Annotated in this window: 51 protein-coding genes (2 of these 51 cut by a window edge); 21 read left to right on the forward strand and 30 right to left on the reverse strand. The window is 69.4% G+C overall.

What is annotated here, in order from left to right:
* The 3 genes from ACSQ4M_RS12055 to ACSQ4M_RS12065 form a co-directional block, all read left to right on the forward strand.
* Positions 1-27 carry the final stretch of an ABC transporter ATP-binding protein gene (locus ACSQ4M_RS12055; protein WP_436189761.1) on the forward strand. 2265 nt of this gene lie to the left of the window's left edge, so 27 of the gene's 2292 nt are visible here — the last part of the coding sequence; its start codon lies beyond the left edge, outside the window; it ends in the stop codon at positions 25-27.
* Complete coding sequence (locus ACSQ4M_RS12060; RefSeq protein WP_436189762.1) at positions 27-485, forward strand: DUF1854 domain-containing protein; 459 nt, start codon at positions 27-29, stop codon at positions 483-485. The genes ACSQ4M_RS12055 and ACSQ4M_RS12060 overlap by 1 nt, the downstream gene beginning before the upstream one ends.
* Positions 486-625: 140 nt before the next feature.
* On the forward strand, positions 626-1333 hold the full coding sequence (locus ACSQ4M_RS12065) for a hypothetical protein (RefSeq protein ID WP_436189763.1): 708 nt from the start codon (positions 626-628) through the stop codon (positions 1331-1333).
* A 16-nt stretch (positions 1334-1349) separates the two neighbouring features.
* Here the strand turns inward: ACSQ4M_RS12065 and ACSQ4M_RS12070 are convergent, their stop codons facing one another.
* From ACSQ4M_RS12070 to ACSQ4M_RS12080, 3 genes are all read right to left on the reverse strand, one after another.
* Entirely contained in the window at positions 1350-3182 is a 1833-nt protein-coding gene (locus tag ACSQ4M_RS12070; protein WP_436189764.1) for an NAD(P)-binding domain-containing protein, read from the reverse strand.
* Between the two features lie 251 nt (positions 3183-3433).
* Complete coding sequence (locus ACSQ4M_RS12075) at positions 3434-5215, reverse strand: ABC transporter ATP-binding protein/permease (protein WP_436189765.1); 1782 nt, start codon at positions 5213-5215, stop codon at positions 3434-3436.
* A 126-nt stretch (positions 5216-5341) separates the two neighbouring features.
* Positions 5342-6697 (reverse strand): M20/M25/M40 family metallo-hydrolase, encoded by a 1356-nt coding sequence (locus tag ACSQ4M_RS12080; RefSeq protein WP_436189766.1) that lies wholly within the window; start codon positions 6695-6697, stop codon positions 5342-5344.
* Positions 6698-6799: 102 nt separating this feature from the next.
* Between ACSQ4M_RS12080 and ACSQ4M_RS12085 the strand changes: the two genes are divergently transcribed.
* Entirely contained in the window at positions 6800-7711 is a 912-nt protein-coding gene (locus ACSQ4M_RS12085; RefSeq protein WP_436189767.1) for a LysR substrate-binding domain-containing protein, read from the forward strand.
* 43 nt (positions 7712-7754) lie between these two features.
* Here the strand turns inward: ACSQ4M_RS12085 and ACSQ4M_RS12090 are convergent, their stop codons facing one another.
* The 16 genes from ACSQ4M_RS12090 to gspG all read right to left on the reverse strand — a co-directional run bounded on the left by ACSQ4M_RS12090 (position 7755) and on the right by gspG (position 23457).
* Entirely contained in the window at positions 7755-8729 is a 975-nt protein-coding gene (locus ACSQ4M_RS12090; RefSeq protein WP_436189768.1) for an SDR family oxidoreductase, read from the reverse strand.
* Entirely contained in the window at positions 8726-9652 is a 927-nt protein-coding gene (locus tag ACSQ4M_RS12095; protein ID WP_436189769.1) for a bile acid:sodium symporter family protein, read from the reverse strand. Before ACSQ4M_RS12095 ends, ACSQ4M_RS12090 begins: the two co-directional genes overlap by 4 nt.
* Before the next feature lie 15 nt (positions 9653-9667).
* Positions 9668-10990, reverse strand: a complete 1323-nt coding sequence (locus ACSQ4M_RS12100) for a flavin-containing monooxygenase (protein ID WP_436189770.1) — start codon at positions 10988-10990, stop codon at positions 9668-9670.
* A complete protein-coding gene (locus ACSQ4M_RS12105; RefSeq protein ID WP_436189771.1) occupies positions 10987-11790 on the reverse strand; it encodes an SDR family oxidoreductase in 804 nt (267 codons plus the stop codon). The genes ACSQ4M_RS12100 and ACSQ4M_RS12105 overlap by 4 nt, the downstream gene beginning before the upstream one ends.
* An 87-nt stretch (positions 11791-11877) precedes the next feature.
* Positions 11878-12789, reverse strand: coding sequence for a 5'-nucleotidase (locus ACSQ4M_RS12110; RefSeq protein ID WP_436189772.1), 912 nt, complete (start codon positions 12787-12789; stop codon positions 11878-11880).
* 184 nt (positions 12790-12973) lie between these two features.
* Positions 12974-14203: a type II secretion system inner membrane protein GspF gene (gene gspF, locus ACSQ4M_RS12115; protein ID WP_436189773.1), complete on the reverse strand. Its 1230-nt coding sequence runs from the start codon at positions 14201-14203 to the stop codon at positions 12974-12976.
* A gap of 7 nt (positions 14204-14210) precedes the next feature.
* Positions 14211-15599 (reverse strand): GspE/PulE family protein, encoded by a 1389-nt coding sequence (locus ACSQ4M_RS12120; protein ID WP_436189774.1) that lies wholly within the window; start codon positions 15597-15599, stop codon positions 14211-14213.
* A complete protein-coding gene (gene gspD / locus ACSQ4M_RS12125; RefSeq protein WP_436189775.1) occupies positions 15599-17992 on the reverse strand; it encodes a type II secretion system secretin GspD in 2394 nt (797 codons plus the stop codon). The genes ACSQ4M_RS12120 and gspD overlap by 1 nt, the downstream gene beginning before the upstream one ends.
* 4 nt (positions 17993-17996) lie before the next feature.
* Positions 17997-18803: a type II secretion system protein N gene (gspN, locus tag ACSQ4M_RS12130; protein ID WP_436189776.1), complete on the reverse strand. Its 807-nt coding sequence runs from the start codon at positions 18801-18803 to the stop codon at positions 17997-17999.
* Positions 18804-18805: 2 nt separating this feature from the next.
* Entirely contained in the window at positions 18806-19312 is a 507-nt protein-coding gene (gspM, locus tag ACSQ4M_RS12135; RefSeq protein ID WP_436189777.1) for a type II secretion system protein GspM, read from the reverse strand.
* The gene (gspL, locus tag ACSQ4M_RS12140; RefSeq protein ID WP_436189778.1) at positions 19309-20535 is read right to left on the reverse strand and encodes a type II secretion system protein GspL; all 1227 of its coding nucleotides are present in this window, start codon (positions 20533-20535) and stop codon (positions 19309-19311) included. Before gspL ends, gspM begins: the two co-directional genes overlap by 4 nt.
* 76 nt (positions 20536-20611) lie before the next feature.
* Positions 20612-21562: a type II secretion system minor pseudopilin GspK gene (gspK, locus tag ACSQ4M_RS12145; RefSeq protein ID WP_436189779.1), complete on the reverse strand. Its 951-nt coding sequence runs from the start codon at positions 21560-21562 to the stop codon at positions 20612-20614.
* Positions 21559-22221: a prepilin-type N-terminal cleavage/methylation domain-containing protein gene (locus ACSQ4M_RS12150; RefSeq protein WP_436189780.1), complete on the reverse strand. Its 663-nt coding sequence runs from the start codon at positions 22219-22221 to the stop codon at positions 21559-21561. The genes gspK and ACSQ4M_RS12150 overlap by 4 nt, the downstream gene beginning before the upstream one ends.
* Complete coding sequence (gene gspI / locus ACSQ4M_RS12155) at positions 22222-22581, reverse strand: type II secretion system minor pseudopilin GspI (protein ID WP_436189781.1); 360 nt, start codon at positions 22579-22581, stop codon at positions 22222-22224.
* Positions 22581-23045, reverse strand: a complete 465-nt coding sequence (locus ACSQ4M_RS12160; RefSeq protein ID WP_436189782.1) for a pilus assembly FimT family protein — start codon at positions 23043-23045, stop codon at positions 22581-22583. Before ACSQ4M_RS12160 ends, gspI begins: the two co-directional genes overlap by 1 nt.
* Positions 23020-23457 carry a type II secretion system major pseudopilin GspG gene (gspG, locus tag ACSQ4M_RS12165; RefSeq protein WP_436189783.1) on the reverse strand — a complete coding sequence of 146 codons (438 nt, stop codon included), beginning with the start codon at positions 23455-23457 and terminating at the stop codon, positions 23020-23022. Before gspG ends, ACSQ4M_RS12160 begins: the two co-directional genes overlap by 26 nt.
* Positions 23458-23562: 105 nt before the next feature.
* On the opposite strand from gspG, the gene ACSQ4M_RS12170 reads away from it, so the two are divergent.
* On the forward strand, positions 23563-23976 hold the full coding sequence (locus tag ACSQ4M_RS12170; RefSeq protein WP_436189784.1) for a type II secretion system protein N: 414 nt from the start codon (positions 23563-23565) through the stop codon (positions 23974-23976).
* Here the strand turns inward: ACSQ4M_RS12170 and ACSQ4M_RS12175 are convergent.
* The 3 genes from ACSQ4M_RS12175 to ilvA are packed head-to-tail and all read right to left on the reverse strand — an operon-like array spanning position 23966 to position 26904.
* On the reverse strand, positions 23966-24529 hold the full coding sequence (locus ACSQ4M_RS12175) for a histidine phosphatase family protein (RefSeq protein ID WP_436189785.1): 564 nt from the start codon (positions 24527-24529) through the stop codon (positions 23966-23968). The genes ACSQ4M_RS12170 and ACSQ4M_RS12175 overlap by 11 nt on opposite strands.
* On the reverse strand, positions 24529-25335 hold the full coding sequence (locus tag ACSQ4M_RS12180; protein WP_436189786.1) for an adenosylcobinamide-GDP ribazoletransferase: 807 nt from the start codon (positions 25333-25335) through the stop codon (positions 24529-24531). The genes ACSQ4M_RS12175 and ACSQ4M_RS12180 overlap by 1 nt, the downstream gene beginning before the upstream one ends.
* A gap of 6 nt (positions 25336-25341) precedes the next feature.
* Positions 25342-26904, reverse strand: coding sequence for a threonine ammonia-lyase, biosynthetic (gene ilvA / locus ACSQ4M_RS12185; protein ID WP_436189787.1), 1563 nt, complete (start codon positions 26902-26904; stop codon positions 25342-25344).
* Positions 26905-27193: 289 nt separating this feature from the next.
* Between ilvA and ACSQ4M_RS12190 the strand changes: the two genes are divergently transcribed.
* Positions 27194-27643, forward strand: a complete 450-nt coding sequence (locus ACSQ4M_RS12190) for an OsmC family protein (RefSeq protein ID WP_056672077.1) — start codon at positions 27194-27196, stop codon at positions 27641-27643.
* A gap of 7 nt (positions 27644-27650) precedes the next feature.
* Here the strand turns inward: ACSQ4M_RS12190 and coq7 are convergent, their stop codons facing one another.
* Positions 27651-28268: a 2-polyprenyl-3-methyl-6-methoxy-1,4-benzoquinone monooxygenase gene (gene coq7, locus ACSQ4M_RS12195; RefSeq protein WP_436189788.1), complete on the reverse strand. Its 618-nt coding sequence runs from the start codon at positions 28266-28268 to the stop codon at positions 27651-27653.
* 274 nt (positions 28269-28542) lie between these two features.
* Here coq7 and ACSQ4M_RS12200 point away from each other — a divergent pair, with 274 nt between their 5' ends.
* From ACSQ4M_RS12200 to ACSQ4M_RS12240, 9 genes are all read left to right on the forward strand, one after another.
* Positions 28543-29607 (forward strand): porin, encoded by a 1065-nt coding sequence (locus tag ACSQ4M_RS12200; protein ID WP_436189789.1) that lies wholly within the window; start codon positions 28543-28545, stop codon positions 29605-29607.
* 105 nt (positions 29608-29712) lie between these two features.
* Positions 29713-30474 carry a DUF3047 domain-containing protein gene (locus ACSQ4M_RS12205; protein WP_436189790.1) on the forward strand — a complete coding sequence of 254 codons (762 nt, stop codon included), beginning with the start codon at positions 29713-29715 and terminating at the stop codon, positions 30472-30474.
* A gap of 76 nt (positions 30475-30550) precedes the next feature.
* Entirely contained in the window at positions 30551-32128 is a 1578-nt protein-coding gene (locus ACSQ4M_RS12210) for an ABC transporter substrate-binding protein (RefSeq protein WP_436189791.1), read from the forward strand.
* A 56-nt stretch (positions 32129-32184) separates the two neighbouring features.
* Positions 32185-33165: an ABC transporter permease gene (locus ACSQ4M_RS12215; RefSeq protein WP_436189792.1), complete on the forward strand. Its 981-nt coding sequence runs from the start codon at positions 32185-32187 to the stop codon at positions 33163-33165.
* Positions 33165-34388: a M20 aminoacylase family protein gene (locus ACSQ4M_RS12220; protein ID WP_436189793.1), complete on the forward strand. Its 1224-nt coding sequence runs from the start codon at positions 33165-33167 to the stop codon at positions 34386-34388. Before ACSQ4M_RS12215 ends, ACSQ4M_RS12220 begins: the two co-directional genes overlap by 1 nt.
* Positions 34389-34410: 22 nt before the next feature.
* Positions 34411-35991 carry an ABC transporter substrate-binding protein gene (locus ACSQ4M_RS12225; protein WP_436189794.1) on the forward strand — a complete coding sequence of 527 codons (1581 nt, stop codon included), beginning with the start codon at positions 34411-34413 and terminating at the stop codon, positions 35989-35991.
* Positions 35991-36917, forward strand: coding sequence for an ABC transporter permease (locus ACSQ4M_RS12230; protein WP_056672101.1), 927 nt, complete (start codon positions 35991-35993; stop codon positions 36915-36917). Before ACSQ4M_RS12225 ends, ACSQ4M_RS12230 begins: the two co-directional genes overlap by 1 nt.
* 33 nt (positions 36918-36950) lie before the next feature.
* Positions 36951-37919, forward strand: coding sequence for an ABC transporter ATP-binding protein (locus ACSQ4M_RS12235; protein WP_436189795.1), 969 nt, complete (start codon positions 36951-36953; stop codon positions 37917-37919).
* A complete protein-coding gene (locus tag ACSQ4M_RS12240) occupies positions 37916-38926 on the forward strand; it encodes an ABC transporter ATP-binding protein (protein ID WP_436189796.1) in 1011 nt (336 codons plus the stop codon). The genes ACSQ4M_RS12235 and ACSQ4M_RS12240 overlap by 4 nt, the downstream gene beginning before the upstream one ends.
* 9 nt (positions 38927-38935) lie before the next feature.
* Here ACSQ4M_RS12240 and ACSQ4M_RS12245 read toward each other — a convergent pair whose 3' ends face one another.
* A complete protein-coding gene (locus tag ACSQ4M_RS12245) occupies positions 38936-39784 on the reverse strand; it encodes a MurR/RpiR family transcriptional regulator (protein ID WP_436189797.1) in 849 nt (282 codons plus the stop codon).
* A gap of 189 nt (positions 39785-39973) precedes the next feature.
* Positions 39974-41437: a glucose-6-phosphate dehydrogenase gene (gene zwf, locus ACSQ4M_RS12250; RefSeq protein WP_436189798.1), complete on the reverse strand. Its 1464-nt coding sequence runs from the start codon at positions 41435-41437 to the stop codon at positions 39974-39976.
* A 149-nt stretch (positions 41438-41586) separates the two neighbouring features.
* On the opposite strand from zwf, the gene tal reads away from it, so the two are divergent.
* From tal to ACSQ4M_RS12265, 3 genes are read left to right on the forward strand one after another with little or no spacing between them, the layout of a single operon-like run.
* A complete protein-coding gene (tal, locus tag ACSQ4M_RS12255; RefSeq protein WP_436189799.1) occupies positions 41587-42534 on the forward strand; it encodes a transaldolase in 948 nt (315 codons plus the stop codon).
* Between the two features lies 1 nt (position 42535).
* On the forward strand, positions 42536-44098 hold the full coding sequence (pgi, locus tag ACSQ4M_RS12260; protein WP_436189800.1) for a glucose-6-phosphate isomerase: 1563 nt from the start codon (positions 42536-42538) through the stop codon (positions 44096-44098).
* Positions 44099-44106: 8 nt separating this feature from the next.
* Positions 44107-44814, forward strand: a complete 708-nt coding sequence (locus tag ACSQ4M_RS12265) for an FHA domain-containing protein (RefSeq protein ID WP_436189801.1) — start codon at positions 44107-44109, stop codon at positions 44812-44814.
* A gap of 88 nt (positions 44815-44902) precedes the next feature.
* Here ACSQ4M_RS12265 and groL read toward each other — a convergent pair whose 3' ends face one another.
* Both groL and groES read right to left on the reverse strand, forming a co-directional pair.
* The gene (gene groL, locus ACSQ4M_RS12270; RefSeq protein WP_436189802.1) at positions 44903-46552 is read right to left on the reverse strand and encodes a chaperonin GroEL; all 1650 of its coding nucleotides are present in this window, start codon (positions 46550-46552) and stop codon (positions 44903-44905) included.
* A 50-nt stretch (positions 46553-46602) separates the two neighbouring features.
* A complete protein-coding gene (gene groES / locus ACSQ4M_RS12275; RefSeq protein ID WP_436189803.1) occupies positions 46603-46893 on the reverse strand; it encodes a co-chaperone GroES in 291 nt (96 codons plus the stop codon).
* Between the two features lie 499 nt (positions 46894-47392).
* Here groES and ACSQ4M_RS12280 point away from each other — a divergent pair, with 499 nt between their 5' ends.
* On the forward strand, positions 47393-47653 hold the full coding sequence (locus ACSQ4M_RS12280) for a hypothetical protein (protein ID WP_436189804.1): 261 nt from the start codon (positions 47393-47395) through the stop codon (positions 47651-47653).
* A gap of 29 nt (positions 47654-47682) precedes the next feature.
* On the opposite strand, the gene mrdA is transcribed toward ACSQ4M_RS12280, so the two are convergent.
* Positions 47683-49575 carry a penicillin-binding protein 2 gene (gene mrdA, locus ACSQ4M_RS12285; protein ID WP_436194000.1) on the reverse strand — a complete coding sequence of 631 codons (1893 nt, stop codon included), beginning with the start codon at positions 49573-49575 and terminating at the stop codon, positions 47683-47685.
* Between the two features lie 300 nt (positions 49576-49875).
* Between mrdA and ACSQ4M_RS12290 the strand changes: the two genes are divergently transcribed.
* Positions 49876-52266 carry a penicillin-binding protein 1A gene (locus ACSQ4M_RS12290; protein WP_436189805.1) on the forward strand — a complete coding sequence of 797 codons (2391 nt, stop codon included), beginning with the start codon at positions 49876-49878 and terminating at the stop codon, positions 52264-52266.
* On the opposite strand, the gene ACSQ4M_RS12295 is transcribed toward ACSQ4M_RS12290, so the two are convergent.
* Positions 52256-53452, reverse strand: coding sequence for a diguanylate cyclase (locus tag ACSQ4M_RS12295; protein ID WP_436189806.1), 1197 nt, complete (start codon positions 53450-53452; stop codon positions 52256-52258). The genes ACSQ4M_RS12290 and ACSQ4M_RS12295 overlap by 11 nt on opposite strands.
* A gap of 319 nt (positions 53453-53771) precedes the next feature.
* On the reverse strand, positions 53772-54320 hold the full coding sequence (locus ACSQ4M_RS12300) for a DUF2889 domain-containing protein (RefSeq protein ID WP_436189807.1): 549 nt from the start codon (positions 54318-54320) through the stop codon (positions 53772-53774).
* Between the two features lie 108 nt (positions 54321-54428).
* Between ACSQ4M_RS12300 and ACSQ4M_RS12305 the strand changes: the two genes are divergently transcribed.
* A protein-coding gene (locus ACSQ4M_RS12305; protein ID WP_436189808.1) for an SDR family NAD(P)-dependent oxidoreductase crosses the window boundary here: on the forward strand, positions 54429-54839 show its 5' portion. The gene runs 366 nt beyond the window's last position; the window shows 411 of its 777 coding nt (coding positions 1-411); it begins with the start codon at positions 54429-54431; its stop codon lies beyond the right edge, outside the window.

Raw genomic sequence — 54839 nt, forward strand, 5'->3', positions numbered from 1 at the left:
CCGGCCCATCCGGCGGGAGGCGTGTGATGGACTTCGAATTGCAACGCCATCCCATGGGCCAGCTGGTGCTGCGCCTGGGGGCCACCGAACATGCCGGCGTGGTGCCGGTGCGGGCCTTTCCGCTGTCGGCACCGGGCGACGGCCTGTCGCTGGTCGGCGCCGATGGCCGCGAGCTGGTCTGGATCGACAACCTGGATGCATTGCCAGGCGCGCAACGTGCGCTGCTCGACGAGGAGCTCGCTGCGCGCGAATTCCAGCCTGAGGTGCGGCGCCTGCTCAGCGTCTCCACCTTCTCCACACCCAGCATCTGGCGCGTGGAGACCGACCGTGGCACCAGCGATTTCGTGCTCAAGAGCGAAGAGGACATCCGCCGCCTGTCCGATGGCGGCCTGCTGATCGCCAGCGGCCAGGGCGTGCACTACCGTGTGCGCGACCGCCAGGCGCTGGACCGGCCATCGCGCCGGTTGCTGGAGCGCTTCTTGTGAGCGGCCGTACGGTTGTGTGAAGAATTTGGGGCCGTTTGAAGAAATAGGCCTAAATTCCGGTTCAGTTCTGCCGTTAAGAGGATCGAGGCCAGGGAAAACCTATTTCCTTGGCCGTTCGTCCAGTCCTTTTGGTGAGCGCCATGCAACTGCCTTCTGTTGATCGCACTGTGAATGGGCCGGCCGCCGCCGGCGCCGATTCGCAGCCGGCCGCCGGCAGCGCAGCCGCGCCCGCCGGCACCGTGGCGCGGGCCACGCGCGAAGAAACCCGGGTGCTGCAGGAGCGCGCGGTCGCGCAGCAGCCCGAACCCTCGATCCGGGTGGAACTGTCGGCCCAGGCCGATGCCTTGATCCGCTCCGGCCGTGTCGGCGAGGACGAGGCCGCCACCGCGGCCGGAGCCGTCATGGTGGCGGCGTCTGGCGCGGGCGGGCAGGGCGTTCAGGCCGGGCAGACCGGCGCGGTGCCGCCCAAGTCCAGCATCGAGGCGGCGACCGAGGCTTTCGAGCAGCGCCTGCAGACGGACGCCGCCCCCACCGCCGAGACAGCCGAAGCCCTGGGCCGCTACCAGGCCACCGGCCAGAAGCCGGGCCCGGACCAGCCTTCCGGCCCGGACGATGCCGCACCCAAGAACTGGACCGAAAAGCCCAAGGTCGAGGAAGAGAAACCGCCCGAGCCGCCCAAGGAGCCCATCTCCAAGAAGCTGCTGGACTTCCTGCAAAGTCTGTGGCGCGCTGGCGGCAATGCCATCGACGTGGCGCAGACCGGCAACCTCACGCTCAACCCGCCCAAGGAAGCCGACAGCCCGCTCACCTACGCCGACCCCTCGGCCAAGAAGACCACCGGCCTGTGAGACCGGCGGCCTGCGCTCAGCGCAGGTGGTGCACGGCGCCCTGGCCGTAGACCGGGGTTGCGATCCCCTCCATCCTCGCCTTCAGCTGCAGCGCCAGGTACTGCGAGTAGTGGCGCGACTGGTGCAGGTTGCCGCCGTGGAACCACAACTGCGGCTGCTGCGTGGGCTTCCACATGTTGCGCAACTCGCCTTCCCAGGGGCCGGGGTCCTTGGCGGTGTTCGAGCCCAGCCCCCAGCACTTGCCGACACGGTCGGCCACTTCGGGTGACACGATGCTGGCGACCCAGCCATTCATCGAGCCATAGCCCGTCGCGTAGACCAACAGGTCGGCCGGCAACTCCGTGCCATCGGTCAGCACGACCGAGCGCGGCTTGATCCGTTCGATGTTGACGCGGCTCTTCAAATGGATGCTGCCGTCGGCCACGAGCTCGGACGCGCCCACGTCGATGTAGTAGCCCGAGCCGCGCCGCAGGTACTTCATGAACAGGCCGGAGCCGTCATCGCCGAAGTCGAGCAGGAAGCCGGCCTTTTCCAGCCGCGCATAGAAGTCCCGGTCGCGCTGGCGGATCGCCTCGTACACCGGCACGTGGAAGCTGTGCATGATCCTGAACGGCACCGAGGCGAACAGCAGGTCGGCCTTGTCGGTGGTGATGCCACTGGCCACGGCCTCCTCGGAATACAGCCCGCCCAGTGCCAGTTCCATCAGCGAATCGGACTTCACGATGTGCGTGGACGAGCGCTGCACCATCGTCACATCGGCGCCGTGCTCCCACAGGTCGGCGCAGATGTCGTGGGCCGAGTTGTTCGAGCCCAGCACCACGCAGTGTTTGCCGGCATAGGCCTCGCCACCCGGGTGGGCGCTGGAGTGGTGCTGCTCTCCCTCGAACGTTTCGGCACCGGCGATCTTCGGCACCGACGGAAAGCCCGAGACGCCGAGCGCGAACACCAGCTGTGTGGGCCGCAGCACCACGGTCTCGCGGCGGCCGTCGGCATGCTGGCGCTCCACCGTCACACGCCAGGTCTGGCTGGCTTCGTCGAAGCTGGCGCTCCGAGCCTCGGTGGAGCTCCAGTAGTTGAGCTCCATGACCTTGGTGTACATCTCTAGCCAGTCGCCGACCTTGTCTTTGGGGCAGAACACGGGCCAGTCGTCCGGGAACGGCAGGTAGGGCATGTGGTCGTACCAGACCGGGTCGTGCAGGCACAGCGACTTGTAGCGCTTGCGCCAGGAGTCGCCGGCGCGCGCGTTCTTCTCGATGACGAGCGTGGGCACGCCCAGGCGCTTGAGCCGCGCCGCCAGGCCGATGCCGCCCTGGCCGCCGCCGATGACCACGCAGTAGGGCTGCTCGGTGTAGCCCAGTGCCGCCTCCTCCTGCTGGCGGCGGTCAAGCCAGGTGGTCCGGTCGCGGCGCGCGCCGTGCTCGGCGCCCAGCACGCGGCGCGGCCCCTTCTTCTCCTCGAAGCCCTTGAGCTCGCTCATCACGGTCAGCAGCGTCCAGCACTTGCCGTCCTTGAGCCGCAGGTGCCCGCGCCCGCGCGCCACGGCGGTTTCGAAGGTGAACCAGCTTTCGGTCACGCCGTCGGCATGGCTGGGCTGGTCCTGCACCTGCCAGCCACCGGGCGCGACGCGGGTGAGGTTGGCCTGCAGCATCGCGGCGATGGCGTCCTTGCCCTCGGCCGTGTGCAGGTTCCAGGTGAAGGCCACGAGGTCGCGCCAGTAGCAGTCGTCGGCGAAGGCGTCGAGCGTGGCGGCGATGTCGCCTCGGGCCAGTGCGGCGCCGAAGTCCTGCAGCCATTGCGCCGCTTCGGCGGATGGGGTGGTGACCGGCGCTTCGGCCAGGGTCTGGGTCATGCTGTCGTCTCCTTGCGGTGGGTGTCGCCGGGCCGGCGTGGCCGTGGCGGTCCCTGCTGCGCAAGCCGCATGCCTGCCGGCTCATGAAAAATAACTATTTGTTTTTAAAAGATTTTCCTGCATCAAAGCGGATCCGGGTGTCACAGCCGGATGGACAGCTGTCGCACCCGCCTGCGACAGCTGTCGCGTTCGGTCCAGCGCGCCGTGTTGAGGCGAGAGGCCGCAGCCCGACGGTCAACCGGGTCTGACCGTCAATGCGCTGGCAGTGGTGCCTGTTGCAACCGGAAGCGCGCCGCCCCGCCGTCGTTCGGCACCAGCTGCCAGCTGCGGTCGTGGAAGGCGGACACGGCCGGCCGGTGCGCGATCGACAGCAGGGCGCCGCCGGCCGCCTGCACCTGGCCGACGAGCTTGGCGTAGACCGCCTGCTCGGCCGGCGCGTCGAGCGCGCTGGTGGCCTCGTCGGCGAAGATCCAGCGCGGTTTCTTGAGCAGCACGCGCGCCACCGCCAGCCGCTGCTGTTCGCCGCCCGAGAGCTTCTGGCTCCAGGCGTCCTCGCGGTCCAGGCTGTCCTGCAGCTGCGGCAGCTGGGCGTCGCGCAGTGCGGTGCGCAGGTCCTCGTCGCGGTAGTCCGATGCCGGCTTCGGGTAGGCCAGCGCATCGCGCAGCGGTCCATCGGGGAAGTAGGGCCGCTGCGGGATGAACATGGCGTCCGCCGGCTGCGCCACGCTGCCGCTGGCATGCGGCCAGATGCCGGCGATGGCGCGCAGCAGCGTGGACTTGCCGCTGCCCGACGGGCCCTTGAGCAGCACGCGCTCGCCCGGCTCGACCTGCAGGTTCAGCCCGGCCAACAGCGGGGTTCCGTCGGGCAGGGCCAGCGCGAGGTCGTGTGTGGCCAGCACGCCGTCGGACAACTGGTGCCGGGAGCCCTGGCTTGCGACGTCTGCGGCGAGCGCGGCCAGACTGTCTTCGAAGGTGGTCAGCCGGTCGGTGGTGGCGCGCCAGACGGCCAGCTCCTGGTAGTTGTCGACGAACCAGGACAGCGACTTCTGCACCTCGTCGAAGGCGGCCGTGATCTTCATGAGCTCGCCGAGCTGGATCGCACCGCTGAAAAAGCGTGGTGCCGACACCAGGAACGGGAAGATCACGGCCGCCTGGCCAAAGAAGCTGCCGAACCAGATCAGCCGCTTCTGCGCCTTGAGCAGTTGCAGGTAGTTGGCCAGCACGCGCGCGAAGCGCAGGTCGAGCTGCTGGCGCTCGACCTGCTCGCCGCGGTCCAGCGCGATCGCCTCGCTGTACTCGCGTACGCGAACCATGTGGTGCCGGAAGTCGGCCTCCAGCCGCTGCTGGCGGAAGTTCAGGCCGATCTGCGGCCGGCCGATGAAGTGCGTGATCAGGCTGCCAGCCAGGCAGTACAGCACCGCCATCCAGACCATGAAGCCCGGAATCTCGAAGCGGTGACCGCCCAGCTCGAACGCGAAGGCGCCCGACAGCCCCCACAGGATGCCGACGAAGCTGACCAGCGTGACCAGCGCCTTGAACGCACCCATGGTCAGCGACACCGTGTAGGTGGTGAACAGGTTCAGGTCTTCCTGGATGCGCTGGTCGGGGTTGTCGGGCGGCGCGCTGCCGTCGCCTTGGCCGTAGCGCGCCAGCTCCATGCGGTAGAAGGCGTGGTTGGCCGTCCAGCGTTTCAGGTAGCTGCCGGTCATCCAGGCACGCCAGCGCATCTCCAGCAGCTGCGTCAGGTAGAAGCGGTACACCGCCGCCACGATCAGTCCGAACGCGATCAGCGTGAAGTGGCCCAACTGCTGCCAGAACACCGCCTGGTCCTTGTTCTGCAGCGCGTCGTAGAACACGCCGTACCAGTTGTTGAACTGCACCAGCAGCCAGACGCCGACCAGGTTCAGCACCACGATGCCGGCCAGCAGGCCGCGGGCGCGCCATTTCTCTTCGGACTGGAAGTAGGGCAGGGAAAGGCGCCAGATGCGGCGGGCCTGCTGGCGCGCGAGCGCGAGCCGTTCTTGTTGGGGCATGTGGGGGCGGCAGTCGTTGGGGCGCGCCCATGCTAGCGCTGCCGCGCGCGTGAAGATGAGGCTGAACTTAAGGCCGCGCGCGCACGGGCCTGCGCCTGCGCATCTGCTGCGGGCCGCGTGCCCGGCTCACCTGGCCCGCGGCGCGCGCTTGGGCAGCAGCGCTTCGCTCACACCCTGCACTCCGACCAGCCCTAGCACGGTGGCGAGGGAGTTCTGCGCGCCTTTCCAGGCATCCGTGAGGTCGATCGATTCGCTCATGGCGTGAAAGCCTGCGGTCTTGCCGCCGCCGCCCACGATGATCGCCGGGATGCCGAGCGCCATCGGCACGTTGGCGTCGGTGCTGGCGCCTGACAACAGCGTCTTGTGGCCGAAAGACGCATTGGCCCGCGTGACCGCCTCGACGATCACCGAGTCGGACGCGGTCTGGCCACCCGGGCGGTCGCCGATCAGCTTGTTGGACACGCTCAGCGTCGTCACCTTCCAGCGCTGGTTCTCTTCGGCCACCGCCTCGTCGATGGCGGCCAGGATCTTCTTCTCGGTCTCGAGCAGCGGCCCCATCGCGTCGGAGCGGATGTCGATCGCCATGCGCGCGTCCGGGGCAATGGTGTTCACCGAGGTGCCGCCCCCCACGGTGCCGACGGTGAAGGTGGTCTTGGGAAAGCTCGGCGTCCTGACCTCGGCGATCTTGGCGATGGCGCGGCCCATGCCGTGGATGGCGCTCGGCACCTGGCCGAAGGCGCCATAGCTGTGGCCACCCGGCCCCTTGAACGTCACCTCGTAGCGGTGGCTCGCGGTGCCCAGCACCAGCACGGTGCCGTCTGGCGCCGGCTCGATGCCGACCATGCCGTCGATGTCCAGGTGCTCGGCGAAGATGGCCTTGATGCCGCGCAGGTTGCCCAGTTCTTCCTCGCCGACATTGCCCACGAAGAGCAGATCGCCGACGGTCTGGACGTGGTTGTCGTTGAGCACCTTGAGCCACGACAGCAGGACGGCCAGGCCGCGCGTGTTGTCGGAAATGCCCGGCGCGCTGTACTTGTTGCCGTCCTGCCGGACCTTCACGTCGGTGCCTGCTGGGAACACTGTGTCCAGGTGCGCGGAGACGAGCAGCTTGGGGCCGTTGCCGCTGCCCTTGCGCAGACCGACCACATTGCCTTCGGCGTCGATCTTCGCGTCGGCCAGGCCAAGGGCCTTCATCCGTGCGAGGAAGGCTTCGGCGCGCGGTCGCTCCTTGAACGGCGGCGCCTCGATCTCGGTCAGCAGGACCAGGTCCTGGATCGACCGAGCGTGGTCGGCCTGGACAGACTCCATGAGTCGCTGGATCGCCGGTGCCGCGAGCAGCCGGGTGTAGGCCTGGTCCACCGCGGGCCTGACCGTCGTGGGCGTGGTGGCGACGGCGGAGAAGCTCTGGGCCTGGGCGGTGCCTGCGGCGCACAGGCTGGCCGCGGCGATGGCGGTAAGACGAAGGCGAAATGACAGCGTCATGGTGGTCTGGCAGCAAGGCGGGGATCGGGCGCCGATTCTTGCGCCCCGCGTGCCCGTCCGCTTTGCTTTAATCTCGCTGGCCGTCAGTTTTGCTTACAGCCCGTGGACCGTCCCGTGCGCCGCCAGATTCCCGCCACCCGCGCATTGCTCGTCTTCGACGCCATCGCGCGCCACCATGGCATCAGCAAGGCCGCCGAAGAGCTGTGCCTGACGCACAGTGCCGTCAGTCAGCAACTGCGCCTGCTGGAGACCCAGCTGGGGCTGCGGCTGGTGCAGCGCCACGCGCGCGGCACCACGCTGACCGACGCAGGGCGGCGCTACCACGCCCAGGTGGCTGGCGATCTGCTGCGCCTGGAGAACCACACGCTGGAGGCGATGGCCCAGCGGCCGGATGGCGAGCGCCTGCTGGTGGGCGCGGTGCCGGTGCTGGCAGAGCGCTGGCTGATGCCGCGCATGCCGCGGTTTCTGGCGCAACACCGCGCGTCCAGCATGCACCTGCAGGTGTTCCCGACGCACATCTACATGGAGGAGCCGGCCTTCGACATCGGCCTGCAGTACGACGATGCGATCTGGCCGGGCGCCACCGTGCATGCATTGATGCGCGAGGAATGCGTGGCCGTCGGCGCACCGCAGGCCCGGGGGCGGAGAGAGATGGCGCGCGGCGACTTCCGTGCCGCGAACCTGCTGCAGCTCAGCTCGCGGCTGGGGGCCTGGCAGGACTGGTTTGCGCAGGCCGGCATCGCACGGCAGCCCGACAACGCGATGGCCGGGCATCGGTTCGACCTGTTCTCGATGCTGGTCGAGGCCGTGCGTGCCGACCTCGGAGTGGGTCTGGTGCCGCACTACTGTGTGGAGCGCGAGCTGGCGCGCGGTGATCTGGTGCAGGTTCACCCGTTCAAGGCCCGCAGCGCGCGCGGGTACAGCGTCTTCGTGGGCCAGGGCAAGGCGGACGATCCGCTGGTGGCTGCGTTCCTGCGCTGGGTGCTGACGGAGGCCGCGGCCGGCCAGGCGTGACGCACGCGCGCCTTGTCCTGCAAGTGGCATCCGGCCGGTGCGGTCACAGCGGCCGCCCCTGTGCGCTGCGCGCGGCGACGAAGGCATCGAAGGCCTGCGCGCTGGTCTTGCGCGGCACGTAGCCGAAGCGCTGCTTGAGCGCCGTGTTGGCAAGCACCGGCCGGTAGCGCAGGAAGTCCAGCTGCTCGGGGCCGTAGCGGCCGATGCCCAGCGCGCGGCCCACCCGCAGCGCCGTGCGCAACAGGCCGGCCGGCAGCACGCGCGTGCGCTTGCCCAGCCGCTCGGCGATGGCGTGGATGGTCAGTGCGCCGTCGCCTGCGAGGTTGTAGCAACCGGGCGGGCCGGCGCCGTCCAGCGCGTGCAGCAGCGCGCCACAGACATCCTCGTCCCAGATGAACACGAAGGGGCTGTCGCTGCCCGCGATGGCCAGCGGCCGGGCCTTCTCGAACAGCGCGGTGATCTGGTTGTCGACCCGCTCGCCCAGGATGGTGCCGATGCGCAACACGGTCTGCGCGAGCTGCGGGTGGGCACGTCGTGCCTCGGCCAGCATCTCTTCGACCAGGCGCTTGTGGTGGGCGTAGGCGAAGCTCTCGTTGCCGCGCAGCGGGTGATCCTCGGTCAGCCAGTCCGGGTTGTCGGCGTGGTAGCCGTAGGCCGCGCCGCTGGAGGAGACGACGAGGTGGCGCACGCCCTGCGCCAGGCAGGCGTCCAGCACCTGGCGCGTGCCGCCCACGTCCACCGCGTACTCCAGCGCGCGCGTGGAGCCCTTGCCCGGCGTGACGATGGAAGCCAGGTGCACCACGGTGTCGATGCCGTGCGTGGCCAACACGGCAGCCAGGCCCTCGTCGCGCACATCCCAGCGCAGGTAGGTGGTGCCGGGCAGGCGGCGCTCGGGCGGCACCTCGCGCACGTCGGCGGCGACAACCGCCAGTCCGTCCAGCCGCGCGGCCAGCGCCTGCAGCAGGCCGCGGCCCAGGAAGCCGTCGGCCCCGGTGATCAGGACACGTTGCGCCCTCATGTCCCGGCCCCGGAAGGCAGGCTGCCCCGCAGCGGGCGCTGGCCCCACCAACTGGCCAGCGCCAGGCCGGCGATGATGTCCCAGAAGCCCCACACGCCCGCCACCACGGCCATGCCGCCCAGCCCGCCGAAGAAGCTGAAGATCAGCACCAGGCCCAGGCCGGCGTTGCGGATGCCGACCTCGATGGTCAGTGCGCGGCGGTCGTAGTCGGCCAGGCCGAAGGCGCGCGCGCACAGCCAGCCGGTGGCGAAGGCCAGCGTGTCGTGCAGCGCCACGGCGACGATGACCAGGCCCACGTAGTCCAGGAAGTAGCGCCAGTTGCCGGCGATGGCGCCGAGGATGAAGACGACCAGCGTCACGAAGCTCAGGATGCGCATGGGCTTCTTGAAGCGCTCGGTCCAGCGCGGGAAGCGGTCGGCGCACCAGATGCCCAGCACGAAGGGCAGGCCGATGATGAGGAGGATGTGGCCGCCCATCTCCAGCGGATCGATGGCGATGCTGCGCATCAGCGCGGAGGCCGTGGGATGCAGCCCGCCCCAGAACGCGAAGTTCAGCGGCATGGCCACGATGGCGATGGCGTTGGACACGGCCGTCATCGACACGCTGAGCGCCACGTTGCCACCCGCGCGGTGCGTGAGGATGTTGCTGATGTTGCCGGGCGGGCAGCAGGCCACCAGGATCATGCCCAGCGCGATGCTGGGGCCCACGCCGAGCACGCGCGTGAGCATGTAGGTGATGGCCGGCAGCGCAACGAACTGCGCGCCCACGCCGACCGCGAAGGCCAGCGGCATGCGCGCCACGCGCTTGAAATCGGCGATGCGCGTGTCCAGCGCGATGCCGAACATCAGGAAGGCCAGCACCGCGTTGAGCACAGCCAGCGAGGCCGGGTTGAAGTTCAGGCGGATCTCGTCGACGGGCAGCATGGCGTCTCCAGCGGGTTATTGGAAAGCCTCAGCCGCGGCGCGCACCGCCTTGCGGTAGGTGTCCTTGTGCACGTAGTAGGCCATGCGTTCGAGCTTCAGGTAGCGGTAGCCGCCCGACATGTCGGGCCAGCTGGCCGGGTTGGCGTCCTTGGCCACCCGCAGCTTTGCTGCCTGCGTGCTGCCGCCATCCAGCGCCCGGAAGTAGCGCGCCACCAGCTCGGCCTGCTCGTAGCGCCCCTGCCAGCCCAGGCCGCTGGCCTCCACCATGCCCAGCACGGCCAGCCGGTCGAAGCGCGGCGCGAAGATGTTCAGGTACAGGCGCGGTGCCATGCCCTGCCAGTTCAGCAGCGCGTGGTCGAGGAAGGGGTAGTGCAGCTTGTAGCCGGTGGCGGCCAGGATCAGGTCGTACTCGCGCGCCTGGCCGTCCTTGAAGTGCACGGTGTGGCCGTCGCAGCGTTCGATGTCGGCGCGCACGCCCACGTCGCCGTGGCCGATGTGGTAGAGGATCAGCGAGTTCACCACCGGGTGCGATTCGTACATGCGGTAGTCGGGCTTGGGAAAGCCGAAGCGCACCGGGTCGCCCGTGAACCACTGCAGGATGGTGCTGTCGATGCGCTGCTTGAGCCAGGGCGGTAGCGTGAACTTGCCCCCCACCGAATCGGCCGGTTTGCCGAACACGTACTTGGGCACGAAGTAGTAGCCGCGCCGCACCGAGATGTCGATGCTCCTGGCGTGGTGCACGGCATCCACGGCGATGTCGCAGCCCGAGTTGCCCGCGCCCACGATCAGCACGCACTGATCCGTGAACTGCGTGGCCTCTTTGTAGGCCGAGGTGTGCCACAGCGCGCCCGCGAAAGTGCCCGGGAAGGTCGGCATGTTGGGCTCGGCCAGCGTGCCGTTGGCCACCACCAGGCCCTTGTACTCGGCCACCTCGGGCGGCGCGTCGCCGGTCTGCGTGGTCAGGCGCCAGCGTGTGCCGGGCGCGTCCGACACCGGCTCGGCCTTCAGCACCCGGGTGTGGAAGCGGTAGTGGCTGTGCAGCCCGAAGCGCTGCGCGAAGGCGCGGAAGTAGTCCAGCAGCTCGCGATGGCTCGGGTAGTCGGCGACGGTGTCGGCCATCGGGAACTCGCTGAACTCCGTCATGCGCTTGCTGGAGATCAGGTGCGCCGAGGCATAGACCGTGGAGCGTGGGTTCTCGATGTTCCACAACCCGCCGACGTCGCCATAGGCCTCGAAACCCTGGAAGGCGATGCCCAGCTTCTGCAGGTTGCGGGCCCCGGCCAGGCCGGAGGGGCCGGCGCCGACGAGGGCGATCTGTTCGTGGGTCGGGATGCTCATCGTTTCAAACCGGGGATGTCGGTGGCGCCGGCTTCGCCGGGACGGGGTTTGCGCGGTTGCGCAAGCAGGATGCGGTCGTGCAGCGGCGCGGGCAGCATGGCGAGCGCGCGGGCCAGCCAGCCGGTGCTGCGCGGCAGCACGATGTGCTCGCGGCCCGCCGCCACGCCGGCCAGCAGGCGCCGGGCCGCATCCTCGGGCTCCAGCAGGCCGGGCATGGCGAAGCGGTTGCCGGCCGTGAGCGCCGTGCGCAGGTAGCCCGGGCTCACGGTGTGCACGCGCAGGGCAGTCGGGCGCAGTTCGGCGCGCAGGCTTTGCAGGTAGGCGATCAGGCCGGCCTTGCTGGCGCAGTAGGCGCCGTTGCCGGGCAGGCCGCGCCAGCCCGCCACGCTGGCCACGCCGACCAGGGCACCCGGGCGTCCCGTGGCCCGCATCGCGGACAGGAAGGGCGCGAAGGTGGCCGCCACGCCGACGAGGTTGATCTCCAGCATGCGGCGCAGCACGGCCAGGTCCTCGGGGTGTGCGGTGTCGAAACCGCCGGCCACGCCGGCATTGGCGATGACGAGGTCGGGCGGGCCGAAGCGGGATGTCCAGTCCGCTGCCATGGCCGCCATGGCCGGGCCGTCGCTCACGTCGGGGGTGTAGACGGCGCAGCGGCCGGGCGCCAGCGCAGCCAGCGGGGCCAGGGCCTTGCGCTGCAGGCCGACCAGCGCGACGCGCGCACCGCCGGCGATCAGCGCACGGGCCAGCGCCTGGCCCAGCCCCCCGCAGGCGCCGGTCAGCACGGCATTGTCGAACGTCACGAACAGTCTCCTCCGCGGCGCATGCTAGCGGGCGCTGTACGCCGCCGCATCCGGGTGTTCCGCAGGGGCGCAGCCCGCGCCAGGCCGTCAGCGCGCCGGGGGAGGGTGGTTGGCCACGCCGTGGCTCACATGGCCGGCTGGTACGTGGCGCGCGGCCGAGCGCACGTGGGTGGTCTGGTCGTCGAAGAAGAAGTCGGGTTCGAACTCGCGCAGGAACTCGCCCTTGGGCAGGCCGCCCAGGAACATGGCCTCGTCGACGGCGATGTTCCAGTTCATGAGTGTGCGGATGGCGCGCTCGTGGGCGGGCGCGCTGCGCGCCGTGACCAGCGCGGTGCGGATGCGCATGCCGGAAGACGTGGCCTGCTGCAGCCGGTGCAGCGCGGCCAGCAGCGGCTTGAACGGGCCGTCGGGCAGCGGCAGGGCGGCCTTGTCGGTCTCGTGCAGCTGGAACGCGTCCAGGCCCTGGGCCTGGAACACCTGCTCGGCCTCGTCGGAGAACAGCACGGCGTCGCCGTCGAAGGCGATGCGCACTTCGCTCGGGTGGTTGCTGCCGGCCTGCGCCGACTCGGTCAGCACGCGCGCGGCCGGGAAGCCCTGGGCCAGCGCCTCGCGCACGTCGGCCTCGTTGGCCGACAGGAACAGGTGGGCACGCAGCGGGCGTAGGTAGCCGAAGGGGTCGCGGCCCTGCGTGAACACGCCGCGCTCGAGCTTGATGCCGGCCTCGCGCACCGAGCGGAAGATGCGCATGCCGCTGACCGGGTCGTTGCGCGAGAGCACCACGACCTCGACACGCTGCTGTGCAGGGTCGTTGAAGGCCAGCAGCTTGCGCACCAGCGAGAAGGCCACGCCGGGCCGCGCCGGCACTTCCAGCCTGGCAAGCTGCAGCTGCATGTAGGCCTGGGCGTCGCCGGTCTCGAACAGCCGGTTCTCCTCCTCCAGGTCGAACAGCGCGCGCGAGGAGATCGCGACGACGAGCTTGTCTTCCAGGGTGGCGGGCATTTCAGTTCTCCAAAGCGCTACGCGCCGTTCGCAGTCCACGAAGCCGGTTCGCCAGGCACTGCTCCAGTGGCCGCGGAGCAGGCCATGCCAGCGGACGCCGCGGAACTGGCTCTGCCAGGCCGCAGGCGGCGCCCCCTGCAAGGGGGTTGGCGGAGCGCGCAGCGCGCAGACTGGGGGGGAGCCATCATCTTGCGAATTGGTTGAGCTGGATGATCGGCATCAGCACGGCCAGCACGATCAGCATGACGACCATGCCCATGGCCACGATCAACAGCGGCTCCAGGATGGTGGCCAACGCCATGGCGCGGCGCTGCACCTCGCCGCCGATCTGGCGCGCGGCGCGCTGCAGCATGGTGGGCAATTCGCCGGTCTGCTCGCCCAGCCGCGCGAACATCGCCACCAGCCCTGGGAAGCGCTTCTTCTGTGCCAGGGCCGAGGCCAGCGGCGCACCCTCGCGCACGGCCACCAGCGCGTCCAGCGCATCGGCGCGCATGGCGCGGTTGTTGAGCGTCTCGGCCGCGGCCTGCAGCGCGCGCAGGATGGGGACGCCTGCCGCGGCCAGCATGGCCAGCGTGCTCGTGAAGCGGGCCGCGTTGTAGCCTGCGGCGAGCTTGCCGATCAAGGGCAGGCGCAGCACCATGGCGTCGAAGCGCTGGCGCACGGCCTCTGCGCGCAGCGAGAGCTTCAGGCCCACGCCGCCGGCCAGCAGCAGCAGCGCGATCCACCAGCCGTGGTGGCGCACCACGTCGCTGATGGCCAGCATGACCACGGTGAGGATGGGCAGCGCGCGCTTGGTGCCCGCGAACACGTTGGCCACCTGCGGCACCACGTAGCCGACCAGGAACATCACGATCACGATGGCCACCAGGCTCACGATGGACGGGTACAGCGCGGCGCCGATCAGGCGCGACTTGAGTTCCTGCTGCGTCTCCAGGTCTTCGGCCAGGCGGTCCAGCACCAGTCCCAGGTGACCGCTCTGCTCGCCGGCGCCGATGACGGCGGTGTAGATCGGCGTGAACTCGCGCGGATGCCGGGCCAGCGCCTTGGCGAAGGACGAGCCGGCGTTGACCTCCGAACGCAGGCCGGCCAGCAGGTGGCGCTGGCGCTCGTCCTCGGCCTCCTCGGTCAGCGCGGTCAGCGCGCGTTCGAGCGGCAGGCCGGCGGAGACCAGGCCGGAGAGCTGGCGCGTCCAGACCGTCAGCGCCGAGCCGCGGAACACGCGGCCGGCGAACAGCCCGCGCGCGCGCGGTGCCTCCTCGCCCGCGCCCTGGCCGGCGCCGACCGGCTCCACTGCCAGCGGCACGAGCGCCTGGGCGCGCAGCATGCTGCGCGCCGAGCGCGCGGTGTCGGCCTCCAGCACGCCCTTGCGGGTCGCGCCTTCGGCATCGACGGCTTCGAATGCGTAGGCGGGCATGCTGGCTCTAGTCGCGTGTCACGCGCAGCAGTTCCTCGCGCGAGGTGATGCCGGCGGCCACCAGCCGCTCGCCGTCCTCGCGCATCAGCAGCATGCCGTTGCGCTGGGCCGCGGCGCGGATGTCGGCCTCGGACGCGCGGTTGTGCACCTGGGCGCGGATCGCGTCGTCGGCCACCAGCAGCTCGAACACGCCGGTGCGGCCCTGGTAGCCGGTGTGGCCGCAGGCCTCGCAGCCGGGGCCGCGGCATGTGGTGCACAGCTTGCGCACCAGGCGCTGAGCCTGCACGCCGAGCAGCGAGGAGCTCAGCAGGAAGGGCTCCACGCCCATGTCGATCAGCCGCGTGACGGCGCTGGCAGCGTCGTTGGTGTGCAGCGTGGCCAGCACCAGGTGGCCCGTCAGCGAGGCCTGGATCGCGATCTGCGCGGTTTCGAAGTCGCGGATCTCGCCGATCATGATCACGTCCGGGTCCTGCCGCAGGATGGCGCGCAGGGCCTTGGCGAAGCTCAGGTCGATCTTGGCGTTGACCTGGGTCTGGCCGATGCCGGGCAGCTCGTACTCGATCGGGTCTTCCACCGTCATGATGTTGCTGCGCGAGGCGTCCAGTTCGGAGAGCGCGGCGTACAGCGTGGTGGTCTTGCCCGAGCCGGTGGGTCCGGTCACGAGGATGATGCCGTGCGGCTGGGCGATCAGCGCCTGCAGCTGGCGCAAGGCCTCGCCCTGCATGCCGACGGAGGTCAGGCTGATGCGCTCGCTGGACTTGTCCAAGAGCCGCAACACGGCGCGCTCGCCGTGCGCGCTGGGCAGCGTGGAGACGCGCACGTCGACCGCGCGCGTGCCGATGCGCAGGCTGATGCGGCCGTCCTGCGGCAAGCGCTTCTCGGAGATGTCGAGCTCGGCCATGATCTTCAGGCGCGAGATCAGCGCGGCGTGCAGCGCGCGGTTGGGCTGCACCACCTCGCGCAGCGTGCCGTCCACACGGAAGCGCACGCTGGAATGGCGCTCGTAGGGCTCGATGTGGATGTCGCTGGCGCCGTCGCGCGCGGCCTGCGTGAGCAGCGCGTTGAGCATGCGGATGATGGGCGCGTCGTCCGAGGTTTCCAGCAGGTCTTCCACCGCCGGCAGTTCCTGCATCATGCGCGAGAGGTCGGCGTCGCTCTCGACCTCGCTGACCACGGCCGCGGCATTGGACTCGCCCTGGGCGTAGGCCGCGCTGATGCGCTGGGCCAGCGCGGCCTGGGCCAGCGATTGCACGTGGCGCACCGGGTGCTTGCGCATGACCTCGGCCACGGCAGCCGGCGGTGTCGCCGGATGCAGCCACAGCGTGAGTTCGCCGAGGTTGTCTTCCAGCAGCAACTGCTGGCTGCGGGCGAATGCGTAGGGCAGTGGGTGGCGCATCACTGCGGCGTGGTCACGGGCTGCGACGGCGCGCCGGGCGTCTGGGTCTGCAGGTTGGTGGAAGGCGGCAGCAGCGGCGCTGGCATGGTGGCCGCCGCCGGGGTCAGCCGGCGCAGCGGTTGCTCCGGCAGCACGGGCGCCTCGTTCACGCGCACGAGCGAACTCTCCTGCGGCTGTGCCTGCTGCTGGCCCACGCGCATGAGGTCGTAGCGGTCCATGGACAGGCTTTCGGCGGCCTGGTTGTCGCGCACCACCACCGGACGCAGGAACACCATCAGGTTGGTCTTCCTGCGCGAGCGGGCCTCGCTCTTGAACAGGTTGCCGAAGAACGGGATGTCGCCGACGCCGGGCACCTTCTCCTGGTTGCCGCCGTACTGGTCCTGCAGCAGGCCGCCCAGCACGACGATGGAGCCGTCGTCCACCAGCACGGTGGATTCGATGGCGCGCTTGGTCGTGGTCGGGCCGCTGGCTGCCGATTCGGTGCCCGACTTCACGGCCGAGCTCTCCTGGTAGATCACCATCTTGACGGTGCCGTTCTCGTTGATCTGCGGGCGCACCCGCAGCGTCAGGCCCACGTCCTGGCGCTCGTAGGTCTGGAACGGGTTGACGGTGCCCGAGCCGGTGCTCGTGGCGTTGGTGTAGGAGCCGGTCACGAAGGGCACGTTCTCGCCGATGATGATGCGCGCCTCTTCGTTGTCCAGCGTCAGCAGGTTCGGCGTGGACAGGATGTTGCCGTCGGTGTTGGTCTCCAGGAAGCGCGCCAGGAAGCCCAGCACGTTGTTGCCGTTCTTCTGGTAGATGTAGCCCAGGTTGCCGCCCGTGGATGGCAGCGCGGTCTGCCCCGTCGTCGTGGTGCCGGAGCCGTTGAGAAGGCCGGGCGCGATGCTGAAGATGTTCCTTCCGCCCACGCTGAAGTTGGTGCCGAGCGCCGCCAGGTTCTTGCCGCCCAGCAGGGCCGACCACTGGATGCCGAACTCGGCCGCCTTCTCGGCGTTGACTTCGACGATCAGGCTTTCCACGAGCACCTGGGCGCGCCGGCCGTCGAGCCGGTCGATGACGGCGCGCAGCTGGCGGTACTGGGGTTCGGGCGCCGAGATGATCAGCGAGTTGGTCGAGGGGTCGGCCTGGATCTGGCCGCCGGTCGAGGGCTGGTTGCTGTTGCCCTGGTTCAGGTTGCCGCCGCCCGTGCTGCTGCCGCCGAAGCCGGAGACGCTGCCGCTGCCGCTCGATCCGCTGCTGCTGGTGTTCGCACCGAACGAGGTCTGCATGGTGCCCAGGTTCGACGCGCCGCTGCTGGGCGAACTGCCACCGCCCTGCGTGCCGGTGCCACCGGTGTTGCCCGCGGCGATGGCCGCGCGCAGCGTGGCTGCCAGCTTCACCGCGTCGGCGTTCTTGAGATAGACGACATGGATGTTGCCGCTGGCGGCGCTGGAGCCGGGCGCTGGCGGCTGGTCCAGCCGTGCCACCAGCGAGCGGATCAGGTTCATGCGCGCCGCGTTGCTGGCGCGCACCACCAGCGCATTGCTGCGCGGCTCGGCCATCAGCGTGGTGCGGTACGAGGTGTCGGCGGCCTGGCCCGCGGCCGGCGCGGCCGCGCCGCCCGTGCTGCTGCCCGGCTCGACTAGCCGCGCCACCAGCGGCGCCAGGTCGCTGGCGATGGCGTGGCGCAGCGGGATCACCTCCACGTCGGTGGCGTTGGACACGTCCATGGCCGCGATCACGCGGCCCAGCCGGCGCAGGTTGTCGGCGTAGTCGGTGATCACCAGCGAGTTGGTGCCCGGGTTGGCGTTGATGGTGTTGTTCGGGCTGATCAGCGGGCGCAGCACCGGCACCAGGTTGTTGGCGCTCTCGTGGTTGAGCCGGAAGATCTGCGTGACGATCTGGCTGCCGCTGGGCAGGCCGCCGTCGCCGCCTTCGCTGATGCTGACCGGGCTGCTCTGCAGCTTGGCATCGGCCTCGGGCACGACCTTGTCGAGGCCGGCGGCGTCGACCACGGTGAAGCCCTGCATGCGCAGCGCCGCGATGAACTGGCTGTAAGCCACCGAGGGCGGCACCGGCTGGTCCGTCGACAGGTTCATCGTGCCCTTCACGCGCGGATCCACCACCACGTTGCGGCCGGTGATGGTGGCCATGGTGCGTGCCACGGCCTCGATGTCGGCGTTCATGAAGTTCAGCGTGACCGGGTCGCCGCGGCGCGGGCCGCTGGGCACCAGGCTCACGGTGCTGGGGCCACCCGGGGCCGGCGCGGCGCCGGCCGGCATCCCGGCCTGCGGCGCCTGTGGTGCCGGCGGGAGCTGGGCCAGCGCCGGCAAGGCATTGCACAGCAGCGCGGCGGCGAGGGCGCAGGCCCGGCGGGTCGGGCGGGCGGGGCGTCGGTTCAGGAAGGAGTGCATCGGGCTAGCCCACTTGGATGATGGAACGCAGGCCATTGCGTCGGCCAATGATGTTCAGGAGATTGGAAAGCGCGTCGACCCGCTCGGGGTCGGCGCTGGCTTCACCGGAAAAGCGCAGGCGCGAGCCCACCCATTGTCCGCTGCCGCTCAAAGTGAGGCTGCCGGAGAGCGTCTCCAGCCGCAGGCTGGCGGGCGCATCGTCGCCGCCACCGGCCAGCGTGAGCCGGTAGCTGCCCATGGGCTTGAGCGTGGACAGGCGCGAGGACAGGTCGCTGGCCTCCAGCTGCAGGCGGCCATTCACCAGCATGCGGCCCGAGACCCATTCCAGCGACAGGCCCTGTGCAGCCAGCGCCAGCGTGCCCTCGGGCTGGACCGTGTTCCAGGGCGTGCCCAGGCCGGCCAGCACCGCGGCCGGCCAGTGCGACTGGCCATCGCCGACCAGCACGCGCGCGCCGGTCCAGCGCGGCTGGGCGCGCACCTGCCAGGGCTGCGGCATGCAGCAATTCGCGCGCATCGCCAGCTTCAGGCCTGACAGCGCGGGGCGCAGCTGCCACTCGAAGCGGCCGGGCAGGGCGGTGGCGTCGCGGCTGTCCGCACCGCCGGCCAGCACCAACTGGGCCGAGCCGTTCCACAGGCTGCCGCGCGGCGCCCGCAGCAGCACATGCTGCTCGCTGCCTTGCTCCACGGCCCAGGCCAGCCAGCGCGCCGGCGCGAACACCAGCACGCCGGCCAGCAGTCCGACGGCGCCACCCAGCCAGGCCCAGCCCCAGGGGGCGCGGGCGGTTGCGGTGGTGCGGGGGGCGCGGGCCACGGTCAGCGGGCCGGCAGCGTGAGGACCAGCGCACCGTCCCAGCGGGCCGGGGCGTTGGCCGGGCCGGCCGCGCGGGTCAGGCGGGCCTCGGCCGGCAGTGCACGCGCGTTGACGCGTGCCTGCGTGAGCCAGCGCGCCAGCGCATCGGCCTCGGCGCCCTTGAGCGTGAGCGTGGCGCGCTCGCCAGCCACGCTGAGCTGGGCGCTGCTGCCCAGGCGCTGGCGCACCGAGGTCTCCAGCGCGCGCAGCGCGTCGTCGTAGGGCAGGCGCGGCTGGTTCTGCAAGGCCATGGCGTCGGACTGCAGGCTGCGCATGGTCTGCAGCTGCTGATCGAGGTCATGGTGCTGGGCTTCGGCATGGCGCAGCGTGGCCAGGGCCGGGCCGAGCAGCACCCACCAGACCAGGGCCACCAGCACGATGGCGCCGGCCAGCACGACGGCGCCGCGCTCGCGCGGCGCCAGCAGGTCCCAGCGGGTGCGCAGCTGTTGCTGCAGGGCGGCGATCTTCATGGCGTGGCTCCGGCGTTGGGCAGGGCGCGCAGCAGCAGGCGCTCGCCTTCGGACTGCGCCGCCATGCCGTGGGCACGCAGCCGGCCGTTCAATGCGGCCAGGGCTTCGGGGGTGGTGGCCAGGCCGCGCAGCCGGGCTTCGCCGTTGCCGAACTCGATGGCCTGCGGCACCTGGGCGGGCGGCAGCGTGGCGCCCAGGGCACCCAGCATGGCTTCGAGGTCGCGTGGGCCGTAGGCGCCGGAGGCCTGGCGCAGCAGCTCGACCTCGCGCGCCATCTGCACCGGCGCATCGACGACCACGCGCACGGACGGGAAACTGCTGGAGAGCACGCCGCGCACGGCGGCGCGCTTGTCGGCCAGGGCGGTGGATTCCTTCCAGGCCCAGGCGTTCACGCCGACCAGGTGGGCCGCCGCCAGCAAGGCGAGGCCCCAGCGCGCGGGCCGCCATTGCGGGCCGCGCGCGATGGCGGCCATGCGGCGCAGCGTGCCCTGCACGGCGCGGCGGCGGTCGGAGCTGGCCAGGTCGAACTGCGCCAGGTCCCAACTGCCGGCGCCGGCCTGCAGCCAGCGTTCCGTGGCAGGGCGCAGCTGCAGCTGGCGGGCGCCGCTCTGTTCGGCCAGTTGGGCCAGGGCCGGGTCGGCCAGCACCGGCACTTCTTCGGCGCTGCCGGCCTGGGCCAGCGCCCAGTCGAGCGCCGGTGCAGCCAGTGGCAGCACGCTGACGCCCTGGGCACCGCTGTAGGCCAGCCAGGCGGATTCGGGCGTGCCCAGGACTTCGATCTGCTCGGCACCGGGCGCCAGCTCGGGCACGACGCGGGCGGCCGGGCGGCGCGCCGCTTCCAGCAGGTCCAGGCCGGCGCGCAGCCAGGCGCGGTCGCAAGTGGCGACCCAGGCCGGGGCCTGGGCGCGGGCGCCGGCCTCCAGCGCGAAATGCACGGCGCCGGGGTCGTCGAGCAGGCGGTCTTCGAGCAGGCCTTCGAGCAACGCGCGCAGGCGCGGCGTGCCCGAGGCGCCGCGCGCCAGCGAGCCCTTGGGCAGCTCGACGCGGTGCCAGGACAGCGCCTGCGCGGGCACGAGCGCCACGGTCTCGCGTGCGGCGGGCAGCAGCGCCGCGACGGCATGCGCGTGGGCGCCGACGGTGCGGCCGTCGGCGCTCAGCACGTACTCCAGCGGTGTGGCTGCACCGGGGGTGTCCAGGGGCAGGACGACGATCAGGGTGCTCAAGGTTTCTCTCTCGGAGACGGAGGGACGCGGCCGGGCCGCGCTTGCGGCGCGCGATTGTAGAGAGCGCTGATGACGGTCACGGTTGGCGCTCTCCGGCGACACGCTGGCGCCAGATGGTGGTGACGACGTTGCCGGTGGTGCGCTGGACCAGCGAGCGCTCGCTGACGACGGTGCCCTCCATGCGCAGGCGGCCGTTGACCTCGAAGAAGCTGGAGGTCACGCTGTAGTCGGTCGTGACGAGTGTGCCGTCCGGGCTCAGGATCTTGGCTGCAGAGGGCACGTCGCGCAGCGGGCTGTTGGTGCGTGCCTGCACCAGCCGCTGGGCCGCGACCAGATCCAGATCCTCTGCGGAGGCGGCGATGACCTGGGCGCTCGCGGTGTTCAGGTTGATCTTGGTGTCGTTCTGCGGCAGCAGCGTGACATGGGGCTCCAGCACGCGCAGGGTGGCCGGCGACACGCCCAGCCAGACGAGCTGGTCGAAGCGTTCGGGGCGCAGTGGCACGTCCGCGCCGTCGTCGGTCTGCTTCTGGCTGGCACGGCGCAGGTTCTCGGCCATGGCCATGAGTTCGGCCTGGGGCAGGCCCAGCAGATCGAACAGCCGTTTGAACGCCTCCAGCGGCGCTTCGCGCAGCTTGCCCTCGGCGTCCACGAGGTTGGCGACGTTCATGCGCGACTGCAGGTCGACGATGCTGCCGGACAGGAACACCTCGGGCAGGCCTTCGTCGCCGCCCTGGTTGACGCCGTTCTCGGCGGCCAGGAAGGTGGACATGCGCGACTCCTGCAGCGGTACGGCCCAGGGTTCGGCCAGATGGTCGGTGCGGCTGCCCTGCCCATCCTGGCGCAGGATCAGCCGGGAGAAGTCGAGCGCGCCGACCAGCACCCAGGCCGACTGGCTGCGTGCGCGCTCGGACTGTTCGACCTCGACCGCGCGCCATTGCTGCCACAGCGCGGTGGCGGCAAAGGTTGCCACCAGGGTCACGGTCAGCATGGCCAGCAGCAGGGCCGCGCCGCGTTGGGCGTGTCTCATGAGCCGCTGCCCCCGACCGTGGGCCGCACCCAGTCGCGCGTGATGGTCCCCGACACCGCGCCCCCCGGCGGCAGCTCGAGCACCAGGCGCACGCCGTCGGGCACGTCGGTGCTGCCGCTGTTGCCGGTCTGCGGCGTGTCGGCGCTGGACAGCGGGTTGGTCCAGGTGTTGACGCGGTAGTAGAAGAGGCGCCAGTCCAGCAGCGGTGCGATGGCCACCTCGCGCGTGCGTTCGTCGCTGCTGGGCGTCTGGGCCCAGTTGCCGGCGCGTTCCCAGGCCTGCAGCAGCTGGGCCCGGCTGTGCAGCGCGGGCGACTGCCAGCGCAGCCACTGGCCGCCATCGGCCACGCCGCGGCGCGTCCAGGCCACGACCAGCGGGCCGGTTTCGCCGGGCGTGGTGCTGGCGCGCACGATGCGCATCACGCGGCCGTCCCAGTCCAGCGGCGGCCGTTCGGTGACGTCCAGCATGGCGTCCAGGTCGGCCGTCCACTGGGCCAGGCCGGCCTGCAAGGTCAGCACCGAGTCGGTGTAGGCGCGCGTGGCGGCCTGGGTGCGGGTCATGCCGTCCAGTCCGCGCCAGCTCAGCACGGCGACGATGGCCATGATCGCCAGCGCGATCAGCAGCTCGACCAGCGTGAAGCCGCGGTGGGACCTGCGCATTTAGAAGCGCCCCTGGATGGTGGTGATGCGCAGCACCGGCACGCCGTCTTCCAGCACCTGGGCGTCGATGCGGCGAAAGCTCGGGTTGGGCGTGGGGCGCACGCCCAGTTGCACGCGGAACATGCGGCCGGCCTGCTCGCAGGGCTGGTCGGTGTCGCCCACGCCAGGCAGCTGCCCTCGCGCCAGGCGCAGCGCGATGAGCTCGTTCTCGGCGCAGATCTGGGCCAGCAACACATCGCCCTGGCGCGTGGCGTTGCGCGTCAGCGCGCTGGTGGCCTGGCCGCCGGCCAGCAGCGCGATGGCGACGATGCCGAGCGCGACCAGCACCTCCACCAGCGTGAAGCCCCGGCTTGGGCGCATCACGGTTGCACGTTCTGCACCGCGAACGGGCGCACGCCGTCGGTCGCGACGCGCAGCGCGAGCTGCGGGTTGGCGACCGAGCGCAGCTCCAGCCACTGCGCACCGATGACGGGCTCGGGGCCCAGCAGCACGTTGGCCTGCGCGGCGACGATGGTGTCGCGGCTCAGCCAGTGTTCGGGCAGCGTGCCGGGCAGCGCGCCTTCGAAGCGGAAGCCGCCCTCCAGCGCGCGCCAGCGCACCGGCACGCCGTTGGCGCGCGATTGCGCGCGCGCGGCGTCGAACAGGGCGGCCAGGCGCTGGGCCTCGCGTTCGAGCTGGCTGTCGGCGGTGTCGCGGAAGGCGAAGCCGACACCGGCGCTGGCCAGGGCCACGATGGCCACGACGACCAGCAGTTCGAGCAGCGTGAAACCGCGCTGACGCGTCGGGCTGATCGCCGGGCTACTGCCAGCTGCCGATGTCCGCATCTTTGCCCTCGCCGCCGGGCTGGCCGTCGGCGCCGAAGGACATCACGTCGATCTCGCCCTTCACGCCGGGGTTGAGGTACTGGTAGGGCCGGCCCCAGGGGTCGTTGGGCAGCTTTTCCAGGTAGGGCTTCCAGTTGATGGGAACGGGGTTGGTCGTCGGCTTGGTCAGCAGCGCTTGCAGGCCTTGCTCGCCCGTGGGGTAGCGCTGGTTGTCCAGCCGGTACATGCGCAGCGCCTGCATGAGGTTGGTCACGTCGGTCTTGGCAGCGGTGGCGCGGGCGTCGTCGGCGCGGTCGAGCACGTTGGGCACGATCAGCGCGGCCAGCACGCCGATGATGACCAGCACGACCATCAGTTCGATCAGGGTGAAACCGGCCTGGATGCGGCGGCGGGAGCGGGACAACAGAGTCATGGAGGTGTGGAGCGCAGCGGGGGCGAAGCGTTCCATGATAATCCGCGCATGTTGCGAACCGCTCCAGCCTCCTTTTCGTCTGCGCGCACTGCGAATCCCTGGCCCGTGCGCCTCGTGACCGTGCTGGTGTGGGTGCTGGCCGCGCTCAGCGTGGCGTATTGGGCGCTGCGCCTGCTGGGGCCGGGCGGCGAGGCCGCGCCGGCGCCGGTGGCCAGGTCGGCCTTGGCGCAGGCGGATGCCACGGCCGTGGGACGCCTGCTGGGCGCGACGGTTCAGGTGGCCGCGGCCCCGGCGGTGACCAACAACCGCTACGTGCTGACGGGCGTCGTGGCCGACCGGCGCCAGGGCGGTGCAGCGCTGATCGCCATTGCCGGCCAGCCGCCCAAGCCTTTCCGCGTCGGTGCCGAGATCGAGCCCGGCGTGCGGCTGACCTCGGTCGGTGCGCGCAAAGCGGTGCTGGCGGCCGCGCCCGACGCCGACCCGCTGGCCACGCTGGAACTGCCGCCGATCACGCGCTGAGGGCTGGCAGCTCCAGCACGCAGCAGTCGCCGCAGGCCAGGCTGTCCAGCGGCCATTGGTCGGCGCGGGCCAGGGCTCCCTGGCCCGAGAGCAGCCAGCGCACGGCCTTGATGACGCCGGCGTGCGTGATCCACAGCGCCTCGCGCGCATCCCCGGCCGCGGTGGACCGCATGGCAGCGTCCACGCGCGCGACGAAATCGCCGACCGATTCGCCGTTGCCCGGGCGGTGGCGCACGAAGTCCTGTGTCCATGCCGCCACCGCGGCGCGGCCGATGCCGTCCCAGTGCTGGCCTTCCCAATGGCCGAAATCCATCTCGGCCAGGCGTGCATCGGTGCCCAAGCGCAGGTCAGGACGCAGCGGGGCCAGGGCTTCGGCCAGGCTGCGACAGCGACCCAGCGGCGAGCAGGCGCCCGCGAGCCCGTGCGGCAGCACGCCCGCCAGCCGCGCCGCGCACTTGGCCGTGTGGACCGGGTCGGCCAGCACGTCGCTGGCGCCGTAGCAGATGCCCGGCGCGAGCAGCACCTGCGGATGGCGCACCAGCCACAGCCGCATCAGCGGCCGAGGGCGCAGGCTGCACCCAGGTAGAAGGCGATCTCGCAGACCTGCTGCGTGGCGCCCAGCGCGTCGCCCGTGAAGCCCTGCAGGCGCTGGCGGAACCAGCGGAACATCCAGGCGGCCGCCAGCACCGCGCCGGTGCAGCCGTACAGCGCGAAGGCCAGGCCCTGCCCCAGGGCGACACCGAGCAGGGCCGGCAGGCACCACAGCGCGCCCAGGCGCAGCGTGCGCACATCGATCTGGTCGGCCAGCGGCTTGGCCTTGGAGCGGGCGGTGTCGCCCACGTGCGGCAGCAGCAGTGGCAGGGCCAGCGGCAGCAGGCGCGACAGCACATGCCCGCCCAGCAGCGCCCACAGCAGCGGCGCCAGGCCGGCGCCACCCAGCACGGCCAGCAGCGCGATCTTGGAGACCAGGCCCAGCACCAGGGCCATGGCGCCGAAGGCACCGATGCGCGAGTCCTTCATGATGTCCAGCGCGCGTTGGCGGTCCAGGCTGCCGCCCAGGCCGTCGGCCACGTCGGCCAGGCCGTCCTCGTGGAAGCCGCCCGTCATCAGCACGCTGGCCACGGTGCCCAGCGCGGCCACCGCCAGCGGCGTGAAGCCCTGGGCCGGCAGCAGCCACCAGAGCAGGGCGCTCACGCATCCAGCCCAGGCGGCAACCAGCCAGCCGACGCCGGGGAAGTGCGCTGCGGCTGCGCGCAGCATGGCGGGGTCGAAACCGACCCAGGCCGCGAGCCGGCCCGTCACCGGCACGCGCGTGAAGAACTGCAGCGCGATCAGGTAGTGGCGGACGGCCTGCTGCACGCGCGCTCAGGCTTGGAGAAACAGGCGGTAGACCGGGTTGGCGGTCTCTTCCACCCAGGGATAGTCGAGCTGGTCCAGGAACTTGCCGAAGGCCTTGGCTTCGGTGGCCGGCACCTGCATGCCGACCAGGATGCGGCCGTAGTCCGCGCCCTGGTTGCGGTAGTGGAACAGGCTGATGTTCCAGTTCGGCTTCATGAGGCTCAGGAACTTGAGCAGCGCGCCGGGGCGCTCGGGGAAGGTGAAGCGCAGCAGGCGTTCGTCGCGCGCCAGTGCCGAGCGGCCGCCGACCATGTGGCGCACATGCTCCTTGGCCAACTCGTCGTGCGTGAGGTCGATGGCCTCGAAGCCGTTGCGCACGAAGCGCGTGGCCAGCTTGCTGGACTCGCCCTTGCCGTGCGTGGTCAGGCCCACGAACACATGGGCCTGGGCCGAGTCGCTGATGCGGTAGTTGAACTCGGTCACGTTGCGCGGGCCGCCGGGCAGCTGGCCGACCACCTCGCAGAAGCGGCGGAAGCTGCCGCGCTCCTCGGGGATGGTGACGGCGAACAGGGCTTCGCGCTCCTCGCCGACCTCGGCCCGCTCGGCCACGAAGCGCAGCCGGTCGAAGTTCATGTTGGCGCCGCACAGGATGGCGGCGTAGGTCTCACCGCGCGTCTTGTGGGTGGCCACGTACTGCTTGATCGCGGCCACGGCCAGCGCGCCGGCCGGCTCGACGATGCTGCGCGTGTCCACGAAGACGTCCTTGATGGCGGCGCAGACGGCGTCGGTGTCGACCAGCACGTAGTCGTCGACCAGGCCGCGCGCCACGCGGAAGGTCTCCTCGCCGACCAGCTTGACGGCCGTGCCGTCGGAGAATAGGCCCACGTCGTCCAGCGTCACGCGCTTGCCGGACGCGACGGACCGGGCCATCGCATCGGAGTCGGTCATCTGCACGCCGATGACCTTGGTCTCCGGGCGCACCGCCTTGATGTAGTTGGCCACGCCCGAGATCAGGCCGCCGCCGCCGATGGCGACGAACACCGCGTCCAGGTGTTGAATGCCTAGCCCTTGCAACTGGCGCAGGATCTCCATGGCGATGGTGCCCTGGCCGGCGATCACGTCCGGGTCGTCGAAGGGGTGGACGAAGGTCAGGCCCTCCTTCTTTTCGAGCTTGGCGGCGTGCTGGTAGGCATCGCTGTAACTCTCGCCGTGCAGCACGACTTCACCACCAAAGCCGCGCACGGCATCGATCTTCAGTTGCGGCGTGGTCGTCGGCATTACCACCACGGCCCGCGTGCCCAGCTTGCGGGCGCTCAACGCCACGCCCTGGGCGTGGTTGCCGGCCGAGGCGCAGATCACGCCCTTCTTCAACTGCGCTGGCGTCAGGTGCGCCATCTTGTTGTAGGCGCCGCGCAGCTTGAAGCTGAACACCGGCTGCTGGTCCTCGCGCTTGAGCAGCACGGTGTTGTGCAGGCGCTGGCTCAGTGCGCGGGCCGGCTCCAGCGCCGTTTCCGTGGCCACGTCGTAGACCCGGGCGGTCAGGATCTTCTTCAAATAGTCGGCGGGAGACAGGCGCTTGGTGGAGGGCATGGAATGGAGCGGGGCGTGCGATGCGGGGAGCGCGGATCATAGAGAACACCGCACCATGGTGTTTTGCGCCGCACAAAGAAAAAAGCCCCGAACCTTGCGGTTCGGGGCTAATCCACCTTTTCGGAGGGTGGAGGAGACAATCGGTGCGCCGACTTGCGACGCGATGGGTGAAGTATAGCGAGAATTTTGTGCGACGCAGCATTGCGTGACATGTCAGTGGTGAAATTTCGTGAAGAATTCGGCACTTTCGCAACGCTGTTTGGCCAGCACAACACAGGGGTACGTAGAGATGGAATGCACAGTGAGTTGGACCGGCGCCGCCGGCACGCAGTCCGGCATGGGGTTCGTGGCCGAGACCGGTAGCGGCCATGTGCTGGCGATGGACGGCGCGCCTGACGCGGCGCGGCCCGAGAACGGGGGGCGCAACCTGGCGCCGCGCCCCATGGAGACCGTGCTGGCCGGCGCGGGCGGCTGCACGGCCTACGACGTGGTGCTGATCCTCAAGCGTGGCCGGCACGACGTGCGCGGTTGCTCGGTCAAGCTCAGTGCCGAGCGGGCCGAGACCGACCCCAAGGTCTTCACGCGGATCCAGATGCACTTCACGGTCACCGGCAAGGATCTGCAAGCCGCGGCCGTGGAGCGGGCCATTGCCATGAGCCACGACAAGTACTGCTCGGCCACCATCATGCTTGGCAAGACGGCCGAGATCGTCACCAGCTTCGAACTGAAGGACGGCTGAGCGACCCTCAGATGCGGTGCGCGGTGGTCGTCATGACCTTCGCCGCCATGCGCATCAGGCCCTTGGCAGCGCGCGGGAGCGGAGCTGCGCCCGCGAGCGTTGCATCGTGGGCGTGGCGGAGTTCGTCGTCGCGCATCTGGGCCACGATGGCGCGCGATGCGTGGTCGTTTTCCGGCAGGCGGCTGAGATGTGAGCCCAGATGCTCGGCGACCTGCGTCTCGGTCTCGACCACGAAACCCAGGCTCACCTTGTCGCTGATCTTGCCGGCCACGAAGCCGAGCGCGAACGCGCCGGCGTACCAGACGGGATTGAGCAGCGAGGGCCGCGCGCCCAGTTCCTGCAGCCGCTCGGCGGTCCAGGCCAGGTGGTCGGTTTCCTCACGGCTCGCTTCCTCGAAATGGGCACGCAGCGCCGGATCCCGCGTGGCCAGGGCCTGGCCGGTGTAAAGCGCCTGGGCGCACACCTCGCCCACATGGTTGACGCGCATCAGCGCGCCCGACAACTGCTTCTCGCCCGCCTCCAGCGCCGTGGCCTGCGCGGGCAGGGTCGGGCATGGCCGGCTGGCGCGCGCTGGCACGAAGACCGTTCGGAGGGCGGCGTCGACGGTGCTGAGCAAGGTGTCCATGGTCGTGTTTGGGAAAACCCCAGTATAGGGATCGCCTGCGTGGCAGCGCACACACCCAGGGCTTTGTGATCGCTCGCCGATTGTTGTAATCAAGCGACGAAAAAGAGCCTTATTCGGCCTTTTCTTTTGCCCAAGGTCACCTGTTCTGGTGCAATACGCCCAACTTCCCAAAAGGAGGTTGGCCCGGGACTCCGGCGAGATCGAACAAAAGTGCTGAAGCACGACGCGGTCTCTTCGAACCGGAGCCCTCTGTTTAACCTTGGAGAATCTCGCAATGAAAAAGAGTCTGATCGCTTTGGCCGTGCTGGCTGCTTCCGGCGCCGCCATGGCTCAGTCGTCCGTCACCCTGTACGGCGTGCTGGACGTTGGCTTTGGTAAGGTCAAGGGCGAAAAGTGGGGCATGAACAACGGTGAAGGCTACGCCGGCAGTGGCGACGGCTTCAACAGCACGTCCGTGATCGGTTTCCGTGGTTCGGAAGACCTGGGCGGCGGCCTGAAGGCCAACTTCAACCTGCAAACCAGCGGTCTGGACCTGTCGAGCTCCGGCACCGGCCTGAACTTCGGCCGTGAAGCCTGGGTGGGCCTGGAAGGTGCTGGCTGGGGTGCGATCCAGCTCGGCCGCTCTTCGTCGGTCGCTGCCAAGGTGATGGGCGGTTACGACTTCAACGGCACGTCCTACTCTTCTGCCTATGACCGCGCCGGCATCAGTGCCGTGACTTGGTACGGTTCGTCGCGTCGCAGCAGCCAAGTGCAGTACGTGACCCCGAACTTCGGCGGCTTCACGCTGCGCGCTGGCTATACCGCCAAGGGGGACCAGACTGCTACCAGCAACTCCAGCGTGGGTCTGCTGGGCGCGTACGGCGAAGCCAAGGCCCAGTACAGCCTGGGCGCGACCTTCGCGAACGGCCCGCTGTCTGTCAGCGCAATGGCCGAATCCAAGGCTCAAGAAGGCATGCGCACCGCTTACGCCGTCGGCGCAAGCTACGATCTGAAGGTCGTGAAGCTGGCTGCTACCTACAACCGTCGTGAAACCGAAGGCGTAGATGGTTACAACACCATCGCCAACAACACCGGCCGTGGTGCAGGTGGCAAGGGCTGGACTCTGGCTGCCGTGGCTCCGTTTGGCCCCGCCAACGTGGGCGTCCAGTACGCTCGCAACACCGGTGCCGATATCAGCGCGGTCGAACTGTTCGCCAACTACGCACTGTCCAAGCGCACCCGCTTCTACGTCGATTTCGTGAAGACCTACGACCAGAACGGTGTTGCCGCTGTTGGCACCACGCCTGCTCGTCCCTCCGAGCCCTACGCCATCGGCCTGGGCGTCGTCCACACGTTCTGATCCAAAGGCTGCCTAGTGCAGCTTGACGATTGCAATGTATAAAGCCGCCGCGTCGCAAGACCGGCGGCTTTTTCGTACGTGCTGCTTTTGAAGGGATGTGGACCGATGCGCTTCGTGCTGGTGGCCCTGGTGGCAATTCAATTGCTGGGATGCGCATCCTGGCGATCGGAGCAGGATGAGCCGGTGGCGGTGGCAGCTATCGCTCAGACACCTTGGGCCATGGCGTCGTTGCCGCAAGTGGACGGCAAGCCATGGCAACGCCTGCCGTTGCCCGGAAAGCGCGAGACGCAATTCGACCCGGTGCGAGCCGATGGCCGTGCGGCCTTGGCCGTGACCGCAGATGCCTCGGCCAGCATGGTGCGCAGACAGGTGCATGTGCCGGCGGACGCCTTGGGCCAGCTGTCGTTCTCCTGGAAAGTGCCGGCCCTGATCGCCGGTGCCGACATGGCTGCGCGCGATGCGGACGATGCACCTGTGCGCCTGGTGCTGGCCTTCGAGGGCGACCGCAGCCGCTTCTCCGCCAAGAATGCGATGCTCTCCGAACTGGCGCGTGCACTCACCGGCGAGGAGATGCCCTACGCCACGCTGATGTATGTGTGGTGCAACAGCCGCGCGCCGGGCAGCGTGATCATGAATCCACGCACCGACCGCATCCGCAAGATCGTGGTGGAGTCGGGCTCCGACGGCCTGGGCCAGTGGCGCGACTACGAACGCGATGTGCGTGCCGATTTCGTGCGGGCCTTCGGAGAAGAGCCCGGCGCGCTGGTCGCGGTGGGCATCATGACGGACTCCGACAACACCGGCAGCCACGTGCGGGCCTGGTATGGCCCGCTGAACCTGCACCGGAGCATGGCCGCCGCTCCCTGAACGCATGGGGAAACTCCGGGCGCCCGGCCTGGCCCGCTTGTTGCATAGTGGAATCTCCTTCTTCGAGAGCCTGCCCATGCAAAAGATCGCCTTGTTCTGTACCGGTGCATTCGTCGCGTTGACCCTCGGGACCGCTGCGCACGCCAAGACCTTCAAATGGTCCAGCGCCAGCGACATCCCCACGATGGACATCCATTCGCAGAACAACGCGCTGGGCAATGGCGTGCATGCGTCGATGTACGACTCGCTGGTCTACTACAACAGCAAGACCTTCAAGCCCGAAGCGCAACTCGCCACCGAGTGGAAGCAGGTCAGCCCGACGCAGGTGCGCTTCTTCTTGCGCAAGGGCGTGAAGTTCAGCGATGGCTCGCCATTCACAGCCGACGACGTGGTGTTCTCGCTCACGCGCGCCATGGCCAAGACTTCCAACTACGCGGTCTACGCCCAGGGCATCGACAAGGTGGTCAAGGTCGATGACACCACCGTCGACGTGATGCTCAAGGCGCCCACGCCCACGCTGGTCAACCAGCTGACCGAGCTGCGCATCATGAGCCGCGCGTGGGCCGAGAAGAACAAGTCCGTCGAGCCCAAGGACATCAAGACCCAGGACGAAACCTTCGCGCACCGCAACGCCATGGGCACCGGCCCCTACATGCTCAAGGAGTGGCAGCCCGACCAGCGCATGGTGCTGGTGGCCAACCCGCACTACTGGGGCAAGAATCCCAGCAACGTGACCGAGATCGTCTACACGCCCATCAAGGCCCAGGCCACGCGCCTGGCGGCGCTGCTCTCGGGCGAGACCGATTTCGTGCTCGATCCCAGTCCGCAGGACCTGGGCCGGCTGCGCAGCAATGCCGACATGAAGGTCATGGACGGCGTGGAGAACCGCACTCTGTTTCTGGGCATGGACCAGTTCCGCGACGAACTGGTGGGCTCCAGCGTCAAGGGCAAGAACCCGCTCAAGGACCTGCGCGTGCGCAAGGCGCTGTACCAGGCCATCGACATCGGCGCCATCCAGCGCGTGACGCTGCGCGGCCTGGGCGAGAGCACCGGCACGCTGGTCTCGCCGCAGGTCAACGGCTGGACCAAGAAGGCCGACGTGCGCTGGCCCTACGACGCCAAGGCCGCGCAGAAGCTGCTGGCCGATGCCGGCTACCCGCAGGGCTTCGAGGTCGATTTCGCCTGTCCCAACAACCGCTACATCAACGACGAGGCGGTCTGCCAGGCCATCACCGCCATGTGGGCGCGCGTGGGCGTCAAGGCCAAGCTGCGCACCCTGCCGCTGGTCACCTACTTCCCGATGATCCAGCGCTACGAGGCCAGCATCTACATGCTGGGCTGGGGCGTGCCGACCTTCGATGCGCTGTACAGCCTGCAATCGCTGGTGCGCTCCGTCGGTGCGGGCGGCGACGGCAACTACAACGTGGGCCGCTACTCCAACCCGCAGATGGACGCCCTGGTGGAGCGCGTGAAGGTCGAGACCGACCTCAAGAACCGCAACGAACTCATCGAGAAGGCGCTGATCCTCTCGCACGAGGATGTCTCGCACCTGCCGCTGTACAACCAGGTCATCCCCTGGGCCATGAGGAAGAACATCGAGGTCGTGCACCGCGCCGACAACCGCCTCGACTGGCGCCTGATCAAGGTCAACTGATCTCGCGGGCCTGACGGCGCGCAAGCTGCGCCGCCGGGCTCCAGGAGCCTCAACCGATGTTTGCATTCATCTTGCGCCGGCTGCTGCAGGCCGTGGTGGTGATGGTGGCCGTGGCCTTCATCGCCTTCCTGCTGTTCCAGTACGTGGGCGACCCTGTCGTGTTCCTGCTCGGGCAGGACGCCACGCCCGACCAGATCCGCGAACTGCGCGAGGCCCTGGGCCTGGACCGCCCGTTCATCGTGCAGTTCTGGCACTTCCTCTACAACGCGGCGCAGGGCGAGTTCGGCCTGTCGTTGCGCCAGGGGGCCAAGGTGTCGCGGCTGATCGCCGAGCGCTTCCCGGCCACGCTGGAGCTGGCGCTGGTCGCCGCGCTGATCGCGCTGCTGGTCGGCGTGCCCGCCGGTGTCTACGCCGCGCTGCGCCGCGGCAGCTTCATGAGCCAGGTGCTGATGACGCTGTCGCTGCTGGGGGTGTCGTTGCCGACCTTCCTGATCGGCATCTTGCTGATCCTGGTGTTCGCGGTCTGGCTGGGCTGGTTCCCGAGCTTCGGGCGCGGCGAGACGGTGCAGCTCGGCTGGTGGAGCACCGGCCTGCTGACCCCCAAGGGCTGGCACCACATCATGCTGCCGGCCATCACGCTGGCGATCTTCCAGCTCACGCTGATCCTGCGCCTGGTGCGCGCCGAGATGCTGGAGGTGCTGCGCACGGACTACATCAAGTTCGCGCGCGCCCGCGGCCTGTCGGACCGCGCCATCCACTTCGGCCATGCGCTCAAGAACACGCTGGTGCCGGTGATCACGATCACCGGCCTGCAGCTGGGCACGCTGATCGCGTTCTCCATCATCACCGAGACGGTGTTCCAGTGGCCCGGCATGGGTCTGCTGTTCATCCAGGCCGTGACCTTCGCGGACATCCCGGTCATGGCCGCCTATCTGTGCCTGATCGCGCTGATCTTCGTGACGATCAACCTCATCGTCGACCTGCTGTACTTCGCGGTCGATCCGCGGCTGCGCCTCGGCAAATCGGGGGGGCACTGATGCTGGCGCCCGTGCTGCGCGCCGGGGGGCGGGCCTTCGCCCACATCGCGCAATTCCATCCCGAACTGACGGCGCTGCGGCGTGACCTGCACACGCACCCGGAGCTGGGCTTCGAGGAGTACTACACGGCGGCCCGCGTGGCCGATGCGCTGCGCTTGTGCGGGGTGGACGAGGTCCACACCGGCATCGCCAAGACCGGCGTGGTGGGCCTGGTGCACGGGCGCAGCACGGCCAGCGGGCGGTCGATCGGCTTGCGCGCCGACTTGGATGCGCTGCCCATGGCCGAGCAGGGCGAGCGCGACTGGCGCTCTGCGCGCAGCGGCCTCATGCACGGCTGCGGCCATGATGGCCACACCGCCATGCTGGTCGGCGCCGCGCGCTACCTGGCCGAGACCCGCAACTTCGACGGCACCGCGGTGCTGATCTTCCAGCCGGGCGAAGAAGGCTTCGCCGGCGCGCGGGCCATGGTGGACGACGGCCTGTTCGACCGCTTCCCCGTGCAGGCCGTGTTCGCCATGCACAACTGGCCGGCCATGGCGCCCGGCACCATCGGCCTGAACAGCGGCGCCATGATGGCCGCGGCCGACCGCGTGACGATCCGCGTGATCGGCAAGGGCGGCCATGGTGCCCACCCCTACCAGACCGTGGACCCGGTGCTGGTGGCTGCGCACATCATCACGGCGGCGCAGAGCATCGTCTCGCGCAACACCCGGCCCGTCGACGCAGCGGTGCTGAGCCTGTGCGCCATGCACGCGGGCGACCTCGGCGCGATGAGCGTGGTGCCCGGCGAAGCCACGCTGGTCGGCACCGTGCGTACCTTCGATGCCAATGTGCAGGCGCTCGTGGAACGGCGCCTGTCCGAGCTGTGCAGCGCCGTCGCCCAGGGCTTCGGCGCCCAGGCCGAGGTGCGGTTCGAGCGCATCTACCCGGCCACCATCAACCACCGGGCGCAGGCCCTGTTCGCTGGCGACGTGGCCGAGCGCCTGGTCGGTCCGGAGCGGCTGGTGCGCGACATGGAGCCGAGCATGGGGGCCGAGGATTTTTCCTTCATGCTGCAAGCCAGGCCAGGCGCCTACCTGCGCATCGGCCAGGGCGCGCCCGATGGCTGCCATCTGCACAACAGCCGCTACGACTTCAACGACGACATCCTGCCCCTGGGCGCGGCGCTGCATGCCGGCCTCGTCGAGCAAGGCATGCCGCTGACCGCGTCCACCCCCACCTGAGTCTTTCACCGGAGCCAACGCCATGACCACCAAGCCCCGCCTCGCCGCCTTGACCGCGTCCCTGCTGCTGGCCGCATGCCTCTCGGCCCAGGCCGTGACGCTGCGCATCGCCAACCAGGGCGATGCCACTTCGCTCGACCCGCACTCGCTGCAGGAGTCGCTGCAGCTCACCGTGACCGGCAACGTCTACGAGCCACTGGTCACGCGCGGCGCCGACTTCAAGCTCACCGCCGCTCTGGCCACCGATTGGAAGCAGACGGCGCCCACGGTCTGGCGCTTCAACCTGCGCAAGAACGTGCAGTTCCATGACGGCACGCCGTTCACGGCCGACGACGTGATCTTCAGCTACGACCGCGCACGCGGCGAGGGCTCGGATATCAAGAGCTACGTGGGGCAGATCAAGCAGATCAACAAGATCGACGACCACACCATCGACATCGTCACCTCCCAGCCGTTCCCGATCCTGCCCGACCTCATCACCAACTGGTACATCATGAGCAAGAAATGGTGCGAGGCCAACCAGGCCACGCGCCCGGTGGACCGGCGCAAGGGCATCGAGAACGCCGCCTCGTTCCGGACCAACGGCACCGGCCCGTTCCGCGCGCGCGAGCGCCAGCCCAACGTGCGCTCGGTGTTCACGCGCAGCCCCAACTACTGGGGCAAGCTCGACAGCAACGTGGACGAGGTGATCTTCAACGTGGTGGGCAACGATGCCACGCGCGTGGCGGCCCTGCTGTCGGGCGAAGTGGACGTGATGGAGCCCGTGCCCGTGCAGGACGTCGAGCGCATCAAGCGCGATGGCAAGGCCAACGTGCTGCAGGGCCCCGAGCTGCGCGTGATCTTCCTGGGCATGGACCAGAAACGCGACGAGCTGCAGTTCTCCAACATCAAGGGCAAGAACCCGTTCAAGGACAAGCGCGTGCGCCAGGCCTTCTACCAGGCCATCGACATCGAGGCGATCCGCACACGCGTGATGCGCAACTCGGCCATTCCGGTGGCGCTCATGATCCCGCCGCAGGTGCGCGGCTACGCCAAGGATCTGGACAAGCGTCTGCCCTACGACACCGAGGCGGCCAAGAAGCTGATGGCCGAGGCGGGCTATCCGAATGGCTTCGAGGTCAAGATGAACTGCCCGAACGACCGCTACGTCAACGACAGCGACATCTGCCAGGCGGTGGCGGCCAACCTCGCGCGCATCGGCGTGAAGATCAACCTGGAGGCCGAGACCAAGGCCAGCTACTTCCCCAAGATCCTGCGCCGCGACACCAGCTTCTACATGCTGGGCTGGGTGGCCAGCACCGTGGACGTGCACAACGTGCTGTTCCCCGTCATGGGCACGCCGGGCGAGGGCGGCCGCGGCCAGTTCAACCTGGGCGCCTACAGCAATCCCAAGCTCGACGCGCTGACCGACCAGATCGCCTCGGAGGTCGACGACGGCAAGCGCATGGCCATGATCCACGAGGCCATGAAGCTGCACCAGGACGACATCGGCCACATCCCGCTGCACCAGCAGACCCTGAACTGGGCCGTGCGCAAGGGTGTCACGGTGGTGCAGCTGCCGGACAACTTCATGCCCTGGAAGTTCATTCAGGTCGGCAAGTGATGCAGGCCGCAACACACGGCGGCTGGTTCCAGCGCGCCTGGGACAGCGATGTCGGCCACAGCTTCCGCACCTCGCCCACGGCGATCGTCGCGGGTGCCGTGGCCCTGGTGTGCATCTTCTGCGCCTTCTTCGCCCCCTGGGTTGCGCCGCACAACCCGTTCGACCTGGCCACGCTGGAGCTCAGCGACGCGCGGCTGCCGCCGGCCTGGCAGGCCGAGGGCACGTCCAAGTACCTGCTGGGCACGGACGACCAGGGGCGCGACATCCTCTCGGCGCTGATGTATGGCGCGCGCATTTCGCTGGTGGTGGGTCTGGCCTCGGTGCTGCTGTCCCTGCTGGTCGGCGTGAGCCTGGGCCTCTTGGCCGGCTTCAAGGGCGGCTGGGTCGACGCCGCGCTGATGCGCCTGTGCGACGTGATGCTGTCGTTCCCGGCCATCCTCGTGGCCCTGCTGATCGCCGGCGTGGGCCGCGCGCTGTTTCCCAACGCGCACGAAGGCCTGGCCTTCGGCGTGCTGATCATCTCGATCTCGCTGACCGGCTGGGTGCAGTACGCGCGCACGGTGCGCGGCTCCACGCTAGTTGAGCGCAACAAGGAGTATGTGCAGGCGGCCCGCGTCACCGGCGTTTCGCCGCTGCGCATCATGCGCCGCCATGTGCTGCCCAACGTGACCGGGCCGGTCATGGTGCTGGCCACCATCCAGGTGGCAACGGCCATCATCACCGAGGCCACGCTGTCCTTCCTGGGCGTGGGGGCGCCGCCGACATCGCCCTCGCTGGGCACGCTGATCCGCGTGGGCAACGACTACCTGTTCTCCGGCGAATGGTGGATCACGCTGTTCCCGGGCCTGATGCTGGTGCTGATCGCGCTCAGCGTGAACCTCCTGGGCGATTGGCTGCGCGACGCGCTCAATCCCCGCCTGCGCTGACCTGCGCCCATCGCGAGCCACAAGCCAGCCTCCATGTCCCTGCTAGAAGTCCAGAACCTGGTCGTCGAATTTCCCAGCCGGCGCGGCACGCTGCGCGCGCTGGACGACATCTCCTTCTCCATTGCACCCGGCGAGATCCTGGGCGTGGTGGGCGAATCCGGCGCCGGCAAATCGCTGACGGGCGCGTCCATCATCGGCCTCTTGGAGCCGCCCGGGCGCATCGCCAGCGGGCAGATCCTGCTGGAAGGCCAGCGCATCGACAACCTCGACCACGAGGCCATGCGGCGCATCCGTGGCCGGCGCATCGGGGCCATCTTTCAGGACCCGCTGACCTCGCTGAACCCGCTGTACTCGGTGGGGCGCCAGCTCACCGAGACCATCCAGGCGCACCTGCCCGTGAGCAACGCCGAGGCACGCCAGCGCGCCATCGGCCTGCTGCAGGACACCGGCATCCCGGCGGCCGAGCAGCGCATCGACCACTACCCGCACCAGTTCTCGGGCGGCATGCGCCAGCGCGTGGTCATCGCGCTGGCGCTGGCGGCCGAGCCCAAGCTCATCGTGGCCGACGAACCCACCACGGCGCTGGACGTGTCCATCCAGGCGCAGATCATCCAGCTGCTCAAGCGCGTGTGCCAGCAGCACGGCGCGGCCGTGATGCTGATCACGCACGACATGGGCGTGATCGCCGAGACCTGCGACCGCGTGGCCGTGATGTACGCCGGCCGCATCGCCGAGATCGGCCCTGTGCACGCCGTCATCAACCACCCGGCCCATCCGTACTCCGACGGCCTCATGGCCGCGATCCCCGACATCACCGTCGACCGCGAGATGCTCAACCAGATCGATGGCGCCATGCCGCGTCTCAATGCCATTCCCACAGGCTGCGCCTTCAACCCGCGCTGCCCCAAGGTGTTCGACCGCTGCAAGGTGGAGCGGCCCGAACTCATGGATGCCGGCGCCAGCCGCGCGGCCTGCTGGCTGCACGCCGGGGGGGCGCGATGAGCGCGCTGGTCCAGGCGCACGACCTGGCCAAGGTCTTCGACGTCTCGCCGCCCTGGCTCAACCGCGTGATCGAGCGCAAGCCCAAGGCCTTGTTGCACGCGGTCGACGGTGTGAGCTTCTCGATCGAGAAGGGCAAGACGCTGGCACTGGTCGGCGAATCGGGCTGTGGCAAGAGCACGGTCGCGCGCCTGCTGGTCGGCCTGTACGCGCCCACGCGCGGCGGGCTCACCTTCGACGGGCAGGATGCGCATGCCGCGTTCAAGGCATCCGAAGGCCGCGCCGGCAGCGAAGGGGCAGCCCTGCGCCGGCGCATCCAGATGATCTTCCAGGACCCCTACGCGAGCCTGAATCCGCGCTGGGTGGTGGAGGACATCATCGCCGAGCCCTTGCTGGAGCACGGGCTCATCCATGACAAGGAGGGCCGCCGCGCCCGCGTGGGCGAGTTGCTGCAGTCCGTCGGCCTGTCGCCGCTGGACATGGCCAAGTACCCGCACCAGTTCTCGGGCGGCCAGCGCCAGCGCATCTCGATCGCGCGCGCGCTGGCCACGCAGCCCGATTTCCTGGTCTGCGACGAGCCGACTTCGGCGCTGGACGTGAGCGTGCAGGCCCAGGTGCTCAACATCATGAAGACGCTGCAGCGCAGCAGAGGCCTGACCTACCTGTTCATCTCGCACAACCTCGCGGTGGTGCGGCATGTGAGCGACGAGGTCGGCGTGATGTACCTGGGCCGCCTGGTCGAGCTGGCCGACAAGCACAGCCTGTTCGCCGAGCCGCGCCACCCCTACACGCGCATGCTGCTCGATGCGATCCCCAAGATGCACGACACCGGCCGCGCCCGCACGCCGGTGCAGGGCGAGGTGCCCAACCCGCTCAACCCGCCGACCGGGTGCAGTTTCCATCCACGCTGCCCGCACGCCAACGCGCGCTGCAAGGCCGAGCGACCGCTGATGCAGAAGATCGGTGGCGTGACCGTGGCCTGCCACGCGGTGGAGGAAGGCCGCATCTGAGGCTGCGCTTCAGGTGTAGCGCTTGCTCCGCAGGTTGTCCTTGATGTCCTGCAGCAGCGGTTGCAGGCGCGCGCCGCCGATGCGCAGCGCCACGCAGGTGGCCAGGATGTCGATCACCATGAGGTGCAGCAGCCGCGACACCATGGGGCTGTAGCGGTCGTAGCCCTCGGGGTGGTCGGCGGCCAGGTGGATCTGGCCAGCGGCGGCCAGCGGCGAGCCGCTGGCCGTCAGCACGATGGTGGTGGCGCCCTTGCGCTGCGCGATGTCGCAGGCGTCCATGAGGTCGCGCGTGCGGCCCGAGTTGGAGATCACCACCACGCAGTCGCCCGGCCGCAGCATCGAGGCGGCCATCACCTGCATGTGGCCGTCGCTGTAGCTGATCGCGTTGACACCCAGGCGGAAGAACTTGTGCTGCGCATCCTGCGCCACGATGCCGGAGTTGCCGGCGCCGTAGAACTCCACGCGGCGGCCGGTCTGGTGCGTCGCGGCCAGGGCCGTGGCGGCTTTCTCGATGGCGGCCACGCCGGCGTCGTTGCGGTACTTGAGGAAGGCCGCCACCGTGTTGTCGATGACCTTGACCATCACGTCGCCGGTCTTGTCGTCCATGTCGACCGCGCGGTGGATGAAGGGCACGCCTTCGCTCACGCTGCCGGCCAGCTTGAGCTTGAAGTCCACCAGCCCGTCGTAGCCCACGCTGCGGCAAAAGCGCACCACGGTGGGCTTGCTGACGTGCGCCATCTCCGCCAATTCGCCGACCGGCAGCGAGGCGAAGGCGCGCGGGTCGTTCAGCACGAGCTTGGCAACCCGCTGCTCGGCGGGCGCCAGCGAGGGCAGGCAGGCGCGGATGCGCTCGAGCATCTCAGCGGCCAAAGGCGTGGCGCGCCGACCGCAGTGTGTGAACGTGGCGTGCGAGCCGCGGTCCCGGAGGCCGCGGAGCAGGCCATGCGAGTGCACCCGCGGGGCCGGCTCTGCCGGACCGCCGGGTGCGCCCCTGGAGGGGGATCGGCCGGCCACACGCAGTGGGCATGGCCAAACGGGGTGGGCGTGTCACGCTTCCTCGCTCCAGTAGAAGCCGTCTCTGGCGATCATGGCGCTCGATGCGCTGGGCCCCCAGGTGCCGGCGGCGTAGCTGCGCGGCGGGCGGCTCTCGTTCTTCCAGTACTCCAGGATGGGCTCGACCCAGCGCCAGGCCGCCTCCTGCTCGTCGCTGCGCACGAACAGGTTGAGCCGGCCGTCCAGCACGTCGAGCAGCAGCCGCTCGTAGGCGCCCACGCGCTCGCTGCCGAAGCGCTTGTCGAAGTCCAGGTCGGCCTGCACCGGTGCCAGCTGCTCGGCGCTGCCGCTGCGCTTGCGGCTGCCCTGGCCCTGGGCCATCAGGTGCAGCTCCAGCCCGTCCTTGGGCTGCAGGTTGATGACCAGCCGGTTGAAGCTGCCCTGCGGTGTGTCGTAGATCGCATGCGGCGTGGGCTTGAAGTTGACCTCGATGCGCGCATCGCGCGAGGACAGCCGTTTGCCGGTGCGGATGTAGAAGGGCACGCCGGCCCAGCGCCAGTTCTCGATTTCGGTGCGCAGCGCGACGAAGGTCTCGGTGCGGCTGTCCGGGTCCACGCCCGGCTCCTCCAGGTAGCCCGGCACGCGCGCGCCATAGGCCGTGCCGGCGGTGTATTGGCCACGCACGGTGTGCAGGCCCAGCGTTTCCGGGTTCCAGCGCTTGAGCGAGCGCAGCACCTTGAGCTTCTCGTCGCGGATGGCGTCGGCATGGGCATTGATGGGCGGCTCCATGGCGATCGCGCAGACCAGCTGCAGCGCATGGTTCTGCACCATGTCGCGCAGCGCACCGGTCTGGTCGTAGAAGGCGCCGCGCTTTTCCACGCCCAGGTCTTCGGCTATCGTGATCTGGATGTTGGCGATGTACTCGCGGCGCCAGATGGGCTCGAACAGCGCATTGCCGAAGCGCATCGCGAACAGGTTCTGCACCGAGGGCTTGCCCAGGTAGTGGTCGATGCGGAACACCTGGTTCTCGGCCAGCACGCGGCCCACTGCCTGGTTGATCGCGCGGTTGGAGGCCAGGTCGTGGCCGAGCGGCTTTTCCAGCACCACGCGCGTCTTGGGCCCGTTGAGCCTGGCTGCGGCGATCTGCTCGACCACCTGCGTGAACAGGGCGGGCGCCGTTGCCACGTACATCACGAGCGAATCGGCATCGCGCGCGAGCAGCTTCTCGGCCAGCGCCGCGAAGTCCTGCGGCTTGGACAGGTCCACGCGCTGGTAGTGCAGCAGCTCGGCGAAGCGCCTGAACTCCTCGTCGTTGGGGCGTTTGTCGCCCTCCACGGCGTCGAAGCGCGAGCGGATCAGCGCGCGGTAGTCGTCGTCGCTGAGGTCGTCGCGGGCCACGCCGATGATGCGGCCATGGGCCGGCAGGGTGCCGTGGCGGAACGACTGGAACAGGGCGGGCATCAGCTTGCGCCAGGCCAGATCGCCGGTGCCGCCGAACAGTACAAGGTCGAAGCTCATGGTTGTTACATGAAAAGGTGGGTGGGACTGTAACTTAGTTTCATGGTCGGGCATACTCACCAGCGCTGCGCAATGCGGCCTTTGCTGACCTGGCCCTGCTTGTGCTTGCCGTATCCTCGCTCCACCTTGCAATAGTCTTGCCATTCGCCATGAACCAACTCGATGCCCTCAAGGCGCTCACGACCGTCGTCGCCGACACCGGTGACTTCAAGCAGCTCGGCGCCTTCAAGCCCACCGACGCCACGACCAACCCCTCGCTGATCCTCAAGGCCGTGCAGTTGCCCGACTACGCGCCGCTGCTCCAGGACGCCGTGGCGCGCTTTCGCGGCAAGGCCTTGGACGAGGTCATGGACCGGCTGCTGGTGCGTTTCGGTTGCGAGATCCTGGCCATCATCCCGGGCCGCGTGTCCACCGAGGTCGATGCCCGCCTGAGCTTCGACACCGCCGCCACCGTGGCCCGCGGCGAGCGCCTGATCGCGCTGTACGCGGCCGAAGGCATCGCCAAGGAGCGCGTGCTGATCAAGGTGGCTTCCACCTGGGAAGGCATCCAGGCGGCCGCCGAACTCGAGAAGAAGGGCATCCGCACCAACCTCACGCTGCTGTTCTCGTTCTGCCAGGCCGTGGCCTGCGGCACCGCCAAGGTGCAGCTGATCTCGCCCTTCGTGGGCCGCATCTACGACTGGTACAAGAAGTCCGCGGGCAGCGCCTGGGACGAGGCCGCCAGCAGCGGCGCCAACGATCCCGGCGTGCGTTCGGTGCGCCAGATCTACGAGTACTACAAGCGTTTCGGCATCGCCACCGAGGTCATGGGCGCGAGCTTTCGCAACACCGGCCAGATCACCGCGCTGGCCGGCTGCGACCTGCTGACCATCAGCCCCGACCTGCTGGCCAAGCTGGCCGCCAGCGACGAGCCGCTCGCACGGGCACTGGATGCCGAGGCTGCGTGCCAGCTCGACCTCGCGCCCGTGCAGTACGACGAGGCCGGCTTCCGCTTCGCGTTGAACGAGGACGCCATGGCCACCGAGAAGCTGGCCGAGGGCATCCGCGCGTTCGCTGTGGACGCGGTCAAGCTCGAGAAGCTCATGCAGGCGGCCTGACATGGGCTGGGCCGACCGACCGCGCTGCGACCAACTGCCCGCCTGGGGCCAGCTGCGGGCACTGAGCCAGGCGCTCAAGACCGGCTACGACGTGCGGGTCGCGCTGGCCAGCGATGCTGGCCGTGTGCAGCGCTTCAGCCAGCAGGCACCCGAGGTGTTCGCCGACCTGTCCAAGAACTGGATCGATGCGGGCATCGAGAACGCGCTCTTCGACCTGGCCGAGCAAGCCGGCGTGGCGGCGCACCGCGATGCGATGTTCGCGGGCGAGTCCATCAACAACACCGAGCAGCGCGCCGTGCTGCACACGCTGCTGCGCGCGCCAGCCGGCACGCCGCAGGCTGCGCCCGCCTGGGACGCGGCCCTGTCCGAGGTGCACCAGACGCTCGACGCCATGCTGGCCTATGCCGAGCAGGTGCGCGCGGACAGCCGCATCACCGACATCGTCAACATCGGCATCGGCGGCTCCGACCTCGGCCCGCAGATGGTGGTGCGTGCGCTGGACGCCTACGCCGCTCCCGGGCGGCGCCTGCATTTCGTCAGCAACGTGGACGGCCACGAGCTCGATGCCGTGCTGCGCCGCCTGAAGCCCGAAAGCAGCCTGTTCCTCATCGCGTCGAAGACCTTCACCACGGCCGAGACCATGGCCAACGCACGCTCTGCGCTGGCCTGGTTCCAGCGCGAGGGCGGCACCGAAGTGGCGCGGCACTTCACCGCGCTGTCGAGCAACGTGGAGGCTGCACGCGCCTTCGGCATCGCCAACATCTTCGGTTTCTGGGACTGGGTGGGCGGGCGCTACTCGCTGTGGTCGGCCATCGGCCTGCCGATCGCGATCGCCATCGGCGCCGAGCGCTTCCGCGAACTGCTGGCCGGCGCCCACGCCATGGACCGGCATTTCCGCGATGCGCCGCTCCAGGCCAACCTGCCGGTGCGCCTGGGCCTGCTGGACGTCTGGTACCGCAACTTCCTGGGTTTCACGAGCCGCAGCATCGCGCCTTACCACAGCGCGCTCGCGCGCTTGCCGGCCTACCTGCAGCAGCTGGAGATGGAGAGCAACGGCAAGCGCGTGGACCGCCACGGCGGCGCGCTGCCCTACGGCACCTCGCCGGTGCTGTGGGGCGAGCCCGGCACCAATGGCCAGCACGCCTATTTCCAGATGCTGCACCAGGGTACGGACGTGGTGCCGGTCGAATTCGTCGCCGTGCGCGAGGCCACCCACAGCCTGCCAGGCCACCAGAGCGCGCTGCTGGCCAATGCGCTGGCCCAGGCCCAGGCTCTGATGCAGGGCAAGCCCGATGCCGGCGGCCACCGCGACTTTCCGGGCAACCGGCCCAGCAGTTTCCTGCTGCTGCAACAACTCACGCCGCGCAGCCTGGGCGCGCTGATCGCGCTGCAGGAGCACCGCGTGTTCACCAGCGGCTCGGTCTGGGGCATCAACAGCTTCGACCAGTGGGGCGTGGAGCTGGGCAAGGTGCTGGCCAAGGACATCGAGCCGCGCCTGGCCAGTGGCGATGCCAGCGGGCTGGACGCTTCCACCGCCGGCCTGCTGCAACGCCTGCGCGCTTGAGAACCGCCATGCCGGCACTGCGCTTGTCCATCGAAGGTTCGGCCGATCCCGGGGTCGTGTTCGGCCCGCAGGGCGGCACGCTGGGCCGGGCCTCACAGAACACCCTGGTGCTCAGCGATGCCGAGCGTTCGGTCTCGCGCCTGCATGCGCGCGTGGAATGGCGGCCCACCGGCTTCGTGCTGGTCAACATGGGCCTGAACACCATCATCCACAACGGCGGCCTGCTGGCCACGGCCGAGGAGGCCGCGCTGACCGCAGGCGACGTGCTGCGCATCGGCCGCTTCTCCTTGCTGGTGTCCGACGCGGGCGAGCACGAGCTGGCCCCGGGCGACGAGGAGGCCTTGTTCGACGACATGACCGGCGAGCCGCTGTCCCGGCATGTACCGCCCTGGCCCGATCTCGCGCTGTTCGACGACTCCTCGGCCGGTTTCGTCGCATCGGGCATGAGCGCGCCGCCGCAGGCCGGCCCGGCCCAGGGCACGGTGGGCGAACTGCTGCAGGGCATGGGTTGTGGCGCCGCCCCGCTGCCGGCCACGGTCACGGCGCAGCAGGCCGGCCAGTTCATGCGAAGTGCCATCGAAGACACGCTGCGCACCTGGATCCCGCACTGTTCGCCGGCCGTGCAGCAGGCCTGGTTCACGAGCTTCGAGGAAGCCCTGGCCCGCGTGAGCCAGGCCCAGGCGCGCGTCGGGCAGCGCGACAGTTCCGTCGGCTGAGCAGCACGCAGAACGAAAAAAGCCCCGCAGCTTGCGCCGCGGGGCTTTTTCTTGGCTGGTGCGGCCTGGCGGCCACACCGGGCAGGCATTACATGCCCATGTCGCCCATGCCACCCATGCCACCCATGCCACCAGGCATGCCACCGGCAGGAGCGTCGTCCTTCGGTGCTTCGGCGATCATGGCTTCGGTCGTCAGCATCAGCGAGGACACGGAAGCCGCGTTTTGCAGCGCCGTACGGGTCACCTTGGTCGGGTCCAGGATGCCCATCTCGATCATGTCGCCGTAGCTGTCGTTGGCAGCGTTGAAGCCGTAGTTGCCCTTGCCGTTCAGCACTTCGTTGACGACGACGGAGGCTTCGCCACCGGCGTTGTAGACGATTTCGCGCAGGGGGGCTTCGATGGCCTTGAGCACCAGCTTGATGCCGGCGTCTTGGTCAGCGTTGTCGCCCTTGATGGTGCCAGCGGCTTGCTTGGCGCGCAGCAGCGCGACGCCGCCACCAGCCACGATGCCTTCTTCGACGGCAGCACGGGTGGCGTGCAGCGCGTCTTCGACGCGGGCCTTCTTTTCCTTCATTTCGACTTCGGTGGCAGCGCCAACCTTGATCACGGCAACACCGCCGGCCAGCTTGGCCACGCGCTCCTGCAGCTTTTCACGGTCGTAGTCGCTGGTCGCTTCTTCGATCTGCACGCGCACTTGCTTGACGCGGGCTTCGATGTCGGCAGCGGCACCGGCGCCATCGATGATGGTGGTGTTTTCCTTGCCCACTTCGATGCGCTTGGCCTGGCCCAGATCGGCCAGCGTGACCTTCTCCAGCGTCAGGCCGACTTCTTCAGCGATGACCTTGCCGCCCGTCAGGATGGCGATGTCTTCCAGCATGGCCTTGCGGCGGTCGCCGAAGCCAGGAGCCTTGACAGCCACGACCTTCAGGATGCCGCGGATGGTGTTGACCACCAGGGTCGCCAGCGCTTCGCCGTCGACTTCTTCGGCAATGATCAGCAGCGGACGGCCGGCCTTGGCGACGGCTTCCAGCGTGGGCAGCAGTTCGCGGATGTTGCTGATCTTCTTGTCGAACAGCAGCACGAAGGGGTTGTCCAACAGCGCGGCTTGCTTTTCCGGGTTGTTGATGAAGTAGGGCGACAGGTAGCCGCGGTCGAATTGCATGCCTTCGACGACGTCCAGCTCGTTGTCCAGGCTCTTGCCGTCTTCGACGGTGATGACGCCTTCCTTGCCGACCTTGTCCATCGCGTCAGCGATGATCTTGCCGATGGATTCGTCGCTGTTGGCCGAGATGGAGCCGACTTGCGCGATTTCCTTGGAGGTCGTGGTGGCCTTGGAGGCCTTCTTCAGCTCGACGATCAGGGCTGCGACAGCCTTGTCGATGCCGCGCTTCAGGTCCATCGGGTTCATGCCGGCGGCCACGTACTTCATGCCTTCGCGCACGATGGCCTGGGCCAGGACCGTTGCGGTCGTGGTGCCGTCGCCAGCGTTGTCGGAGGTCTTGGAAGCGACTTCCTTGACCATCTGGGCGCCCATGTTCTGGAGCTTGTCCTTCAGTTCGACTTCCTTGGCCACGGACACGCCGTCCTTGGTCACGGTGGGGGCGCCGAACGAGCGCTCCAGAACCACGTTGCGGCCCTTGGGGCCCAGGGTGACCTTGACCGCGTTGGCCAGGATGTTCACGCCTTCGACCATGCGGGCGCGGGCTTCACCGCCGAAAATGACGTCTTTAGCTGCCATGTGTAATTCTCCGGATTCGATTCAGTAAGAGGGTGCGAGGCGAGAAGAACTTACTTCTCGACGACTGCGAACAGGTCGTCTTCCTTCATCACCAGCAGTTCGTCGCCATCGACCTTGACGGTCTGGCCCGAGTACTTGCCGAACAGCACGCGGTCGCCGACCTTGACGTTCGGTTCGATACGCTTGCCGTTGTCGTCCAGCTTGCCCGGACCCACGGCCAGGATCTCGCCTTGGTCAGGCTTCTCGGCGGCGCTGTCGGGGATCACGATGCCCGAGGCGGTCTTGGTTTCGCTGTCAATGCGCTTGACGATCACGCGATCGGCCAAAGGACGAAGTTTCAATTGCATCTCCTGAAGAGCGTTGGAAAGGGGGCAGCCGGCGGCTGCTGGTCTGAAAAACGTGGGGTTGAATGCAGTGTTAGCACTCATCCCCAGCGAGTGCTAATCATAAGGGCGAATCGTGGCGGTTCAAGTGGTGGGGGAAAAAACTGCTGCGGATGCGGCACGGCGTCGCCCGCCACATGGCAGGCGGCGGCGCAGGCCTCGCCAGGCCAGTGCATGGGCGGGCCGGCAGCACGGCCGCGGCCAGCCGGCGCCAACCACCCGCGTCCTCTGGGGGCTTGCCGGAGCTGTCACACGACTCCCTTATGCTGGCCCCAGGCGTGACTGCTTCTGGTTCCACGGGTTGCGTGGCTGTCGGAGAACAGATCTCTCCCGCTCGCCCGGAGCGAAACCCGGGCGCCATCTTTCCCTGGCCTGCTGCGCAGGACAGGCTACCGTGCGGCACCGGCGGCGCGCACGCCGGTTCAGACTGCACACCAACCTCCATCGGGAGATCGCCATGAACGTTCGAGACAAGCTGCACGAACTGGGCATCTACGTTCCCGAGGGAGCGCACCGCTACCGTTTGGGCAAGGGCTGCCTCGAATGGCTGCGGGCCGACCATGTCGACGGCGCGGCCGCCCTGTTCCGCATGCCTGTCACGCGCGACCAGTACGAGTCGATGCTGGGGGCCGGGCTGCTCTGCACCGTGGACCGCGTGGTGGAGTCGCCGTATGTCGCGCCGCAGGCCGTGGCGCACGCGCACGAGGCGGTGCAGTAGGTCCGCCCGGCGTCCGCCCGGCGCCAGCCTCAGTGCACTTCTTCCGCCCGCTCGCTGCGGTGCGGGTCCAGCCAGTAGTCGAACACCCGCCGCGCGATCGGTGCCGCTGCCGCCGCGCCCCAGCCCGCGTTCTCGACGATGACAGCCAGGGCGATCTGCGGTGCCTGCACCGGCGCGAAGGCCGCGAACAAGGAATGGTCGCGCTGGTGCTCTTCCATCGCGCGGGCGTTGTACTTGGCCCCCTGGCGCAGCGTGACGGCCTGGGCCGTGCCGGTCTTGCCGGCCGCGCTGTAGGCCGCGCCTGCGAACACCTGCTTGCCGGTACCTTCCTTGATCACGGCGACGAGGCCGTCGCGCACCACGTCGACGTTGCGCGGGGCGAAGTGCAGGTCTTCGCCGGGCGGCTGCGGCTGCGGCGTGATCTGGCCGCTGGACAGGTCCTGCAGCGCGCGCACCAGGTGCGGCTGGTGCTTGATGCCACCCGCGGCCAGCGTGGCTTCGGCCACCGCCAGCTGCAGCATGGTGAAGTTGTTGTAGCCCTGGCCGATGCCCAGCGAGACGGTCTCGCCCGGGAACCAGCGGCCCTGGTCGGCGCGCTTGTAGGCCTGGCGTTTCCAGTCCATGCTGGGCAGCACGCCACGCACCTCGCCCGGCAGATCGATGCCCGTGATCTGGCCGAAGCCCAGCGGTGCCATGAAGTCGTGGATGGCGTCCACGCCCATGTCCACGGCCAGCGAGAAGAAATAGGTGTTGGACGAATGCTGGATCGCACGCCGCATGTCCACGGCGCCCAGGTTGCCCTCGGGGCTGCCGAAGCGGCGCCCGCCGTAGTTGAAGTAGCCCGGGTCGTTGACGATGTCGCGCGCGCCGCGCACGCCCTGCTGCAGCGCCGCCAACGCCATGAAGGGCTTGTAGGTCGAGCCGGGTGGGTAGGTGCCGCGCAGCGCACGGTTGAGCAGCGGCTTGTCGATGGACTCGCTGAGCTCCTGCCAGCTGTCCTGGTCGATGCCCTCGACGAAGGCGTTCGGATCGAAGGTCGGCTTGGACACCATGGCCAGCACCTCGCCGTTGCGCGGGTCGATGGCCACGAGCGCGCCGCGGCGTTCGCCGAACAGGTCTTCGACGAGCTTTTGCAGCTGGATGTCCAGCGTCAGCATCACCGTGTTGCCCGCGCTCGCGCGGTGGCTGCTGAGCTCGCGCACGGCACGGCCGCTGGCTGCGGTCTCCAGAACGTCCACGCCGGTCTGGCCGTGCAGCTGCTTTTCGTAGCTCTGCTCGATGCCGAGCTTGCCGATGTGGTCGGTGCCGCGGTAGTTGGCCTGCTCGTCCTCGTCCCAGTCTTCCATCGCGGCCTTCTCGCGCTGGTTGATGCGGCCGATGTAGCCCAGCACGTGGCTGCCGGTCTCGCCCAGCGGGTACTGCCGGAACAGCCGCGCATTGATCTCCACGCCCGGGAAACGGTAGTGCTGCGCGGCGAAGCGCGCCACCTCTTCGTCCGTCAGGCGGCTGCGGATGGGCAGCGACTCGAAGCTGCGCGCGTCCTCGCGCATGCGCTTGAAGCGGCGGCGGTCGCGCGGCGCGATGTCCACCACCTCGGCCAGGCGGTCGATGGTCTCCTCGACGTTGCCGGCCTTGGACGGTGTGATCTCCAGTGTGTAGGCCGAGTAGTTGGAGGCCAGCACCACACCGTTGCGGTCCAGGATCTGGCCGCGCTGGGGCACGACGGGCACGATGGCCGTGCGGTTGCCCTCGGCCTGTGCGGCCAGGTCTTCGTGCCGCGCAATCTGCAGGTGCACGAGGCGCGCGCCCAGCATGCCGAAGGCGCACAGCACGATGGCGCCGGCCACCAGCACGCGTGTTCTGAAGCGCGCCAGGTTGTGGGCCACGTCGGGGATTTCCGGGGTCGGCGCGTGGGTGGCCATCTGCCGCCATCGGCGGGTCGCGGGCAGGGGGCCCAGGGGGAACTTCATGGGGGGGGATCGGCGCGGTTCGGAGAGGGCGGCGCAGCGCAGCGGCGCGCGGGCCGGGGCGGATTATGCAAAGCCGCCAAAACCTGGGTGGCGCCCTCGGATTCCGGGCTGGCGCGGGCACCGGGCGACTGTTGCGCGGGAATAGAGGAAAATCAAGGGCTTACGTGAGAGCGCCTGCGCCCTGCTGAACCATTTCGCAGGTGGGCGACTCTGCCAGGTGGGCATTGCCCCACGCTTTTTTTGCGCCGCCGCATGGTCTCCTCTCCCCGCCAGCCCACCTCGAACGATTCTTCTGCTTCGCCGCGGGCCGGCGCACGCCGCCGCACGCTGCTCTGGGCCGCAGGCATCGTCCTGGCCACGGCCGCGCTGGGCACCGCCGGGCTGGGCGTGTTCGCCTACCAGACCTATGCGCAGCTGCCCGATGTGTCGGCGGCGGCCGACTACCAGCCCAAGCTGCCGCTGCGCGTGTTCACGCGCGACGGCGTGCTGCTGGGCGAGTTCGGCGAGGAGCGCCGCAACCTGACACCGATCGCCGAGATCCCGCAGGTCATGAAGGATGCGGTGCTGGCCATCGAGGACCAGCGCTTCTACACGCACGACGGCGTGGACTACACGGGCATGCTGCGCGCGGCCGTGGCCAACCTGGGCCGCTCGCGCAGCCAGGGCGCCTCCACCATCACCATGCAGGTGGCGCGCAACATGTTCCTGTCGTCGGAGAAGACCTATGCGCGCAAGCTGCGCGAGGTGCTGCTGACCTTCAAGCTGGAGCGCGCGCTCTCCAAGGACCAGATCCTGGAGATCTACATGAACCAGATCTTCCTGGGGCACCGGGCCTACGGCTTCGCGGCTGCCTCGGAGGTCTACTTCGGCCGCCAGCTCAAGGACGTCACCATCGCCCAGGCCGCCATGCTGGCCGGCCTGCCCAAGGCGCCCTCGGCCAACAACCCGATCAGCAACCCGCGCCGCGCGCGCGTGCGCCAGCTCTACATCATCGAGCGCATGCAGGAGAACGGCTTCATCACCGCGGCCCAGGCGCAGGCGGCCAAGGCCGAGCCGCTGCCCGTGCGCAGTGCCGGCGACACGGTGGCCGTGCATGGCGAGTACGTGGCCGAGAGCGTGCGCCAGCAGATGCTCGCGCAGTACGGCGACGCCACCTACACGCGCGGGATCAACGTCTACACCACGCTGGATGCGGCCGACCAGGCCGCAGCGTACGCCGCGCTGCGGCGCGGCATCATGGCTTACGAGCGGCGCCAGGTCTACCGCGGCCCTGAGGCCCAGATCGCATTGCCGACCGCAGGCGAAGCCCAGGACGACGCCATCGAGGAGGCGTTGGACGCGCACCCCGACAACGGCGAACTGGTCTCGGCCGTGGTGCTGGAGGCCGACAGCCGGCGCGTGAAGGCTGTGCGCAGCGATGGCGAGCGGCTGGAGATCACGGGCGAGGGCCTGCAGCCCGCGCAGTCGGGCCTGGCGGCCAATGCGGCCGCGGCGGTGAAGATCCGCCCCGGCTCGCTGATCCGCGTGATGCGCACGGACAAGGGCAGCTGGGAGATCACGCAACTGCCCGAGGTCGAGGGCGCCTTCGTCGCGATGGACCCGCGCGATGGCGCCGTGCGCGCGCTGGTCGGCGGCTTCGACTTCGGCAAGAACCAGTTCAACCATGTCACGCAGGCCTGGCGCCAGCCGGGCTCCACCTTCAAGCCCTTCATCTACTCGGCCGCGCTCGAGAAGGGCCTGATGCCGGCCACCATGGTGGACGACGGCCCGCTGTACTTCGACGCCAGCGTCACCGGCAGCAAGCCCTGGGAGCCCAAGAACGACAACGGCGCCTTCGACGGTCCGATCCGGCTGGACACGGCGCTGGCCAAGTCCAAGAACCTGGTGGCCATCCGCGTGCTGCAAACCGTGGGCGTGCCGGCGGCGCAGGAGTGGGTCACGCGCTTCGGCTTCGAAGGGCAGCGCCAGCCGGCCTCCCTGACCATGGCGCTGGGCGCGGGCTCGGTCACGCCGATGCAGATGGCCTCGGCCTACGCGGTGTTCGCCAACGGCGGCTACCGCGTACAGCCCCGACTGATCGACAAGGTGACGGACCAGCGCGGCCAGGTGCTGCAGCAGGAGACGGCGCCGGCGCTCGACGAGTCGGCCCGCGCCGTGCCTGCGCGCAATGCCTTCCTCATGACGCAGCTGTTGGGCGAGGTGGCCACGCGCGGCACGGCCGCGCGCACGCGCGCCACGCTGCAGCGGACCGACATCTACGGCAAGACCGGCACCACCAACGACGCCGTCGATGCCTGGTTCGCCGGCTACCAGCCCACGCTGGCGGCGATCGCCTGGATCGGCTACGACCAGCCGCAGAACCTGGGCGCGCACGCCAGCGGCGGTGCGCTGGCCATGCCGGTCTGGATCGACTTCATGCGCCAGGCGCTCAAGGGCGTGCCCGTGGCGCCGCCGGCCGTGCCCGAGGGCGTGGTGCGCAACGAGGGCGACTGGTCCTACACCGAGTTCGCCAGCACGGCCGGGCCGGGGATGGCGGGCACCGAAGCGGTGCCCACGGCCCAGCCGATCTCGGGCCCGATGGGCGAAGCGACGCAGGAGCGCACCGAGGAACGCCGCAGCATCCTCGACCTGTTCAAGCGTTGACCAGCCGCAGGGCGGCGCGCTCGAGCCGGTTGCGGCCCCGCGCCTTGGCCTGGTAGAGCGCGGCATCGGCCCGTGCGACGATGGCTTCGGCCGTGGCATCGTCGGTCGACGATTCGGCCAGGCCGATGCTGACCGTGAACGCCGGCATGGCCAGGCGGTCGACCTGCACCGCTTCCAGGAGGATGCGCTCGGCGACGAGCGCGGCTTCGGGCAGGCGTGTCTGCGGCATCACGACGACGAACTCCTCGCCGCCATAGCGCGCCACCACGTCGTGCGGCCGCACCAGCGCCGCCATGCGCCGACACAGGTGCACGAGCACGCGGTCGCCCACAGGGTGGCCGTGGCCGTCGTTGATCTGCTTGAAGTGGTCCACGTCCAGCATGGCGATGCAGAAGGGCTGGCCCGTGCGGCCGTGGCGCGTGCGCTCGCGCTCCAGGCATTCGAACAGGGCCTGGCGGTTCAGCGTGCCGGTCAGCGGGTCGCGAATGGCCTGCTCCTCGATGCGGGCACGCACATGGTCCGAGGCCATGGTGGCAAAGCCGATCACGAGCAGCAGGTTGCAGACCGTGAAGCTGCCGGTGTAGACGATCTGGATCGCATCCTGGGTCAGCAGGCCGCTGTCGCCCTGCGGGAACAGGGCCGCGTGTACGGCCCTGGCGGCATAGACGATCGCCAGGATGACCAGCCAGGAGCAGGTCAGCGTGATGCCCAGCGTGCGGCCGAAGCGTTCGGCCTGCGGGTAGCGCAGCAGTACCAGCGCATGGTGCACGCTGATGAAGCAGCAAAGCCCTGCCACGACGACCAGCCGCACGCGGTAGCTGGGTTGGACTTCGGCGAACCAGGTCACCGCGCCGGCCATGGCCAGCCACGCCAGCAACCACGGCCCCCAACGCAGGCGTTCGCCGAAATGCTGGCGCGTACCAGCCAGCCAGGCGATGTAGGCCAGCACGAAGGCGCCGTTGCCCAGCGTCACCGTCGCCAGGTGCGAGATCCAGTCGCGCAGGCCGAGCAGCAGCAGGCCTGCGAACACCAGCCAGGCACCCGCCACCCAGGTGCGCAGGCCCGGCACGGGCAGCGGTGTCGCGCGGGCCAGCAGCGTCAGCACCATGGCCATGAGCCCGCTCGTGATGCTGCCGATCAGGACGGTGGTGCGTGGATCCAGCGCGTAGGTCGACATGCTTCCCATAGGTGGGCTGGATGGTTGCATATTTCGGCCGCCCATCTGCTGGCGAAAATGTGCGGTATTTCTGTGTTGGCGCCATTGCGGCGCCCGATCCGGCGGCTCAGAAGCTGTGAATGAACCGATCGCGGCCACGACGGGGTGCGCCGGGCCACAGGCGTAGGCGCAGGCCGCCGCCCGGGCTGGTGCCCGGGCAAGGCCTGCAACGCCCGCATGTGGATCGGCGCGCCCCGGCCCGAAGGGCGAGGCCTGGGGTGCAACGATGGCGATGCAAGCCGGCTGTCATCGGGCCTCGCGTGGTCGTGAGGGGTTCGTTCACAGCTTCTCAGTTCAGCCGATCGGGGCTGCGGTGCAGGTGCGGCCACAGCCGCGCTACGACCTCGCGCTCGGCCGCGTAGGCATAGCAGCTGTCGACCTTGGCCTGGCGCTGGGCCTCGCTGCCGGGCAGGTTGATCTGCGCCAGCCTGGCTGGGGCCAGGCCCTGGAAGGCCGTGGTGGCCATCGGCCCCAGCAGCTCCACGATGTGCGTGCACGAGGCCGCGCCGCCCAGAAGTTCGCGCACCTGGCGGTTCCAGCCCTTGCGCATGGACAGGCCCTTGAGCGGCGCCAGCGTGGCCGTGGCGCCGGGGCAGATGCGGAAGGGCGTGGCGTCCATGGAGGCGAAGGCGTCGTGCACCAGCATGTCTTCGTCGACGACCAAGTGCACGGCGATGTCGTGGATCGGCGTGCCGGGCGGCGTGTCGGCCTCGGCCAGCTGGCGCCGGAAGGGCTGGCGCTTGGTGTCCACCAGGCGGCCGACCACCTCGTACAGGCCACTGGCGAGCCGGTAGAAGCGCAGGTCGATCTGGCGGTGGTGCAGTTCTTCGCGGTCCATGGCCGGCGATTGTGCGCGGGGGCGGGGCGCGCCGCGTCACCTTGGTGTCTTCGGCTGGGGCCGGCGCTTGCTATACACGCCACCACACCAGACCACCAGGAGACGGATATGTACCAACCCTTCAACCTCAGCGGGCGCAGCGCGCTCATCACCGGCGGCAACGGCGGCATCGGCCTGGGCATGGCGCGCGCGCTGCTCGCCTCCGGCGCGAAGGTGTCGATCTGGGGTTCCAACCCCGACAAGACCGCCGGCGCCCGCGATGCGCTGGCCCGCGAATGCGGCGACGCGGCGCGCGTGCACAGCGCGGTCTGCGACGTGGGGGACGAGGCGGCCGTCGAGCAGGCCTTCGCCGACACCGTGGCCGCGCTCGGGCCCATCCATGCCTGTTTCGCCAATGCCGGCGTGTCGAGCAAGGGCACGGTGCTGACCGAGATGTCGCTGGAGGAATTCCGTCGCGTCCAGCGCATCAACGTCGAGGGCGTGTTCCTGACCTTGCGCGCCGCCGCCCGCCACATGGTC

The sequence above is a fragment of the Pseudorhodoferax sp. LjRoot39 genome (assembly GCF_964253035.1).
GTDB lineage: Bacteria > Pseudomonadota > Gammaproteobacteria > Burkholderiales > Burkholderiaceae_C > Pseudorhodoferax.

What these genes read in the sequence shown, in the direction of transcription:
- ACSQ4M_RS12060 (WP_436189762.1), top strand. Translation starts at nt 27, where the DNA reads ATGGACTTCGAATTGCAACGCCATCCCATGGGCCAGCTGGTGCTGCGC.
- ACSQ4M_RS12065 (WP_436189763.1), top strand. Translation starts at nt 626, where the DNA reads ATGCAACTGCCTTCTGTTGATCGCACTGTGAATGGGCCGGCCGCCGCC.
- ACSQ4M_RS12070 (WP_436189764.1), bottom strand. Translation starts at nt 3,182, where the DNA reads ATGACCCAGACCCTGGCCGAAGCGCCGGTCACCACCCCATCCGCCGAA.
- ACSQ4M_RS12075 (WP_436189765.1), bottom strand. Translation starts at nt 5,215, where the DNA reads ATGCCCCAACAAGAACGGCTCGCGCTCGCGCGCCAGCAGGCCCGCCGC.
- ACSQ4M_RS12080 (WP_436189766.1), bottom strand. Translation starts at nt 6,697, where the DNA reads ATGACGCTGTCATTTCGCCTTCGTCTTACCGCCATCGCCGCGGCCAGC.
- ACSQ4M_RS12090 (WP_436189768.1), bottom strand. Translation starts at nt 8,729, where the DNA reads ATGAGGGCGCAACGTGTCCTGATCACCGGGGCCGACGGCTTCCTGGGC.
- ACSQ4M_RS12095 (WP_436189769.1), bottom strand. Translation starts at nt 9,652, where the DNA reads ATGCTGCCCGTCGACGAGATCCGCCTGAACTTCAACCCGGCCTCGCTG.
- ACSQ4M_RS12100 (WP_436189770.1), bottom strand. Translation starts at nt 10,990, where the DNA reads ATGAGCATCCCGACCCACGAACAGATCGCCCTCGTCGGCGCCGGCCCC.
- ACSQ4M_RS12110 (WP_436189772.1), bottom strand. Translation starts at nt 12,789, where the DNA reads ATGCCCGCCACCCTGGAAGACAAGCTCGTCGTCGCGATCTCCTCGCGC.
- gspF (WP_436189773.1), bottom strand. Translation starts at nt 14,203, where the DNA reads ATGCCCGCCTACGCATTCGAAGCCGTCGATGCCGAAGGCGCGACCCGC.
- ACSQ4M_RS12120 (WP_436189774.1), bottom strand. Translation starts at nt 15,599, where the DNA reads ATGCGCCACCCACTGCCCTACGCATTCGCCCGCAGCCAGCAGTTGCTG.
- gspD (WP_436189775.1), bottom strand. Translation starts at nt 17,992, where the DNA reads ATGCACTCCTTCCTGAACCGACGCCCCGCCCGCCCGACCCGCCGGGCC.
- gspM (WP_436189777.1), bottom strand. Translation starts at nt 19,312, where the DNA reads ATGAAGATCGCCGCCCTGCAGCAACAGCTGCGCACCCGCTGGGACCTG.
- gspK (WP_436189779.1), bottom strand. Translation starts at nt 21,562, where the DNA reads ATGAGACACGCCCAACGCGGCGCGGCCCTGCTGCTGGCCATGCTGACC.
- ACSQ4M_RS12150 (WP_436189780.1), bottom strand. Translation starts at nt 22,221, where the DNA reads ATGCGCAGGTCCCACCGCGGCTTCACGCTGGTCGAGCTGCTGATCGCG.
- gspI (WP_436189781.1), bottom strand. Translation starts at nt 22,581, where the DNA reads ATGCGCCCAAGCCGGGGCTTCACGCTGGTGGAGGTGCTGGTCGCGCTC.
- ACSQ4M_RS12160 (WP_436189782.1), bottom strand. Translation starts at nt 23,045, where the DNA reads ATGCGGACATCGGCAGCTGGCAGTAGCCCGGCGATCAGCCCGACGCGT.
- gspG (WP_436189783.1), bottom strand. Translation starts at nt 23,457, where the DNA reads ATGACTCTGTTGTCCCGCTCCCGCCGCCGCATCCAGGCCGGTTTCACC.
- ACSQ4M_RS12175 (WP_436189785.1), bottom strand. Translation starts at nt 24,529, where the DNA reads ATGCGGCTGTGGCTGGTGCGCCATCCGCAGGTGCTGCTCGCGCCGGGC.
- ilvA (WP_436189787.1), bottom strand. Translation starts at nt 26,904, where the DNA reads ATGCCCTCCACCAAGCGCCTGTCTCCCGCCGACTATTTGAAGAAGATC.
- ACSQ4M_RS12190 (WP_056672077.1), top strand. Translation starts at nt 27,194, where the DNA reads ATGGAATGCACAGTGAGTTGGACCGGCGCCGCCGGCACGCAGTCCGGC.
- coq7 (WP_436189788.1), bottom strand. Translation starts at nt 28,268, where the DNA reads ATGGACACCTTGCTCAGCACCGTCGACGCCGCCCTCCGAACGGTCTTC.
- ACSQ4M_RS12200 (WP_436189789.1), top strand. Translation starts at nt 28,543, where the DNA reads ATGAAAAAGAGTCTGATCGCTTTGGCCGTGCTGGCTGCTTCCGGCGCC.
- ACSQ4M_RS12205 (WP_436189790.1), top strand. Translation starts at nt 29,713, where the DNA reads ATGCGCTTCGTGCTGGTGGCCCTGGTGGCAATTCAATTGCTGGGATGC.
- ACSQ4M_RS12210 (WP_436189791.1), top strand. Translation starts at nt 30,551, where the DNA reads ATGCAAAAGATCGCCTTGTTCTGTACCGGTGCATTCGTCGCGTTGACC.
- ACSQ4M_RS12215 (WP_436189792.1), top strand. Translation starts at nt 32,185, where the DNA reads ATGTTTGCATTCATCTTGCGCCGGCTGCTGCAGGCCGTGGTGGTGATG.
- ACSQ4M_RS12220 (WP_436189793.1), top strand. Translation starts at nt 33,165, where the DNA reads ATGCTGGCGCCCGTGCTGCGCGCCGGGGGGCGGGCCTTCGCCCACATC.
- ACSQ4M_RS12225 (WP_436189794.1), top strand. Translation starts at nt 34,411, where the DNA reads ATGACCACCAAGCCCCGCCTCGCCGCCTTGACCGCGTCCCTGCTGCTG.
- ACSQ4M_RS12230 (WP_056672101.1), top strand. Translation starts at nt 35,991, where the DNA reads ATGCAGGCCGCAACACACGGCGGCTGGTTCCAGCGCGCCTGGGACAGC.
- ACSQ4M_RS12235 (WP_436189795.1), top strand. Translation starts at nt 36,951, where the DNA reads ATGTCCCTGCTAGAAGTCCAGAACCTGGTCGTCGAATTTCCCAGCCGG.
- ACSQ4M_RS12240 (WP_436189796.1), top strand. Translation starts at nt 37,916, where the DNA reads ATGAGCGCGCTGGTCCAGGCGCACGACCTGGCCAAGGTCTTCGACGTC.
- ACSQ4M_RS12245 (WP_436189797.1), bottom strand. Translation starts at nt 39,784, where the DNA reads ATGCTCGAGCGCATCCGCGCCTGCCTGCCCTCGCTGGCGCCCGCCGAG.
- zwf (WP_436189798.1), bottom strand. Translation starts at nt 41,437, where the DNA reads ATGAGCTTCGACCTTGTACTGTTCGGCGGCACCGGCGATCTGGCCTGG.
- tal (WP_436189799.1), top strand. Translation starts at nt 41,587, where the DNA reads ATGAACCAACTCGATGCCCTCAAGGCGCTCACGACCGTCGTCGCCGAC.
- pgi (WP_436189800.1), top strand. Translation starts at nt 42,536, where the DNA reads ATGGGCTGGGCCGACCGACCGCGCTGCGACCAACTGCCCGCCTGGGGC.
- ACSQ4M_RS12265 (WP_436189801.1), top strand. Translation starts at nt 44,107, where the DNA reads ATGCCGGCACTGCGCTTGTCCATCGAAGGTTCGGCCGATCCCGGGGTC.
- groL (WP_436189802.1), bottom strand. Translation starts at nt 46,552, where the DNA reads ATGGCAGCTAAAGACGTCATTTTCGGCGGTGAAGCCCGCGCCCGCATG.
- ACSQ4M_RS12280 (WP_436189804.1), top strand. Translation starts at nt 47,393, where the DNA reads ATGAACGTTCGAGACAAGCTGCACGAACTGGGCATCTACGTTCCCGAG.
- mrdA (WP_436194000.1), bottom strand. Translation starts at nt 49,575, where the DNA reads ATGGCCACCCACGCGCCGACCCCGGAAATCCCCGACGTGGCCCACAAC.
- ACSQ4M_RS12290 (WP_436189805.1), top strand. Translation starts at nt 49,876, where the DNA reads ATGGTCTCCTCTCCCCGCCAGCCCACCTCGAACGATTCTTCTGCTTCG.
- ACSQ4M_RS12295 (WP_436189806.1), bottom strand. Translation starts at nt 53,452, where the DNA reads ATGGGAAGCATGTCGACCTACGCGCTGGATCCACGCACCACCGTCCTG.
- ACSQ4M_RS12300 (WP_436189807.1), bottom strand. Translation starts at nt 54,320, where the DNA reads ATGGACCGCGAAGAACTGCACCACCGCCAGATCGACCTGCGCTTCTAC.